This window comes from Epilithonimonas sp. (assembly GCF_032055105.1).
Lineage (GTDB): Bacteria > Bacteroidota > Bacteroidia > Flavobacteriales > Weeksellaceae > Epilithonimonas.
Genome location: NZ_DAMBRK010000003.1, coordinates 57672 through 115342, shown reverse-complemented (window position 1 = coordinate 115342; position 57671 = coordinate 57672). Strand labels below are relative to the sequence as shown.

The window sequence follows — 57671 nt, the reverse complement described above, 5'->3', positions numbered from 1 at the left end:
CAACAATAATTTTATTTCTAATCTGTGATTGTTAAAAAACAATAAGGTCAAAAAAAGATCACATCCAAGATGTGGTCACAATATAGTAATGGATAAATTACGGCTGTCCGCTTCCACCTGCAGAACCATAGATCTGCCCCGTTGCAAAGCTTCCGTTATTATCTGCCAGCTGAACAAATATTGATGCTAATTCAGCAGGTTGTCCTGGCCTACCAAAAGCCGTATCATCACCAAACTTGACCAGATTGTCCTGGGTCTGTCCACCGCTGACTTCCAGAGCTGTCCATACAGGACCAGGGGCAACACCATTAACTCTGATACCTTTCGGTCCCAATTGTTTAGCCAACGATTTTACATAGCTAGTAGTCGCAGCTTTAGTCTGGGCGTAGTCATATAAATCTGCTGAAGGATCATAAGCCTGTACTGAGGACAAACCGATAATACTTGATCCTGGCTTTAAATGGGGAAGTGCTGCTTTCGTAATCCAAAAGGGCGCGTAGATATTGGTTTTCATCGTTCTGTCAAATGCCTCAGTCGAAATATCAAGAATAGATTGATTGCTCTTTTGATGTCCTGCATTATTGACCAAAATATCGATGCCGTCAAGTTTGGAGACGGCCTCAGAAACCAGTTTGTTGCAGAATGCTTCATCTCTGATATCCCCTGGAATCGCTACTGCAATTCGGCCTTCCTTTTCTATAAGCTCAATGACTTCCTTAGCATCCTCTTCCTCTTCGGGAAGGTAATTAATTGCCACATCAGCACCTTCTCTTGCAAAAGCAATAGCAGCTGCTCTCCCAATCCCTGAGTCACCACCTGTAACCAATGCTTTTCTGCCTTGTAACCTGCCTGAGCCCACATAACTTGTTTCTCCATGGTCGGGAACTGGTTCCATCCTGCCTGCCAAACCCGGAAATGGCTGAGACTGTTTATTGAATGGTGGTTTTGGATGTTTAGTAGTAGGGTCTTCAAGGTGATGATTGTCTGGTGTAATCATCTCAGCCAATTTTTCGATGGCTTCTCGTCTGTTCATGTTATCTTCCATAACTTTATGATTTGGTATAATATTTTGAATTGCAACCTATACAATCCGTATTCCAACTTTACTGATTATCATCATAAGGAACATATAAAATACACTAACACCATATAAAAAGACTGTAGTAATAGATACTGGTATTTCTTTTGATAATCTGCACTGAAAAGACATAGGGATATCTTTAAAATGGATAACTTGAAAATGGATAAAATCAATATATTCTGGTTCAGAAGAGATTTACGATTAGAGGACAATGTTGGCTTGCATCATGCCTTGGTATCAGGTCTTCCAGTCGTACCAATCTTTATTTTTGATACAGACATCTTAGATATGTTAGACGACAAAGTCGACAAGAGGGTAGATTACATTCAGCAGGCTCTAACGGAAATCGATAAAAGTCTGCAGAAATCAGGCGCACGACTCAAAACATATTTGGGTCAGCCACTTGAAATATTCAAGACACTATCCAAGAATTTCGACATTGAAACGGTATTCTACAACACGGACTATGAGCCTCAAGCTATCCGACGGGATAAGGAAGTTACAAGTTTTCTCAGCAAAAATAAAATTCAAGTATCTGAGTACAAAGACCAAGTGATCTTTGAAAAAGATGAAATTGTTAAATCAGATGACAGTCCGTATACTGTATATACCCCGTACTCTAAAAAGTGGAAAGAACATTTGACCCCAATAAAGACCTTTAGCACAAAGCACATTGGATTTGCTAAAGATCAGTCAAAAAAAACGATTCTGACATTAAAGGATATTGGTTTTGAAAAGACTGAATTAACTTTTAAGCCACCAGTTTTAAAGAAATCAATCATTGACGATTACCATCTTTACAGGGATATTCCCGCTTTAGATCACACAACTCATTTAGGTATCGCACTTCGTTTCGGAACCATCTCCATTCGCCAATGCGTAAAATTTGCTTTGAAACACAATGAAACATGGCTTAATGAACTGATTTGGCGAGAGTTTTTTATGCAGATTCTGTATCATTTCCCCTATGTTGCCACCCAATGTTTTAAAAAGAAGTACGAGGCTATTCCGTGGCTAAATAATGAAAAAAAACTTTAAAGCCTGGTGCGAGGGAAATACAGGTTATCCAATTGTCGATGCAGGAATGCGGGAACTCAATGAGACTGGATTTATGCACAACAGAGTACGGATGATTACTGCTAGTTTTCTCACCAAACACCTGTTAATTGATTGGCGTTGGGGTGAGGGGTACTTTGCGAAAAAATTACTCGATTATGATTTATCTTCCAATAACGGCAACTGGCAATGGGCGGCTGGCTGTGGTTGTGATGCGGCGCCATATTTCCGTATCTTTAACCCTGAAGCTCAAACTGAGAAATTTGACAAAGACTCAAAATACATTAACAAATGGTTGCCTGAAAATTATAATATTAAACCCATCGTTGAACACAAGTTTGCGAGAGAGCGTGCACTAAAAACTTATAAAGAGGCATTGAAGTAATTTTGTATTTGGTAGGAGTCATCTCTATTGAATGAGAAAAACTGAGCAAGACATTATAATAATTGAGAGTTAAATATATGTGCATTATGAAAGTGCTTCTATAATTATCAGGGAACGTATTTTTTTGCACAGAAAATTACAAAACCGATATTATAATAATCTTCTTATTTTAACTTCCTGCTTGATCTTTCCATAATTGAAAATATTGGCAATACTGAGAGGAATGAGAAATGTAGGAATCAGTGTATAGATTCCAAATCCTTGGGTTACCGTAAAATAGTTGCAGCCAATCACCAATAAGACAAAAAAGATAATAAAGCCAACAAACTGTTGTTTTGCTTTTTTAAGCGTTTGTAAGAGTTCATCATTCGATAATTTGGAGAGATTGTCTGATTGTTTCATGTGTAATATTTGTTATTACCTTACAATTTGAAGTCCAATTTCAAAGCAATCCCATAAAAATTCTATTTCTTCCCTTCAAAATTCTTTAAAGTTAAATAAATAAGACTCCAACAAAAAAATTAGAAATAGTAAGACCAAATGCAATTTAAATCTATCTTTAAACCTTATGAGATTGAAAAGGTGCACATTTTATTGGAATGTGCTGCTAATGTCGGCAAGATAGTTGTACTGAACTGACACCAAATCAAATAATAACTATGAATTTACAGTTAGACACAGATTCTCAGATAGAAATTGACAGTTTAGAAACATTTCAGAAGGACATTTTGGAAGGGTTATCAATGTCACCTAAAAAATTATCTTCAAAATATTTTTATGATAAAAACGGTGACCGGCTTTTCCAGCAAATTATGGCGATGCCGGAATATTATCTCACAGATTGCGAGTTAGATATTTTTAAAAATAAAACCGATCGCCTAGCAACTGCCATTTCCAAAATCAATGAACCGTTTGATCTTATAGAGTTGGGAGCAGGCGATGCAATGAAGTCAAGCTACCTTCTTAAATATCTTGAAGACAGCGGAATTGACTTTACCTATATGCCAATTGATATCTCCGGAAACATTCTTTCCGTTCTGAATGAAAAACTTTCGCTTGAAATACCATCTTTGGAAATTAATTTACTGGAAGGCGATTATTTCGATATGCTCAACAAGGCCACCTCTATATCAACAAGAAAAAAGGTCGTGATGTTTTTAGGCGGGAATATCGGAAATATGGATCTTGAAGAAGCCCGTTATTTTTGTCGTGAAATCAGGAGAAGACTTAACCCCGGCGATTTACTCTTGATTGGTTTTGATTTAAAGAAAAATCCACACACTATTCTGAATGCGTACAACGATGCTGCTGGAATTACTGCAGCATTCAATCTCAATCTTCTTACAAGAATCAATAATGAACTGGATGCAGATTTCAATATAGACAGGTTTGTGCATTACCAGACTTATGATCCGATTTCAGGAGCTTGCCGCAGTTTTTTGGTAAGCCTTTGCCAACAGAAAGTGACGGTTAAAAATTCCATTTTCAATTTTGAGGAAAACGAATTAATTGATATGGAAATCTCACAAAAATTCTCGCAGGACGATATTGAGAAACTGGCTAAAGATTCCGGATTTCATATATTAACGGAAATCAAAGACTCCAAAGATTGGTTTGTAGATTCAATCTGGTCGATATAATTTAAAAAGATTTTTATGACAACAAATAACTTGCTTTCGACATCAATTACCGTTAAAAAATGGACTGAAAAATATTCAGCGATCAGAAACCATTCCGTAGAAATCTGCAAACCTCTGGAAATAGAGGATTATGTTGTACAGCCCATCATTGATGTAAGCCCGCCGAAATGGCATTTAGGGCATACAACGTGGTTTTTTGAAACCTTTATTTTAATTCCCAATTTTCCCGGTTATAAGGTTTTTGATTCCCAGTATAATTTCGTTTTCAACAGCTACTATGAAACGATAGGTGCACGTGTCATCCGTACCGACAGAGGTAATCTCAGCCGACCATCTGTTTCTGATATCTACAGATACCGTGATTATGTCGATGAAAAAATGAATGAGTTTCTCAACAGTGAATATCTGACAGAATCTTTGGAATCACTCCTTGAATTAGGTTTAAACCACGAGCAGCAACATCAGGAATTACTATTGACAGATATCAAATATATATTAGGTCATAATCCACTATTTCCCGCTTATACCCAAGAAGTAGTTTCCCCACTTGACCCAATCAAAAAAACTGAGATACTCAGTTTTTCCGAAGGTGTTTATGAAATAGGCTTTCAAGGAGAAGGATTCTGTTTCGATAATGAGCTGGGGAGACATAAGGTGTATCTTAATGATTTTCAAATTACAAATCAATTGGTTACCAACCGCGAGTATTTAGAATTTATCGATATTAAGGGATATGAAGATTTCCGGTACTGGCACGCTGAAGGTTGGGACTGGGTGAAACAAAATAAGGCAAGATCGCCATTATACTGGCATTTTATGGATGGAAAATGGATGCACTACACTTTGAATGGTTTGCAGGAAATCATGCTTGATAACCCGCTCTGCCATATCAATTTCTTTGAAGCCTCTGCTTTTGCGTCCTGGAAAGGTATGCGTCTGCCTACGGAAGCAGAGTGGGAGGTAGCCAGCCATCATTTTGACTGGGGACAACGTTGGGAATGGACAAACAGCGCCTATCTACCATATCCGGGGTTTAAAAAAGAAGCAGGTGCAGTCGGTGAGTACAATGGAAAATTTATGGTCAACCAGACTGTTCTGCGAGGTGCTTCTGTTGCTACACCCAAGGGACATAGCAGAAATACCTACCGTAACTTCTTCCCGACTCATTTGCAGTGGCAGTTCACAGGTATCCGTTTGGCTAAATAGTTTCAGATGATTAGAGTTGAATGGGTTTCCAAATCTTTTAACGGAAAACCTGCAGTTGATAATATTTCTTTTCACGCTAACGATAAAGAAATATTGGTTCTGTTAGGAACAAGTGGCTGTGGAAAAACAACCACTCTGAAGATGCTGAACCGACTTATTGAAGCAGATTCAGGTTCCATTGTGATGGACGGAAAAGATATCCGTGATCAGAAAGTGGAGGAGCTGAGAATGGGGATAGGTTTTGTAATGCAGCATGCCGGTTTGTTTCCGCATTATACCGTTCAGCAAAATATTGCTGTTGTTCCCGATTTACTGAAATGGGATCAAAAAAAGACAGCCATACGAACTGAAGAACTTCTTCACAAACTCCATTTACCAGACAATATACTCAACAGACTTCCCAATGAACTCAGTGGAGGACAGCAGCAAAGAGTGGGCATAGCCAGAGCATTGATTGCCTATCCTCCCATTCTTTTGATGGACGAACCTTTCGGAGCGCTGGATAACATTACCAAAGCCGATATTCATTCGGAATTTAAATCATTAGAAGAATTAAAAAATAAGACTATTATTTTGGTCACACACGACGTTCAGGAAGCCTTTGAATTAGGTCATCGGATATGTCTGATGGATCATGGAAAAATCATGCAGACAGGAACGCCAAAGGAAATGCTGTATCATCCCAAGAATGATTTCGTAAAAAATTTCTTTGCAGAAAACCGATTACTGCTGGAATATAAAACGACCCTTTTAAGCGATTTAAAATCGTTTATAAACTTCAATTATAACGATCAATTCCAGTTTTCAGACCATACCGATATATGGACGATTCTTGAGAAATTAAGTTCAGATCATTCTTTAAATGAAGATTATGAAAAGCTTGTTAAGGCATTTAACGAATATCGTAAATTGCAGATGCTATGACGCAGCAGAATCTTTGGCAGTTTATCTCGGAACAGCATGAAAAATTGCTGGCTCAAGTTACACAACATTTGGGGCTGACATTTCTGTCGTTACTTTTATCGATTGTTGTCGGCTTACCTTTAGGAATTCTCATTGCCCGAAAACGAAAGCTTGCCAGTCCGGTTTTAGGATTTGCCGGAATCCTGCAGACCATTCCGAGCATTGCACTTCTGGGTTTTATGATTCCTACCTTCGGCATTGGTGCTACGCCCGCCATTATTGCGCTGCTGATTTATGCTCTGCTGCCCATCATCAGAAATACCTATACCGGAATCACGGAAGTCAATCCCACGGTTATCGAAGCTGCAAAAGCAATGGGAATGAACCGTCAACAAATGCTTTTTAAAGTAGAACTTCCATTAGCTATGCCTGTCATTATTGCAGGGATCAGGACAGCGGCGGTGATTAATGTGGGCGTGGCTACGTTGGCTTCTTTTGTGGCGGCAGGAGGTCTGGGTGAATTTATTTTTGGCGGAATTTCCCTGAACAATACCAATATGATATTAGCAGGTGCCATTCCCGCCGCGCTGCTTGCCATCGTATTAGACCAGACGATTGCGCTGTTTCAAAAAGCAGGTTATCGCTTTTTAAATAAATTAAAATATGGGATTCCCGCCATTATCCTGATTTCTGCTGTCATTTATTTGATTAATTCGACTTCGGAAACCACATTAAAAGCAGGTTTTACGCCTGAATTTATGGGGAGGCAGGATGGTGATCCTGGACTTCGTTCGGTATACCATCTGAATCTCAATCCCGTTGTTGTGAGTGATGCCGTAATGTACAAGGCGGCCTATGAAAAGGAATTGGATTTGATCAGCGGTTATTCAACAGATGGAAGAATCAAAGCTTTTGATCTGGCTGTTCTTAGAGATGATAAAACCATTTTTCCACCTTATTATGCAGCACCGATTATTAAAACAAAAACCTTACAGAAATTCCCAAAACTGCAGAAAACTTTAAATTTGTTGAGTGGAAAATTCAGTGATTCTCTTATGACCGATTTAAATTATAAATCGGACTATCTTAAGCAAACTCCAGAAAAAATTGCCAGAGATTTCTTAATCAAAAATAATCTGTATAAAACGCCACGAAAAGGCAATTCAGGAATGATCAGAATTGGCTCGAAAATTTTCGGTGAACAATATATCCTCGCGGAGATGTATAAAATGCTCATTGAAGGCTATACCGATTACCAAGTCGAAACCAAAACAGGTTTGGGCGGTACCAAAATCTGCTTTGATGCCTTGATGAATGATGCGATAGATTTTTACCCGGAATACACAGGGACAGGACTTTTGGTTTTGCTAAAACCTTCGGAATCTGTTTTAAAGAACGTAACTCAAAGTCCTGAAAAAACGTATGAATATGTCAATTCAGAATTTAAACAACAATATGGTATCGAATGGCTTCAACCGCTTGGCTTCAATAATGCCTATGCATTGATGATGAGAAGAACACAGGCTGAGGAATTGAAAATTAAGAGCATATCCGATTTAAAACATCATCTGGATGCACAATAACACGCTTTAGAATGAAATACAATTTTGATGAGATTATAGAGAGAAGAGGTACCGATTCCGTAAAATGGGACTCTGCGGAAGCTAGTGTTCTACCGATGTGGGTCGCTGATATGGATTTTAAAACCGCCCCAGAAATCACAGACGCTCTTTCTAAAAAAATAGCACAAGGTGTTTTTGGTTACAGTAATATCCCCGGTGAATTTAATGAGGCAATAGCTCACTGGTGGAAAACAATTCACGATTTAGACATCAATAAAAACTGGATCTTAGCAGGCCCTGGAATGATACTGACACTCTCAGCTGTTCTTAGAAGCTTTGTCAAATCTGGAGAACATATTATTATTCAGCCTCCTGTTTACAATCATTTTTATCATTTCATAGAAAACTGCGGTTTCGGGATGTTAGAGAATAATCTGGTCTATCAGAACGGTCATTACGAAATCGATTTCGATGATCTCGAACTAAAAACTTCAGATCCTAAAAGCAAGCTTTTACTCTTGTGCAATCCTCACAATCCTGTAGGAAAAGTATGGAAAAGAAGTGAACTGGAACGCATTGCTGACATCTGTTCCAGACATCAGGTGATGGTCGTTTCAGATGAGATCCACGCTGATCTGGTTTATAAAGATCATCAACATATTCCCTTTATATCAGTTGCCAAAAATTATAATCTGGAGGCTGTCACTTGTGGCTCACCGTGTAAAACTTTCAACCTTGCAGGATTACCCATTTCTTATGTCATTTCTGAGAATGAAGACCTTTTAAATAAAATTCACCGAACATTGGAGATTCAGGAAACGAGTTATCCTAACCCAATAGCCACCACGGCATTAATTGCGGCCTATGAAAACGGAGCAGAGTGGATGGAAGAACTCAAAGATTATTTATATCAGAATTTCCAATATCTAAAAAATTATATTGCTCAATACATACCTGAAATCAAAGTCATCCCATTAGAAGCCACTTATCTCGTCTGGTTGGACTGTCAATCTTTAAATTTAACGTCTGAAGAATTATCCAAAATCTTACTCGAAGAAGAGAAACTTTGGCTAAATCCTGGAACAATGTACGGTGAAGCGGGTAAAGGTTTTTTAAGAATCAATATTGGTTGTCCAATCGAAGTGCTCTCAGATGGACTGACACGACTAAAAAATGCAGTTCTAAAAATTAAAAATCTTCATTAGTAAATGTATAAAAATCCAGTAATTTGTTAATAGAGATTTACTTTAAAAAAAACTAAGACCTGGATTTTTTTCGTATATAATTATACACCTTAGAAAAAGTACTCTTGCTTAATTTATACAGGTTAATTGATTTTTTTAAATGTAAATGAAAAGATTGTGAAGATTGAAGAAATTCTTAAAAAATCAGGCAGCACAGAATTTTTATATTATAAATCGGGAGGAATAATATTTTCATCGGGTGATGCTCCTATTAATCATTTCTATTTGAATAATGGTGACATTAAACTTATAAGCAAGCAAGGTTATATAAAGCAACTTATTTTTGGGAATAGACATTGCGGGGAAGGCATTGCAGATTTTATGATTTTTACAGATGATGTGTATCCCTTTACTGCAGTAGCTTTAAGTGATTGCGAAATTTATAAAATCGCAATTGTAGACTATCTATTACTAATGGATGAACATCCTGAAATTAGTGCTGAAATGCTTCGCAGTATGTCAAAAATTCTTTACCATAATGTCCAACTATCTGACATTTATTTTATACAGGACAGTGCTGAAAAATTAATTTCTTTTATGAATTATCTCAAAAGAAATGAGACCGATCAGCGTCTATATTCCTTTCAAATTTATTTAACAAGAAAAGAAATTGCCAGCTTAGTGGGATTACGTGTAGAAACGGTCATTAGAACTATTAAAAAGCTAGAAAAACAAAAATTGTTGAAGATTATCAATAGAAAAATATTTTATTAATAGCGTCTTAACTTTGGCGTTGGAATTTCGATTCTATTCGTATTTTATGAACTCTTTTCCTGATTGATTCTCATTATTATTTTTTATGAAATTGATATCCCTATGTCAACCATTATTAATTATGATTCGAATCATATACTGTGCTGTTGAATCTCCCTAAGTTTATCATTATTATGATAACATAAATTCTTATGAGAAATAAACTAAAATATAGTTCAGATTTTGACAGCTTGACTGCCAAGGAAGTATCTCTCTTGGATCAAGCCTGTACGTCTGTTAAAGAGTATGTTATTCGATCGGGAAAGATTAACAACAAAAAAATAAGAACACGGGATGCCCATGCAACCTCTTACGGTGCGTTGAAGGGGACTTTTACACCTTATCGTACCCAGCAAGTAAAACCGATTTTTTTTTCAAAGCAACTGGATTGTACTATAAGAATTTCTAATGCCCATATGAAAATAGTGCCACAGAAGAGAACAATTCCTGCATATGGATTTTCACTTGCCCTTATAGATAATGAGGGCGTGATCACCAATATTCCGATGGTAAATTTTCCACTTTTTCCTATTACAGACATCTCACGGTTTTTAAAAATTTTTACATCAATTAATTATTTTTTCTCAGGAAATCTTTTTAGAAAATTTTGGAATGCGTTGACTATAATCAAGAATATGATGTTCGTGATTCCAGATTTTTTCCAGTTATCTTTCATTCGTGAGGTGTTTAATTTTATACAAAAAAAGAATCATTTTATCCTATCTTTCGAGTATCACAGTATTGGTGTGTACAGGTTTGGAGATGATATGATCAAATATAAACTTGTCCCTCTTGATACTCCCAAAAAATCGGACGAACAGAGAATTGACCTTTCGATCAAAAATTATTTCCAGAAGAATGATTATGAACTTGAACTCATGGTTCAATATTGCTATAATAAAAAGGAACAGCCAATCAATCAATTGAATAAATTGTGGAAAAATTCTGAATTTATTCCCATTGGCAAGATAAAGCTTTCCGAATTAATAGGCAGAGATGATGCACTTATTGAAAAGATGTCCTTTAACCCGTTTGAAAATATGCCAGAGCTTCAGCCCGTAGGCCGATTACAAAAACTGCGAAATAAGGCTTATCAAACTTCCCTCGAGGCAAGAACGGAAAACATAAGCAATTAAAATTTGACAGTAATAATCGGAAATAATTATATACTTAATATAATAAACATCCTGGTGTTGAATTTTTATTAAAATTTTAATACCTTCTTTATGACTCAAATCATAAATAACAGGGATGATTCTCTCTAACTTTGATATTACCAAAATAAAAGTTTTATAAAAAAGTTAATCTTCGTTTCTGTAATTGGACTTCTTTTCAGTTGCAAAGACAACAAGTCTCAGGACAATTATAAGTCAGATTCTCTATCCGTTGCTAATGGTCAAAATGATTCTTTATCAACTTCTTCTACTATGAACAATACTTCCACTTCGGACAGCAGTAATCTGAATTCAAGTACCGCCTCTCCAAACGACAGTCTTTTGCGAAGAAAAGATTCGGTCAGAAGACGATAGTTGCAAACAAGAAATTTTTCAATCAAATAGATTATTGACAATCAATTGTTGACGGAAAGCCTTATTAAGCATAGTTAATAAGGTTATTTTCGTGTTTCTGTATGTAGGGGTATATCAATTAATTGGAATGATTATTGTTGCTCATTTAAAAAATCACAAATTCACATCATTATAATATTTCCGTGTTTTTGGAAGCTATAAACTTTTAGAATCATAAGAAACAAAATCATTTATTATGGTTATAGAAGAATTAATTTTAGAATCGCTGGGAGCTGATACAGAACATCATGCGACAGGCAGTACGATTTTTTCGGAAGGCAGTACGCCTAGCTATTATTTTCAAATTGTGGAAGGCGAAGTTAAGTTGAATAATTATAATGAAGAGGGTAAAGAAGCTATCCAAAATATCTTAGTAAAAGGGCAAAGTTTTGGAGAATCTATGTTGTTTACAGACAATTCCTACCCTATGAATGCTGTAGCGTTAGTATCTTGTAAAATTCTGAAATTATCCAAACAAAAATTTTTAGAATTGTTAGAGAAACATCCTGAGAATTATTTGGATACGATAAAAAGTATTTCAAATTCAATGTATTTCAGGTATGTGATGGGACAATATCTCAGTTCTCAAAATCCTGTTTCTAAACTTAGAAATTTTATGGATTATCTGAAAGGTATGCAGACAAACTGTAAAGAACCCTATTCGTTTCAGGTACCCTTAACAAGACAACAGATGGCGAGTTTTACAGGACTTTGTGTTGAAACAACTATCAGAACTTTGAAGGTGATGGAAAAAAACAAAATTGTGAAAATTAAGAATCATAAAGTGCTTTATTAGTAGTAAATGAGTTTTTAGTTATCAATAATACATTAATGAATTTTAATGTAAGTAAATTACTATATAAAACAATGATTTCAATATGAAAAATCGACAGACGATTGTAATTATAGGCGGGGGATTTGCCGGCGTGGAGCTAGCTGAGCAGCTTCTAAAGGCTGATATAAATGGTCGCGTCGTATTAGTTGATAAAAATAATTATAATTTTTTCCCCCCTTTATTATATCAAGTTGCTACTGGATTTTTAGATGTTTCCAATATCAGTTATCCGTTTAGAAAACATTTCAGGTCGGCTGACAGATTTTCTTTCATTATGGGAAATTTGAAAGAAATTATTCCTCTAGAAAATAAGATCAGTTTAAATTGTGGATCAATATCTTATGATAAACTCATTCTTGCCACCGGAACAGTCACAAACTATTTCGGAATTGAAAGTATTAAAGAGAATGCACTTCCAATGAAAACTGTTACCGACGCCATCAATCTTAAAAATCGATTATTAGAAAGATTGGAAAGAGCTTCTAAAACAGATGACGAAAATCTGAGAAAGAAATTAACAACCTTCGTCATTGCCGGAGGCGGACCTACCGGTGTAGAAGTAGCAGGAATGCTGAGTGAACTGAGAAAAAATATTTTATTTAAGGATTATCCAGAACTTAAAAACACAAAATTTGATATTTATTTAGTGGACGGTTTGTCAAGTATTTTAGCGCCGATGAGTAAAGAATCACAACAATATGCAAAGAAGACTTTAGAAAAAAGTGGAGTGATCATTAAGCTGGGGCAAAATGTAAAAGATTACGTTGATGGTATTGTGCATCTTGCAGATGGTACTTTTATAGACAGTGAAAATCTCATTTGGACTGCCGGCGTGACTGCTCAAAAATTCAAGGGCTTGCCTGAAGAATCTTTCGGTAAAGGAAACAGACTGACGGTCGATTCTTTTAATGAAGTACGTGGAATCAAGAATATCTACGCTATTGGCGACACATCTTTGATGACTTCTGACCCTCATTTTCCACAAGGTCATCCTCAACTGGCACAGGTTGCGATGCAACAAGGTAAATTGTTAGCAAAAAATATTATAGCTGAAAATCAAGGAAAAGAAAAAAAAGCATTTATCTATAATGACAAAGGTTCAATGGCAATTATCAGAAGAAATAGAGCTGTCGCAGATGTTCCCGGACCTTTTAAGCATTTCAATGGGTTTTTCGCCTGGTTGATTTGGATATTTGTTCATTTAATGTCTCTGATCAATATCAGAAATAAAATCACCACTTTTTTCAACTGGCTGAATTCCTACATCACAAAAGACCAGCCATTACGAATGATAATTGACCCTTCCAAAAAGTAACTCCAATAAGCGGTAGTAATGTTTATTAAAGTCTATACATCGGTTAACAATTTTATTTTGGTTAATGTTGACCATATTGTTTATCTCAATCCGAGTAATTCTAGTCGCGGATGTACGCTCATTCTAGACACTGGAGTCCGACTGGATTCTATAGAAGATTATGATGTTTTATAACAGCAGATGATGCGTTAGAAATATTTTCTATGATTCAAATCATAAACCAGACATAATCTTCTATCTAACTTTGAAAATACCAAATACCAAAAAATAAATTATTATGAAAAAATTATTCTTAATCTTCGCTACGGGATTGCTGTTTAGTTGTAACAGCAATAAGTCTTCTGAAAACTCAGAATCTGTATTATCTGACAGTACGTCTGTGGATACATCATCTATGAACAGCGGTACTACTATGGACAGTACAACAGTTTCATCTGGAGCTACCGGAACAACCTCTTCTCGAGCAGATAATCTTTCTTCATCCAATCGGGATTCTATGAGAGTTCGCTAAATGATACTTAAAGACATTAATTCTACATACTTCTGCACTGAAGTGTGTGACTTGTTTTAATAATTTTTTTTCCTAGTTATTGATATCAGGATTTAATCCTGATATCAATTCTTTCTATTCATCTCATTCAATGACTTGTGTGGGAGAGGAAAAATACATCCATTACCAAAATTTACAATATGAAAAACGATAAAAATTTTAAAAATACAAAACGGGATCAGCTTCAAAATCATACGACGGATAATGCGGATGAAAAACTCACGACGAATCAAGGTCTGAAAATCAACAACAATCAGGACTCTCTCAAAGCTGGAGAGCGAGGTCCGAGCTTATTGGAAGATTTTATTTTGAGAGAGAAAATCACCCATTTTGACCACGAAAGAATTCCTGAAAGAATTGTCCACGCCAGAGGTTCCGGTGCTCATGGCGTTTTCAAATTGACCCACAGTCTGGAAAAATATACCAAAGCCAAGTTCCTGACAGAAGTGGGAAAAGAAGTGCCTGTTTTCGTTAGATTTTCTACAGTTGCAGGAAGCCGTGGAAGCACCGATTTGGCTAGAGATGTTAGAGGATTTGCAGTTAAGTTCTATACCGATGAAGGTAATTATGATTTGGTAGGGAATAATATGCCCGTATTTTTCATTCAGGATGCTATGAAATTTCCAGATTTGGTACATGCAGTAAAGCCTGAACCGGATAACGAAATTCCACAAGCGGCTTCTGCGCACGATACATTCTGGGACTTTATTTCATTAATGCCAGAAAGTATGCATATGATTATGTGGTTGATGAGCGATAGAGCCGTTCCGAGAAGCTACCGCATGATGGAAGGTTTTGGCGTTCATTCTTTCAAATTCATTAATAATGAAGGTGATGTTCATTTCGTTAAATTCCATTTCAAACCGAAGTTGGGCGTTCATTCCGTAGCCTGGGACGAAGCGACAAAAATATCAGGAAAGGACCCAGATTTTCATAGAAGAGATCTTTGGGAAGCCATCGAAAATGGAGCATTTCCACAATGGGAATTTGGCGTCCAGCTGATTCCTGAGGAGAATGAAAACGATTACGATTTTGATCTTCTCGACCCAACGAAATTAGTTCCTGAAGAATTGGTTCCTGTTCAAATCATCGGTACATTAACACTCAATAGAAATCCTGACAATTTCTTTTCAGAAACGGAGCAGATTGCTTTTCATCCGGGACATTTGGTTCCAGGGATTGATTTCAGTAATGACCCATTATTGCAGGGCCGATTATTTTCTTACACCGATACACAATTGTCAAGATTAGGGTCACCTAATTTCCACGAGATCCCCATCAACAGGTCTGTAAACACAGTTCATAATAATCAACGAGATGGACATATGCGCCAGCAAATCGTCAAAGGAAAAGTCAGTTATGAACCCAATTCTATAGGTGGCGGCTGCCCCTATCAGGCGATGATGAAAGATGGCGGATTCACGTCTCAGGCAGAGCGTGTGGATGGAAAGAAAATCCGGGCAAGAAGTGAAAGTTTTGTAGATCATTATTCTCAAGCCAAACTATTTTACAACAGTCAATCGGAGCCCGAAAAAACACATTTGCAAAAAGCATTGATTTTCGAATTGTCAAAAGTGACTATTCCTGAGATCAGAGAAAGATTGGTGGGACAGTTATTATTCATCAACAAAGATTTGGCTTCAGTTGTTGCGAAGAAAGTTGGAGTAGATGTGGTGAAACTGAAACAGCCCAATGGCAGTATTCCTGCAGATGCTGATCCCAAAAGCCTACAAAGTAAAGAAACTGAACCAAGCATAGCTGAATCGGAAGCTTTGAGTATGAAAAATACAGCAAAAGATTCCATAGAAAGCAGAGTGATTGGTTTTATAATGGAAGATGGCGTGAATGCAACCGATGTTCAGATGTTAAAATCAAAATTGGAAAAGAAAGGCGCAGAGGTACAGATCATCGCTGGAAGCCTTGCAGCAGTTACTGCTGATGACGGAACCGTTTTCATTCCAAAACATTCTTTAACCAGTACAGCAAGTGTATGTTTTGATGCTTTGTATCTGTGCAGCGGAAAAGATTCTGTCGATATTCTTATGAATGTCGAAAATAAACCAGGAACAATTCATTTTGTGAATGAGGCATATAAGCATTGCAAATCCATCTATTTTGGTAAAGAAACAGAAGCCATTTACAAAGCGAGTCACGTGGCAACAAAAACCCACAGCGATCCTGGGATTGTCAATTCAGAAGTTAAAAAGGCAGATGAATTATTCATCAAAGCTATTGCGAATCACCGTGTTTGGGAATTGGAACTTGAAAGGAATAATCCAGCCTAAAATGAAATCAAATCATCAAAAAATATTAAAGTTATGAAAGCAGCAGTTTTTCACGCACCGGGTAAAATTACCTGTGACACAGTAGAAGATCCAATCATAGAAGATCAAAATGATATTATTCTGAAAGTGACTTCAACCGCCATTTGCGGAAGTGACCTTCATATGTATTCCGGAGGGATGCCTCAGCTAAAACCAATGGTAATGGGACACGAGTTTATGGGAATCGTGGAAGAGGTTGGAGCTAATATTTCCCATCTCCAGATAGGGGATAGAGTAGTTGTGCCTTTCCCGATTGCCTGTGGGGGATGTTTCTTCTGCGAGCACGATTTACCGGGAGCTTGCGAAAACAGCAATCCGGATCACTATGGTCCCGAAGGCGGAATCTTAACCGAAAAAGGAGGAGGAATGTTTGGCTACACCGATTTGTATGGCGGTTATAACGGGGGACAGGCGCAGTATGTCCGCGTGCCTTATGCTAATTTCGGTCCTAGAAAAGTACCAGATATTCTGACAGATGAACAAGTTCTTTTCCTGACTGATATTTTCCCAACGGGCTACACGGGTGTAATGTGGGGCGAATTGAAAGGTGGTGAGTCTGTTGCAATATTCGGTGCAGGTCCAGTAGGTTCTATGGCGGTAAAGAGTGCTATTCTTCATAATGCAGGAAAAGTAATTGTCATCGATACATTGCAATATAGATTGGATCAAATTAAAAAACTGACAGGCTGCGAAACCATTCTTTGGGAGGATGCAGAACAGACTGTGGAGCAGATTAGAGATATGACAGAAGGCAGAGGTGCCGACCTTTGTATCGATGCAGTTGGATTTGAACCTGAAAGAAATTTATTGGATAAAGCTAAAGCTGTTCTGAATTTTGAGAAAGGCTCTATTAAAGTTTTAGAAGCCTGTATGAGTGGTGTTCGCCGTGGAGGAATAGTTTCAGTTCTGGGCGTTTATCCAGTTAATTATGATAATTTTAAAGTCGGTCAAATTTTTGACAAAGGAATTACGTTGAAAGCAGGGCAGTCTCCAGTCCACGCCATTGTTGACAAATTGCTAAAATATGTAGAAACTGGTCAAGTAAGATTAGATGATATCATTACACACAGATTGTCTCTGGACGAAGTGGCAAAAGGTTATGAAATATTTCAAAAGAAAGAAGATAATTGTGTCAAAGTTGTTTTAGACCCTTGGAAATAACAAATAATTAAATTACAAAAAACTGGCGATTTAATAATCTCCAGTTTTTTCATTTCTATAAATTTTCTTATTATTCAAAATTAAATAAGACAATATTTAATCTTAATATTTGTGATTTAGAACATTCAAATATGGTTGTATAAAAACAATTCAAAAAATCTTTTATATCGTAAATGATAATACGTTTCACATAAAATCACAGATATGAATAATTTAAATTCTTGTAATTGGCCCGTTATTAATTTTCGGACGACGACATTTATCACAATCTAATTTAATGTCTAAAAATCCATACTATTCTATAACAGGAACGCAATCTTTAATAGTAAGCAATGCAGAGTGCAAAAAAATATAAGAGACTAAGCTTTATCAAGAAGTAAAAGAGGCCGTTACCGAGACAGTGTCCCCTGGCAAATTACCCCCATTTGAAGAAAAAGGTATTACTACTGAGCAGTATGCGAAAAATCTATATTTTTATGCAGTACAAAACCACCCATGGATGAACATCTTTTTTTCAGCCTCTACGTAAAAACGGTGTTACATATAAAAAAGACATGTCTCACAATATCGAGAGAAGTAAAGTTTGTATGTGGCCGATGTGAGTCTCCTCTTGGGCATATTTTTGATGATGATCCTAAACCTATAGGAAAATGATTTTGTATGAATTAGGTCTGTCTCGGTTTTGTTCCCAATTAAAAAAAACGAATGGAAAATAATTCATGAAGAGTTATATAAAGAGATTTCCAGAAGTGATATGTGATTTTGCTACATTTTCGATATCATAAAGAAATACGAAAATTTTTCCATTTTGAAACAGCAGACTATATTATTGTCTCATAATACTCTCGAACATGTAGCCCCACATTTCGATTTGCCATCATTGAAAATCAGTTTTTTGAATTTTGATAAATGAATTTCTGACTAGATCTTACGAAAAGCATTTTGATTATTTCCTCTGTCACCGTAGTCTTTTGAACGGAATGACTGCAGATTCCTTATAAAAGATCACAAAACTTTCAATAAAAGGTATAAAAGACTTTTGGGAAATGCTAATAAATTATTCCATAAGTTGTTCGGTTGTTGATTCATTTATTACTTTTTAAAGAAAAATAAATTTATTTTTATTACTTTATATAATTAACCTTACCAATTTGGCTTAAATCATTAATATTTTATTTCGATTAAAAATATTAATTTTACTCAAGTATTTTTAAAAAAATTATACTTGACTTTAATTATTCATAAAAAAACTTTTCTATTTCCATGAAAGTTTTTAAGAAGTAGAAATCATTAAATTTTTGTCCTTCTAAAAACTTATTTTAATACTGATCAGTGCTCGATCTTTAACAACTATATTTTTTTGAATTTAAAAAATCTTATCGGTACTCCGAAGAAGTAGTGATTTTATTTGCTGTTCAATATTCAATTTTACCTCATTAAAAGTTGATCAACTGTTCAAAATATTAACATCAAACAATTACTACAATGAATATCGAAAGAACAGAATTTATAGTCTGGATGGAACGAATCATGGAACGATTCGACATTCTCAAAGAACAGGTGTCCAGCCAACGCTCCCAATTTATAGAAGTCGATGGTGAGCAGTTGCTGGACAATCAGGATGTTTTACAACTGCTTAAGATCAGTTCAAGATCTTTGCAGCGCTACCGCACCAATAAAAAGCTGCCCTACTATACTATCAGTGGAAAGCTCTATTATAAACTTTCCGATGTGCATCAACTGATCAGAGAATGTCTGAGCTCCTGAGCTATTAAGCCATTAGGAGCCAAAAGATATCTTTAAATTCCCCAGACTAAAATAACAATACTGCAGAACTTAATTTTATCTCACTAAACCATTAAAACTTTAGGTGATGGAAGAAATAATTCAAAACAGAGCTATAGATAATGATATCAAATCCTCATCGGATACCTTATTGGTTTTAGACAACGAAACCAATAAGATTGAGATGGTAAAGGATATTGACAGCAGTGGAAAGATTCAAAAGATCGCTCCAGAAAATAAGAAAGCTGATGAACCATTAATCAGAGTTGATAAACATGGCGATATCTTTTCCAACTTCTTTTCTAACTTTTACAGACAGCTTAAAAACCCATCGCGTTTCAGCTTTTTCAAAGTTTCGAAATATGATGCCGTCAACACAGCAAAGGATCTTCAGCACTATGTAGATCAGGCCTGTTCAGAAGACAGGAATAAAATCCAAGATTATGAAATCTTACCATATCAGACAAACCAATTAAAAAATCAAAATACAATGGAAAACAACACAGACCATCAGGAATACCGTTTTCAGCCAGAGCAGATCGACTGGAAAACGATGGAAAAATTCGGGCTTAATCAGGAAAAGCTGGAAAAAATGAATGTTATGGAGTCATTGCTCAGGGGGTATAAAACCAATACGTTAATCCCTATAACAATTAATCTCGGAACAGCAGTGAGCAAAATGGATGTCCGATTATCCTTACAGGAAGGCGATACAGGTCAGGTTTCTGTTCACCTTCACGGCATCCGCAGAGAACCCAACTACAATCTAAAATTTCTTGGTCATGAATTCAGTGACGAGGATAAGAAGAACCTCCGTGAAAGCGGCAATATGGGAAGAGTCGTTGATCTCACTAATCCTAAGACAGATGAAATTATCCCTTCCGTTATCAGCCGTGACCGGCTTACCAATGAACTGGTAGCCTACAGAACAGAATATATGAAAATCCCTGATGAAATTAAGGGTATTCGACTGGATGATTATCAGAAGCAGACTCTGCTTGAAGGCAGACCATTGTATCTGGAAGGAATGATCTCTACCAAAGGTGAACCGTTTGATGCTACCGTACAGTTCAATGCAGACAAACGTTATGTCGAGTTTATATTCAACAATAATCCAAAGCAAGAACAGAATCAAAAGCAAAGTCAAAGTAACATTGATGAAGCACCAAGAGTCTTCAGAGGTCAAGAGCTGGATGATAAACAGTATGAAAAATTTAAAGCGGGAGAGACGGTTTACGTCAGTGGACTGACAGATGGCAAAGGAAAAGAATACCAAGGCTACATCACTTTCAATCAAGAAACTGCTAAGACTGATTTTTCTTTCAAGAATCCCAATCTAAAAGAAAAAGCTCAGCCAGCAGAGGAACATAAGACCCAGAAGGCTGTTAATAGTGATGGTAAAACCAATGAAGCCACCAAACACATCAAAGATGAATTACAGCCTAGGCAGCAACGGCCAACCAATAAGCAGCAGAAAGACCAGCAGACCGCACCGTCAAAATCCAGAGGCCGCAAGATGTCATAGAATAGAATTGATTCCAACACTATAAATCCTAAAAAGTGAAACCTATGAAAGCTATTATTGCAGAAAAACCCAGTGTTGCAAGAGCCATTGCAAAACTATTAAATGCCACTGAAAGAAGAGATGGCTTCTTTGAAGGCAAAGGATATTGTGTAACTTGGGCTTTGGGACATTTGGTCGCTTTAGGAATGCCGGAAGATTACGGTATAAGAGGCTTTAATCAAGCCTCTTTACCTATCTTTCCCAATCCATTTATCCTGACACCCAGAACAAGCAAACAGTCCAATGTTCACAAAATTGATCCGTCTGCATTGAAACAGTTGAAAATCATCAAAAAAGTCATCAGCCCATGCGACAGCATCATTGCTGCAACAGATGCTGGAAGAGAAGGAGAGTTGATCTTCCGCTATATTTATGATTACCTGAAATGTAAAAAACCATTTGAAAGGTTATGGATCAGTTCCTTGACTGACAAAGCCATTACTGAAGGCTTCAAAAACCTGAAGCCCGGTTCAGACTTTGACGATCTTTACAAAGCTGCTCAGGCCAGAAGCGAAGCTGATTGGTTGGTCGGTATCAATGCTACTCAGGCATTGAGCATTGCTGCCCATAATGACGTTTATTCATTAGGCAGAGTTCAAACACCTACACTTGCTTTAATCTGCAAAAGATTTGAGGAAAATAACAATTTCAAAAAAAAGAAATACTGGCAGATCCAGCTCAAGCACAGAAAAAATTACCTCGATTTTACAAGTCTGTCAGATTTACATTGGGAAGATCAAAAACAGGTAGAACAAATTTTAAAATCCATTGAGCGGGAGGGCAAAGGCACTATTAAAGAGGTAAGCATTCAAACAATCAAAGAAAAATCTCCTTTACTATTTGATTTAACAGAACTTCAAAAAGAAGCCAACCGCAAACTAGGACTTACCGCAGATGAAGTTTTGCAGACAGCGCAAAGCCTATATGAAAAACAATTCATCAGCTATCCCCGAACCGGCAGTTCATATATCCCCGAGGATCTGTGGACAGAAATTCCAGAACTGGTAAGAATTCTCAATCTTATAGATCAGTTTAAACCATCCATAAGTTTCTTAAAATTTGGCAACTTTAACAAACGGATCGTCAATGATATCAAGGTCACAGACCATCACGGGCTATTACCGACAACGAAAATCCCCTCCGCTTTAACAGTCAGCGAAAAAGCTGTCTATGATATGATTGTTTACAGATTATTAGAGTCTCTGTCAGAACACTGTTCAAAGCAACTTACCCATATAAGCCTCAAAGTTCATCATTACGAGTTCGGTGTAAGAGGCACAAAAATCATTACGAAAGGCTGGCGTGCCATCAGGGGAATTATGACCAATGATAGCTGCTCCGATGCAGATCTTCAAAACAATCCAATCAACAACGAAACACTTTTAGATCTTCCGGAACTTAAAATTGGCGATGAACTTAAAATTTCAAATGCAGCATTAAAGGAAAAACATAGCGTGGCTCCAAAGCTTTATACCGAAGCCGATTTGTTATCTGCTATGGAAAATGCAGGTAGAAAAATTAACGATAAAGACCAGCAGCAGGCACTGAGGAATATCGGTATCGGCACTCCGGCAACCAGAGCATCCATTATCGAAACATTATTGAAAAGAAACTACATCATCAGAAAAAACAAAACATTAATTCCCACCGACAAAGGATTGAAAGTTTATAATCTGGTCAAAGACAAAAAAATAGCCAATGTTCAGATGACTGCAGAGTGGGAGATAGCGCTGAGTCAAATTGAGAAAGGCGAGCTCAATAAAGATCAATTCATTGATGATATTAAGACCTACACAAAAGAAATAACCAATGAGCTTTTAGCACTCCACATTCCACAAGAAAAGCTTCCTGAGATACCATGTCCCCAATGCCAACAGCAAAATCTGATCATTACAGATCAAGTAGTAAAATGTCCTCACGAGCAGTGCAATTGGATATTATACAGAATGGTCTGTGGTGTACAGTTAAGAATCAATGATATTACTGCATTGATTCATCACAAGAAAACACCCTTAATCAACAATATGAAAAGTAAGAACGGTAAAAGGTTCAATGCCTTTATTGTATTGAAAACTGATTACAGTACAGCATTTGAGTTTCAGAAAGCTTAAAAACCTTTGAATGCATCAATCTAAGGCATTTGTTATTTTCAAAGATTTTAACAGTAGTCTGTCATCATTTTTAAAGACGCTCACCCTATATCATTAGAAAATGGAAATGTCTATGGTGGTTGAAAAGTACTAAACTAGTGGGGTAATTTAACACTTTTATTATGTTAAAATTTACGATGCGGAACAGTGTTTGTAACTATGAAAGCCCAAACAATTTATTAATATAAAAAATAAAAGTTATGAATCACGATGCATGCATTGAGGCTATGAATGACCTCATTAAAATTAACAACGACCGAGTAGAAGGTTATAAAAAGGCAATTGATGAATTGCAGGATGACGAGCATTTTGATCTGAAAACAGTTTTCAGCGGAATGATCACCGAGAGTCAACAATATAGGGCAGAGCTCCAAAACAAGATTCACGAGTATGGCGGTTCCACCGAAGAAGGTACAACCACTACCGGAAAACTATACAGAGCATGGATGGATGTTAAGTCGGCATTCGCAATTAATGATAGAGCATCAGTGCTTAGCGCCTGTGAATCAGGCGAGGATGCAGCACAAAAGGCTTATAAGTCAGCTATTGATGATGAAGATGTAATGGAGGAAACCAAAGTATTGCTTCGTCAGCAGAAAGAGTCTCTCAGAACGTCTCACGATAAAATGAAAGCTTTAAGAGATAAAGCAAAAGCTTAATCTACTTTTATTGAACTACGAAAGTAACTGACTAACCTTCTTCAAAAAGAAGGTTTTTTTATAAATCAACTTTGTAAGCATCCGATAAATTAAGGAGCTTATGGCTAGTATCAAGTTTCACTCTCATTATCCACTTGAAACAAAAAATCCCCGACTTTCGTCGAGGATAAAAACTAATAACCATGAAAACTCAAATATGATTGAGAATCCCTGCAAATGTATGCGATAATCACGTTAAAAGAAGATTCTATTGGTATTTAACTTCCTTGATAAATTTTTTTTGGTTTGAATTTCTTAACTTTGAAAAATGAAAGAAAAGGTGCAAAGAGTTGTATCGGAGTTTAATACTGAATTAAAATTAAAAGGTTTCCGTGCATTCCAGATTGAGCAGGATGGAAGCGATACTCGCGTGTACAGCAGAAAAGAATTCTATAAAATCTGCCTGACGACTGGGAAAAGTAAGATTCATTATTCTGATAAAAGCTTCGAGCAGGAAGGAACTGTTTTGTTCTTCGGAAATCCCCATATTCCGTACTCCTGGGAAACGATTTCTACAACTTACAAAGGTTATACTATTCTTTTTTCTGAAGAATTTTTCAAAAATTCTGAACGCTCCGAAAGCTTACAGCAATCTTCTTTCTTTAAAATTGGCGGAACTCCCGTTCTGAAAATTACCGAAGAACAGAGACTTTTTCTCAATACCATTTTCCAAAAAATGATTACCGAGCAAGAAAGTGATTATGTTTACAAAGATGAATTGATTCGCAATTACATCAGCCTTATCATTCACGAATCTTTAAAGTTGGAACCTGCAGAAGATTTCAACCAGAACAAAAATGCGGTATCAAGATTATCATCTGTTTTTCTGGAATTGTTGGAAAGACAATTTCCTATTGAAACAACCGACCAATCTCTGCAACTGAAATCGGCTCAGGATTTTGCAAAAAATCTGAATGTTCATGTTAATTATCTCAACCGTGCTGTAAAAGAAGTGACTGGAAAATCTACGACAGCTCATATCACGGAACGTATTCTCACAGAAGCAAAAGCATTGCTGCAGCACACTGACTGGAATATTTCAGAAATCGCTTTCGCACTCGGATTCGATTATCCGACCTATTTTAATAATTTCTTTAAAAAACAAACCGGAACCAATCCAAAAGCATTTCGTTTGACTGAGGTTTGATTTTCTTAATTTTTGGTTTGATTATTATTAACTGTTAGCACTTCGCTGTATCTAATTTTGTATCAGTAATTTTTTAAACAAAATTCAGATATGAAAATAGTAACGACAGTGATGGCTTTGTCCTTTCTTTTCATCGGAAAGGCATTCGCGCAAAATAAAAAATCAAATCAAAAAACAATGAATACAACAGAACAAAACGAACATTATACTTTCCAACTCAGCGATAAAGTAACCCGAAAAGCGGTTAGCTTCAAAAACCGTTACGGAATCACCCTTTCAGGAGATTTATACCTTCCAAAAAATACAGGAAACGAAAAATTGGCAGCCTTGGCAATCAGTGGGCCGTTTGGTGCGGTGAAAGAACAATCTTCCGGTTTGTATGCCAATCAAATGGCGGAAAGAGGTTTTGCCGTTATCGCTTTCGATCCTTCTTACACCGGCGAAAGTGGAGGCGAGCCGAGAGATATTGCTTCGCCAGACATCAATACCGAAGATTTCAGTGCAGCAGTTGATTTCCTTGGACTTCAAAAAAATATTGACCGAAATAAAATCGGAATTATCGGAATCTGTGGTTTTGCAACTTTTGCTTTAAATGCAACCATTGTCGACAAACGTGTGAAAGCGGTGGCGACGACGAGTGCTTATGATATTTCAAGAGTGAGCGCCAAAGGATATTACGATAAAATGACTCCCGAAGAGCGTACAAAAGCTTTCGAAACAATGAGCCTGCAACGTTGGGTTGATGCTGAAAATGGAAAACCTGAATATCCAACAACTCATTTGCCTGAAAAATTAAACGGTGATGAACCTCAATTTGTAAAGGATTATTTTGATTATTACAAAACGCCGAGAGGATATCACAAACGTTCTTTAAATTCCAATAAAGGCTGGACGAAAACCAACTCTTTATCTTTTGCCAATTCGGTAATGTTGAGTTACATCAAAGAAATTTCGCCAAGACCAATGTTGTTAATTGCCGGGGAAAATGCGCATTCCAAATATATGAGTGAAGACATTTATAAAATGGCTGCAGAACCGAAAGAATTGATGATTATCCCCAATGCGGTTCACGTGGATTTATATGATAATGTTGATGTGATTCCTTTTGAAAAACTAGATAATTTCTTCAGAACCAATTTAAAATAATTGAATAGTACAATCGTTAAATCTGCTTTTCTAAAAGTGGATTTAGCATTTCTATTTCTCTAAATATTTAAAAATGAGCCTTAACGAAGATATTTTCGCCAGACTAAAAAATGGTGAAACAATAATGCCCGACGACTCGGAAATTTACAAATTACTTGAAGCTTCTTATGGGGTTAAGAAACAATTGCTTAAACTCAATAATTCAACAGAACCGGATGAGATTTTAAAAATATTAAGTGAAATTGTCGGTGAAAAACTAAAGAATGTAGCACTATTTACGCCTATTTACCTCAACTATGGAAAACATCTTAACATCGGTAAAAATGTATTCATCAACTTCGACTGTACTTTTTTGGCTTTGGGCGGAATTATCATTGAAGATGATGTTTTAATCGGTCCGAAAGTCAGCCTGATAACGGAAAATCATCCTTTAGAACCTCAACTTAGAAAAGGTTTGATTGGAAAATCTATTCTCATCAAACGAAATGCGTGGATTGGAGCCAATGCGACCATTCTTCCGGGAGTAACGATTGGCGAAAATGCAGTTGTCGCAGCGGGAGCGGTGGTTTCCAAAGATGTTCCGGACAATGTTGTAGTGGGAGGAATTCCTGCAAAAATCATCAAAACAATTGAATCATAAAATATGAAAGAAAACAACAATCAGAATTCGAGAAGAAAATTTATTCAGCAGACGACTTTGGCTGGTGAATTTTAATCATTGTTTATCCCTTCAAATCAGTAAAAAATGGTAAGCAATTCCGTAATCGATATAAAATAAATGATTGTATTGTCGGAACTTTGTAATGCAACTGATTTTGAGTAAATTCCATTCAAAACAATGAAATATTTAATTATTCTACTTTTAACGATCAGTCCAACTGTAATCGCACAAAATAAAGTAAGTTCAAACAAAATAAAATCTAAAAAAATGAGTACAAATATTCCTAAAATAAGTGATTTTCCGACAGGTGAAGAAAACACGGCTTATGCACAATATTTTATTGGTAAATCTTATTTGGCGCCTTTGACAAGCAATAAAGAACTGAATGTTCCTCTTTCGAATTTCACATTCGAACCGGGTTGTCGCAACAATTGGCACAGTCACACGGGCGGACAATTGTTGATTGTTGTGGGTGGCGAAGGTTTGTATCAGGAAAGAGGAAAACCTGCCCGTCGTTTAAAAGTTGGTGATATCGTAGAAATTGCTCCGAATGTTGAGCATTGGCACGGCGCAACTGCTGAAAGTTGGTTTTCGCATTTAGCAACGAATGGAAATCCACAAACTAATCAAAATGCTTGGCTGGAAGCAGTTTCCGATGAAGAATTTGCAGAAGCCAACAAACAATAATTTCTATGATGAGCAAAAACAAGTTTCTACAATGGATCATCCTTTTTGTTCTCACATTAAGTATGACCAAAATGAGTGCACAAGAAACTAAAACCAATCAAAATTTGAATACTAAAGAGCAAAGTCTTGTAAAGATTTCTTCGCTAACGGCTATTGGGAATCTTGAAAATTTGAAAGTTCAATTGAATGCCGGCTTAGATTCTGGTTTGACGATTAATGAAATTAAAGAAGCGCTGGTTCAATTGTATGCGTATTGTGGTTTCCCGAGAAGTCTGAATGCTATTAATACATTTAAAACCGTTTTAGATGAGAGAAAAGCGAAAAGTGTTAATGATGTTGAAGGAAAGAAAATCATCGTTGAAAATTATGTGGCCGATAAATACGAACAAGGCAGAAAAACGTTAGAAACATTAACGAAAACGCCACAAGCCAAGCCGGCACCAGGTTTTGGAGAATTCTCACCGAGAATTGATGCTTTCCTCAAAGAGCATTTATTTGCCGATATTTTTATTAGCGATGTTTTGACTTATAAGAATAGAGAATTGGTAACGATTTCGGCTTTGGCTTCTTTGGATGGCGTAGAAGGGCAGTTGCAATCGCATATCAATATGGGAAAAAATACTGGAATTACTGAAAATCAATTAGCAGAACTGGCTGATTTGGTTCAGGAATTTGTTAACAAAACTCAGGCAAATACCGTTCGGAAAATTATCGGAAAACCGCTCGCTCCCATTATCAAAAACGATATGATAGTTCGTATTTCCGAGATTGAAATTATCCCTGAATTTTTGGATGAATACAATTCAATTCTGAAAGAAGAAGCTTCGGCTTCTATAAAATTAGAGAAAGGTCTGATTGCCATTTTTCCGATGTATCAAAAGGAAATTCCAACACAGATAAGGATTGTGGAAATCTATGCGGATAAAGAAGCGTATCAGTTTCATTTGCAGACACCCCATTTTTTGAAGTACAAAACATCGACTTTGAAAATGGTGAAATCTTTAAAATTAATTGATATGGAAAGTCTTGATAGAGACACGATGTCTAAGATTTTTGAAAAGATAAATTAGTATTCTCATTTATTGGGGCATTGATTGATGAGCTTAGAACTATTTATTCTAAGTTCATTAATTATAAATCTTCTTTCATCATCTCCTTATGATTTTTGCTACATTTAATTAAAGAATTCCAAATCGGGATAAGTTTTTTTTGTATACTTAGCCAATTCATAGTCTGTTCTTGGGGTAAATCAGGATAAACTACTTTTGAAAACTTCCGTCGTCTTCAATATTTTTTGCATTATCTATTAATTTCCAAAGAAGTCACCAGCAATAAGTTACGCTTAAATGGGGTTCAGAAGCATCTTCATTAAACCTTACTTCTCCAATTTTTTAAGAAGGCTTTCAGCATATAATCCGTGAACAGGTTTATCATCAACAAAGTATAATGTTTCAATTGACGTCACTATCGGATCAACTGTTTCATCTGCAACATAAGCTTTGATATTTTGAACTACTTTTCAACTTTCATTCTTGGACTTGTATTTTCCCAATTAGGTCTATTATTGAAAGTTCATCCTCAATGATATTATATCAGTTTTTCAAAGACATCGTCTCTAATGTCACATACAAAGCTTCCCTTGGCATTACCTTTAGTATCGTCGACCCTTTGCTGGTAAGAGTGGAGTGGACGAGTGGATAGGTAATTGTTGAATTCGGGAAACCCGCTTTTCCAAACCCCGTTTAAAGGCTGTACCTTAATCTCGCTCCAATTTGTCTTGTATCCTACAGCAATCCAGTTTACCCAATAATAGATTGCTATTTCGGGATACTTCTCCTGATACCTTAATTTATCTTTCTCATTAAATACTACTGCGTAAGTTGGGTCTATGCTAAATAATTTCTGTGCCTTGAAAAAAGGTGTCGCTTGAAACTTCAGGTCTCCAAGCTTTCCTGTTACAGTATTGACCAAATCTGGAGCATAGGGATCATGCTCTTTTGCTGGATTTATTGACAAATTAAGTTTTTCGCCGTATAGCCTTACGAAAGCTTCTTCAATCTTTTCACCGTCCTTGCACCAATGGGATTTGTCCTGAAGGTCATGGTGCTCTATTTTTTTTCCCTCAATATCAAATAGTTCGTACATAGTTAAAAGTTTTTGTAAATATAAGGGTTTATTTTTATTGTTCGGTTTAGTAAAAAAGTTTATATTTGTAACCATTGTTTAATGTTGTATATTATGGTTATTAATGAATATTTGTCTTTGGCAGAAGCAGCAGAGTTGCTGGGTAAGAACAAGGAGACGCTTAGGCGTTGGGATCGTGATGGGAAGCTTGTGGCAGTCAGGGAACCAATCAGTAACTACAGGATGTACAAGAAGGCGGACGTGGAGAAAATTTTCAAAGGATTTATGCATGAGTCCTTAAACGAAGGCAACTATGTGGAAGCTGAAAATGACTATAAAGTACTTGAGCTGTTTGCAGGTGCGGGGGGCTTAGCTGTTGGCTTAGAGAAGGCAGGGCTTAAATGCGTAGCTTTAAACGAAATCGACAAGTTCGCATGCCAGACCTTGCGTAATAACCGCCCGAACTGGAGAGTTATGGAAGGTGATATCAAGGATTTTGATTTCACTGAATATAAAGACAAGGTGGATGTGGTTACTGGAGGGTTTCCTTGTCAGGCATTCAGCTATGCAGGCAAGAAGCTTGGGCTTGCTGATGCTAGGGGAACATTGTTCTACGAGTTCGCTAGGGTAGTGAAGGAAGTAAACCCGCCTATCTGTATTGGTGAAAATGTGCGAGGTCTTCTTAATCATGACAATGGCAAAACCTTGCAGGGGATGATATCTGTATTGGACGAAATCGGTTATAAAGTTGTACCTGTGGAAGTCTTGAAAGCCATTAACTTCAGGGTGCCTCAAAAGAGGGAAAGGCTGATTTTGGTTGGCATACGTAAGGATATTAGCCTTGATTATCAATATCCTTCTCCATATAATAAGATTTATAACTTGAAGGATGCTTTGAAGAAAGGGGAACTTTACAATTCGGATGTCCCGCTGTCAGGAGGTGCAAAATATCCAAAAAGGAAAGCTGAAATATTGGATCTTATCCCGCAAAAAGGCTATTGGCGCGATTTGCCTCTAGACTTGCAAAAAGAATATATGGGAGGCAGCTTTTATTTGGGCGGCGGAAAGACTGGTATTGCAAGGAGGATTGGATGGGACGAGCCGAGCCTTACCCTGACTTGCAGCCCTGCTCAAAAGCAGACAGAGCGTTGTCATCCGGATGAAACCCGGCCATTTACAGTGAGGGAATATGCAAGGATCCAGACATTCCCGGACGACTGGGAGTTTGCAGGTTCGTTAGCCCAGCAGTACAAGCAGATAGGGAATGCAGTGCCTGTAAACCTTGGGACTGAGGTGGGCTATTCCATTATAAAATTCCTTAATGCGCTTTACAAGGTATAATTTGCTATATTTATAGCAAAAAATTACCTGATAAACATGCCAACAAGGGAAGAAGTATATACAATTGTTCGCGAAACAGTTGTAAGTTCGATATCAAACTATATTAGGAACAGGCGCAACGTGGTTCCTAACTTCCAGATACTTGATTTAATAATACCAACGGAGCGCAAGATACGTTCTGTTGTGGGAGGAATGGAAACGTCTTTAGGGACTACGTTATGGGAGCCTTTAGCTAAAGCAATTGCTAGATCCAATGGGTTTGAAGTCATCAATTCAAACCTCCAAGCTCCAGCCAATATGCCTGCAATACTTCAGAATACAGTCCAAATGCTGATTGAAGGCCGGAACAATAAGAACGTGACTTATAATGCCCAGTACTGCCATGATAGGATCAAGGAATCGTGTCAGAATTTCCTTATTAACCCGATCAACGACTTTATTCCGGCACCTAAAGGATTTGGAGTAGATATTTGGCTGAAGAAAGACGGTATAGATTATTTCTTTGATACAAAAACGGTTCAAGCAAATGTAGGTAGTTATGCAAGATGCTTTGTTCAGGTTCTGAACTGGTATTCTTACTTTTATTCTAAGTACCCGAGTGGAAATGCATTTTCAAGGATCGTTTTTCCCTACAATCCTTATGGCGAAATCAATTTTTGGTCTAAGACAATAGGGAAGGGTTGGCCTCTAGAACCTTATAATGAAGGCTGGGTACAGGATGATTTCTGGGATTTCATTTCAGGTATTGAGGGTACGTACTCTATAATATTCCAGGCTTTCAACAGCATTTCGGAAACGGGAGACTTGCAGGAATTGATACAGGAGATTTTTTACGGCCATATTTAAGAATATTATCATATATAAGTGAAAAATGTTTTTTATAATCTAGTATATTTGCATTTTTTAAATTAATTAAAAAATTTGACATAAATTATATTACAAATTTTAAACCTTAAAAACTTTTATATAAATTAGAATGAGTGAAAATGTCTTTATAGCAATTGATCTTTTTAGCGGTGCAGGAGGCATGAGTGCAGGAGCTGTCATGGCTGGAATCAAGGTTAAGGTAGCGATTGAGTACGATAAACATGCAGTTGAGACATTTAGAAGTAACCATCCAGACACTGAAGTTATTAATGAAGATATTAGAAAAGTAGTTTTAGATAAAAGCTATAAAGAGCCATTTATTATTTTTGGTGGACCTCCTTGTCAAGGATTTTCAACTTCAAATACTAAGACGAGAAATAATGACAATGTTAATAATTCATTATTTCGTGAGTACATAAGGCAAATTGAAGAATTGAGACCGAAGTGGTTTGTTTTTGAAAATGTGGAAGGAATTACCACATTTGAATCTGGCACAGTCGTCGCAAAGCTAACAGAAACATTTGCAAAATTAGGCTATAAAACAGAGTGGAAAATTTTAAAAGCATCGGATTATGGTGTTCCACAGAATAGGAACAGATTCTTTATGGTTGGTAATAGAGTAGGTGTGGATTTTGTTTTTCCAAAAAAAAAAACAATAAATTTTAGTGTCTTTGATGCTATTTCAGATTTACCGATTTTAACGAATGGTGCAACGCATGCTGAACTTGACTATAAAACTGAACCTATAAATTCATATATGAAGCTAATGCGAGGCAGCTCAAAAAAGTCTACGCAAAATTTTGTTTCTAAAAATCAGCAGTTTGTGATTGAAAGATATAAATATATAAAACCCGGTCAAAATTGGAAAGCAATACCTCAAGAGCTTATGACAAATTATAAAAATACTAACAACTGTCATAGCGGAATTTATAAAAGATTAAACCCTAATGAACCTTCAATTGTAATCGCTAACTATCGGAAGAATATGCTCATCCATCCTTTCGAAGACAGAGGACTTTCTGTACGAGAAGCTGCGAGAATACAAAGTTTTCCAGATAATTTTGAATTCAAAGGTTCTTTAACATATCAACAACAACAAATAGGTAATGCTGTTCCACCATTACTAGCAAAGGCTCTTTTTGAACAAATCATTAAACTAAATTCAGAAAATGAATCTTGAAGAAGAATTTTTAGAAAACTTAAAGCCAGACAACTCTTTTCCTGATGAAAAGGACTATATAGCTACATACAAAATTTTAAAGCAAAATTTTGCACCTATTCATAACGAAATAAAAACTAAAATATTAGAGATTGAAAAAGAAGGTTATTTTAATGACCACGGTCCTGATCACATAAAAATGGTTGTTGATAGGGCATCAAAAATCATAAATAATTTCAAATTAAACGATTCTAGCTTTTTATTATCACAGTATGAAATTTTTATCTTGTTAGTAGCAATAAACCTGCATGATAGTGGTCATTTAATTTCTAAAAGAAGTGGACATGCGCAGGCTGCAAAAGAATTGTTAAGTAGGTTTGATAAAAACCCTAACAGCTTATTATCTGTAAATGAGAGACGAATTATTGGAGATATTGCTAAAGCACATGGCGGTAAGAATGATCCTATTGGTATGCTTCAATCTGATGATTATATTTCAGGAAAGAAAATTCGTCCAAAATTATTAGCTGCAATTTTACGATTAGCTGATGAATTAGCAGAAGATAAATCAAGAGCTTCAAGATTTCTTTTAGACCTTACAGAAGAGTCTGGACTGGAGTATGAGCCATTAGACAAACATAGTGAGATCTATCATAGATTTTCTGAAGCAATTGATTCGGTTTTTCTTGAAGGTAATGTAATCAAATTGTCTTTTTGTGTGAGTGTTAAAAATCTTAATAAGAAATTCGAAAAGAAAAGCGATAATGTAATCACAGAACATTTTCTATTAGATGAAATTTATGATCGATGTTTAAAAACATTTACTGAAACACTCTACTGCAACAGATTTTACCCACCGCATAACAGATATAGTAAAATTACGGTAGTTATTTTTTTACTTGATGAGTATGATGATTATATAATTGATCCAATCTCCTTTATTATGGAAGAAAATGGTTACCCTTTAATGTACGTAAAAGATATATTTACAATGTGTAAACAATCATTAAAAACGGTAACTGGTCGTAATATTGATGGAGAATATATCGCAGAAGTTATTTCAGAAAAAACTATTTAAATGAAAAATCCGTTTGACGTTAAAACACCAGAGGGAATATCTGCTGAAGATGCACACGAGCTATTTGTTGATGTATTTACTGATTTTTATCAAGTAAATAAGGTAGGTCATGCGTTTTTAAATGGACCGCGGGGATCCGGCAAAAGTATGATGTTTCGATATATGATGCCGGATTGTCAAAAGCTTAGCAAAAATTCATCCTTAAACGAAATAGATTACTTTTCATTATATGTTCCTTTTAAATTAACTGACATTAATTATGTAGAATTAGAAAGATTCAAGCAAAATTCAAATGTTTTTATAAATGAACACTTACTTACAACTTTTGTTGCTTCAAAATGCTTTAGTAGCCTCTTAAAATATGAGGAAGAAATAAATTCTTGCCTAAATGAGATTGAAAATTTTTACAATAACGTTTTTTTGTGGAATGTAGAAATATCTGGAGCCAACATAGATAATTATAAAAAAGAATTTAATACTGGTATAGAATATATAACCCAGATGGTTAAGATTTTAGATTCAATGTTGATTATTTGTAAAAATTATTGTAAAAGATATTTAATTCCAGATAATAGAGAAGATTATAATGGTCCACTGTGTAATTATTTAGACTTTCTCTACCCTCTTTTGCTTGAATTAAAAGAAATGCCATTTATGCCAGCAGGTAAGCCGATATTTTTATTAGCTGATGATGCAGGATATTTAAATGAAACTCAAACTAAAATATTAAATACCTGGGTTTCATACAGGACATCAGATTTTGTAAGTATTAAAATTTCAACACAATTAGATTACAAGAGTTATTTAACCATAACAAATAAAACCATAGATTCACCTCACGACTACTCAAAAGTTAACATAGCAACTATATATACGACTTCGAATAATAATTATTATCATAGAATTGAAGATATTGTTTCAAGAAGATTGAAAAAATATTTAGGAATCGATATTTGTCCTAAAGATTTTTTCCCTTCTGATGAAGAACAAGTTAGAAAGATTAAACAAATTTATGATAGTTTAAAAAATCAATATGAAGATTCGGAAAAAAAACATTCAGGTGGGGATGCGGCCAGAAGATTTGCCTCTTCTGAATATTTGAAATTTTTGAAGAGCAAACGTTCGGGGTCTACTCTTAATTATGCAGGATTTAATAATTTAGTAGATATATCGTCTGGTATAATTCGACATTTTCTCGAACCAGCATCTATTATGTTTGCAGAGAACATTTCAAAGAATGGGGCGAAAAGTGAAACTGAACTTATACCTGTGAGTATTCAAAACGATGTAATACAAAATTATTCTAGGAAATTTCTGGAAGATGAATTTGAGTCAGTTAAGGAGGTTCATGGAGTCAAGTTAGAAAATGAAATACTTAGTAAAGCTGACAAACTTTTTAATATGATTAGTGGTTTGGGACAGATGTTTCATCGTATATTTGTGTCAGACAAAACAGAGCGTGTAGTTTTTTCTGTTGCATTATATGATAATCCAGACAGAGAGTTAGCTGAAATTATTGATTTAGCTGAGCACTATGGTTATATTCATAAAAGTTCAATCGGAAATAAAGAAGGGACAGGGCGGTGTAAACTTTATATTTTAAGCCGTACTTTAGCACCTTATTTTAGACTTGATCCAACAGGTTTTAAAGGGTATAAATTTATGAATAGTGAGATCTTGAAGATTAGTCTTACAGATCCCAAAAAATTTGAGAAAATCGCCAATAAGCAAATTGATGATTCTCAAATTAATGGTCAACAATTAAATCTTTTTGATGATTTATGAAAATAAATGAAAATAATCTTAATGAACATTTAAAAGAAATTGATTTATTTATATGTTCATCTGGTTTCGAAAGTAGATCAAAAAAAGTTGCTTTGTCTTTAGATAAAGCATCTGTGGCTAAGAGTATTATTTTTCATCTTAATGATACATATCGAATTTCCGATAGTCACTTAAGTGAAGTACAGAATCATTTTCAAGATATTGATAAAATATTTTATCCAAAAAATTCTTCTTTAGAGACTTTTGATATTTTTTATTCAACTTTAAAAAAAATATCCTTTGGCAATAATGTTATAAATCCGAAAATTGTCATAGATATTTCTACATTCACCCGTGAAATATTACTCATATTAATTAAGGTTCTTTCCCTACCGGTATTTTCCAATTTTAATGTGAAAATTATTTATACCCCCAATAAATCATATGGAAATAATAGCATGACGGCATGGATGACTAAGGGTGTAAGGGACATACGTTCGATTGTAGGTTACTCAGGATTGCTATCTCCATCAAAAAAAACAATACTTATAATCTTAGCTGGTTTTGAAGAAGAAAGGACAGAAAATATTATTGATGCATTTGAGCCATATCATATTATTCTAGGAAAACCTTCTAAGTCTGATTCTATAAATAGTGAATTAAGTGAATTAGCAAAAAGCAAGTATTTTTTTATTAAAAATAAATATCAGCATTTAATATTAGAAGAATTTGAATTTTCGTGTATGTCTTACACAGATACATGTGCTTCGATTGAGTCACTTATAAAAAAGTTTGGTGCATTTAATTTGATTGTATCACCACTCAACAATAAAATATCGACTATAGGGGTAGCAATGGCTGCTTTGAAAAACGAAGAGTTGCAAGTATGCTATGCATCAGCTAATCAATATAATATTGATGCTCAAAATAAGGAATGTGATTTTTTCATGTATTACGATTTGATTTTTTAATCAAAATTACATAGCCACCTTTATTAAATACAGTTTGGTTTCATTACAAAAAATCTACTATTATTTTAGTGGATTTTTTGCTTAGTGCTTTCAATATATAAAAACAACAAATATGAAAACACTAAAAATCTCCAGCGCAATTGTAACAATTGCAATCATCACATTATCTATATTGCTTTATCAAAGCAATACAAAGCTTAAAGCGTCTAAGAATTCTCTAAAGCAAAAGGAGACTACTTTACAGCAAAAGAGAAATTTCTAAGAGAAATAGAAGAGGTTATAAAACAATGTTCAGATAGATATTATAATAAATTACTAAATAATATAAAATTTGAAATCTAGATTTTAATCTGGAATATTGATGCCTTTTTCCTTTTCGAATTCTTTAAAGAACTGTTCTAAGGAATATTGCTCATGTCTAAGTACATTGTAAATAGTTGACATGGGAATATTATAACCTTCAGGTAATTTAAGTTTAGAAATTGTAGAAGACGTTATTCCACAGAGTTTAGCATATTCATTTTGTGAAATGACTTCGCCTTTTTGGTTATGGTACTCACGTAGAAATTTACTTTCAATAAAATTGCACAGGTGCTTATTCACAAGTGCATTCTTATCGTTTAAAACTTCTTTATCTAGCATCAAATCTTAATCTAGATCAAAAAAATAAAATAATATAAAAAATACTGTTCGCTAAAGCGAATGATTTGCTTTTTTTTATTATATTTGGAAATGTTTACTTATTAAAGTAAATTTGCGATACTTCAAAGAATTAATGAAGCTATTGCTTAGAATCTCGACTTGAAAACTGGTACTTTAAAAGCAACGAGAGGATAAGTTTGCGGCTCACGACCTAGGCGTGGGTCTCTTCCTCTTATCTGTTGCACGGTATACCAGTACCTCAGGTCGGATAATGTAGAGTCTCACGCCGTCTTTTTCCAATGCAGTTCGCTTTATCTCTACATTAAATTCTAAGCCCGCTTCCTAAAAATAGTATCAGATTACACGATACAATAGGAGGGTACAACCTATTGCGGCTTTAAAAAGCTTACACGGGACACAGATTCATTCATATTAAATTCTTTCCGGTGCCTGGCGGTCACTGCTTACAGAACCTCACCATTCCTTTTTCATACCAAAGGGCATCAGGAAAGTTTTACTAAAATAGAATCAAAAAAACTACTTAACTTAAATTCAGAAGAAAGAAAAAAGCCCCTTCCTGTAAGTCGCCTAAAACATCAGGAAAGAGCGGAGTTCAGTAATTAATCTTTAGAAAATTAAAAACCTTTACAAATCTATGAAAAATTCCTATTACACTATAGGAGGTATTTTCTTTGGCCTTATGCTGATCACTGTCAGCACTAATCTAAAAGCCCAAACCCGCAACATTTCAGGTACGGTTACTACATCTGGCAAACCCATTTCAGGAGTGATTATCTCCCAAGAAGGCAGTCAGCAGGTCACCACAACCAGCGCCAACGGCACCTACACATTGCAGGTTACAGCAGAAAATCCCATCTTATGGTTCAGACACCCTGATTATTCAGATCAAAAAGTGACACTCACGAATCAGACCGTCGTTAATATCAGCTTAGAACAACACGTAAAGGGAATCGAAGAAGTTATTCTCAATGCAGGCTACTACAAAGTCAAAGACAAAGAAAGCACTGGTAGTATAGCCAAATTTTCAGCAAAAGACATCGAAAACCAACCCGTCAATAATGTTTTGTCTTCACTCCAAGGAAGAATGGCAGGCGTTAATATCATTCAGAATACCGGAACACCAGGTGGTGGTTTCGAGGTTCAGATCAGAGGTAAGAACAGTTTACGAACCTACAAGACGACAGGCGTCAACGGCAATAATCCGCTCTATGTCATCGATGGCGTTCCTGTTCCGGCACTCAATGAGTTTAAGTCAGGACTTTCCAGTGGTGTCATACCGTATGGTGACACCAATCCCCTCAACGCAATCAATCCTAATGACATTGAAAGTATTGAGGTGCTAAAAGATGCTGATGCCACGGCCATCTATGGATCACGGGGTGCTAATGGTGTGGTGCTGATCAGCACCAAGAGAGGCATCAAAGGAAAAACCGCCGTCCAATTCAATACCTCTTATGGAATAGGACAGTATGCCAATCTTCCTAAGATGATGTCTACCGCAGACTATTTAACAATGAGACGTCTGGCATTTGCCAATGACGGGATCACACAGTATCCTGCCAGTGAATATGATGTTAACGGCACTTGGGATGTCAATAAACAGACAGACTGGCAAAAATATTTCGTGGGCAATCGTGCAGAATATTCCAATACACAGATGGGTGTTTCGGGAGGTAATGAGAATACCAGTTTCTCCATTTCCGGCTCTCACAATGAAGAAACCACCGTGTATCCTGGAGACTACCGCTATAAAAGAAACAGCTTTAATGCCCATCTCGAACATACCAGTTCAGATAAAAAATTCAAAGCCCTTTTGACCGCCTACTATACTAAGCAAGACAATGTCCTTCCGCCAAGAGACTTTAACCAGATCTATTCCTCATTGGCGCCCAACGCACCCGATCTCTACAGAAACGGAGTCTTGAACTGGGAAAACAGCACATTCAGAAATCCAATGGGAGAGGCACAAAAAACCTATACCGGAAGCAATGAAAATCTGAATGCCAATCTCATCCTAGATTATAAGCTGGGTGCAGGATTTAGTGTGAAGCTCAACAGTGGCTATACAGATAATAAGGGGGCAGAACAGCAGATCTTTCCTAAGACCATTTACGACCCTGCCTACAACATTGGTAGCAACCGATCGATGCTTCGTAAAGCGTCTATGAACAACACCAGCTGGATTCTTGAACCGCAGTTAAATTATGAGGTTAAAAAAGACAATCACCAGTGGTCGGTGCTGTTAGGAGGTTCATTTCAGGAGCAGAAATCTGACAATCTGAGTCTGATGGGAATGAATTTTCCTTCCGACGAGCTGATTTATAACATGGCCTCTGCGGCTTTGGTTATGGCTGAGAACGCCTACAATTTTACCTACCGTTATCAGGCGATTTACACCCGACTGAACTACGGCTTTAAAGACCGCTACTTCATCAATTTATCGGGTAGGAGAGACGGTTCCAGCCGTTTCGGACCAGATCGGCGTTTCGCTAATTTCGGGGCTGTCGGTGTGGCATGGCTGTTTTCAAGAGAATCCTTTTTAGAGAACAGCAACTGGCTTAGTTTAGGAAAGATCAGAGGGAGTTACGGTATCACGGGCAATGACCAGATAGGGGATTACCAGTATATGGATACCTACACAACCACCGGAGAAACCTATAACGGCACCACCGTACTAAATCCAACAAGACTTTACAATAAAGATTTTGGCTGGGAAGTCACCAAGAAGCTGGAGGCGGCCTTAGAACTGTCATTGTTCAAAGACCGTTTATTCTTCAGTGCTGCCTATTACAGAAATATCAGTGATAATCAGCTGTTAGGGATTAAGCTTCCTGCCACGACAGGTTTCCCGTCTGTTTTGGGGAATATGGATGCTACCGTTCTCAACACAGGACTGGAGTTGGTCTTGCAGTCCAAATTGATTCAGCAAGGCGACTGGTCGTGGTCAGCTTCCTTTAACATCACGTTTCCCAAAGATAAGTTACTGGACTTTCCCAATCTTGAAAGTTCTACTTACAAAAACTTTTTTGAGATTGGCCGATCCACAAGCTTAAGAAAATTATACCAATACAATGGGATTGATCAGGCGACAGGACTTTACACATTTGAAGACTTCAACAACGATGGTGTCATCAACAGTGCCGACCGTATGATTACCAAGGAACTCAGACAGTATTGGTATGGAGGATTGCAAAACACTTTGCGTTATAAAAACTGGTCGTTAAATGTCCTTTTACAGATTTCAAGGCAAAATCAATCAAATTTATATGCCAGTGACGGTTATCTGGGCTTAATGGAAAACAAGTCCGTTATCTTTCTGGATTACTGGACACCCGATAATCCCAATGCCCGATTTCAAAAGCCGAGTGCCGGTTATGATGCAGCAGCTATCAATGCCAATTCACAATTCCTTGAAAGTGATGCCACCGTATCGAATACCTATATGATGCGGTTAAAAAATGCCTCGCTGAACTATGCCATACCCAATAATCAGCAGAAAAGGCTGAATGCAACGGTGTATGTACAAGGGCAGAATCTATTCACTTGGTCCAATTACAAAGGAATCAATCCTGAATTTACTTTGGCTGGCTTTGTCAGTCCGCTCAGGATTGTATCGTTCGGAATTAACCTTACTTATTAATTTAAAAACAGCATATAATGAAGACTATATTAATTACTTTCAGCTTAATCCTTTTATCGATAGGCTGTTCAGATTTTACAGAACTGGATCTCCCGCAGGATCAGATTACCAGAGATTTGGTATTCAAAGATGAAGGCCTCGCCAATTCAGCGATGGCAGGTGTTTACCGCTCGCTGGAAGGTTCTGGCTTTCTTGCAGGTACGTCACTGGGAGCACCTGCTTTTCTGAGTGCTTATACGGATGAAGTACAATCCTATGCCCCTAATAGCAATGATTTCTCACAATTCTATAATTTGACCCACAATGCTTTAAACCCTGCCATTAATAACCTTTGGACGGTCAGTTATAGTCAGATTTACAATATCAATTCTATCCTGGAAGGACTTGAAAAATCTACACAGCTGACAGAGTCATTCAAACTTAAATTAAAAGGCGAGGCCTTGTTTGTCAGAGCCTTGATTTATTTAAATCTCAGCAATTCATTTGGAGATGTACCCTATATTAAAACCACTGCTTACGAGGAAAACAGCAAGGTCAGCAGAACGCCCCGAAACGTGGTTTACCAAAACATTCAGGATGATCTTCTGCAGGCCGTTGCCGGTCTGCCTGCCACACTTCCGAACGGCAGCCGGGTGAAGCCAAGTAAAATGGCTGCTTACGCTGTATTAGCCCGTTTGGCTTATTATCAGAATGACTGGGAAAAGGCAATCAATTATGCTACAATTGTTCTTTCAACGACAGGCTATGAGATGGAGGATAATATCGACAACACCTTCCTAAAAGACAGTAGCAGTGCCATCTGGCAGTTGATGCCTTATGAAAGTGGTTATAATACGAATGAAGGAAGTTTTTACATACTGAGGAGTGCACCGCCTTCAACAGCAGCACTGTCCACAGATTTAGTCAACAGTTTTGAAGCAGGAGATCTGAGAAGAAGCCAATGGATTGGTGAAGTCGTAGACGCGCAGAATAAGCGCTATTATTATCCCTACAAATACAAGCAGTTTTCAGTAACGCCAGCCACTATGGAATATTCTGTGATTCTGAGAGTGGAGGAGTTATACTTAATTCGAGCTGAAGCCTATATCCGTCAGCGCCAAATCTCGGTGGGGCTGGCTGATCTTAATAAAATTCGGTTAAGAGTCCATCTTCAGCCCATCAGCACTACGAATGAGGTTGATCTTCTAGTTAGGATACGGGAAGAAAGACGTAAAGAATTATTTACAGAGTCGGGTCATCGGTTCAATGATCTCAAGCATTTTGCTGTTTTAGACCAGACGATGCTTCAGGTAAAATCTTCTTGGCAGTCCACTTTTGAATGGTGGCCGATACCTGAACAGGAATTGCTGTTAAACCCCAATCTCAAACCTCAGAATAATGGTTATTAGATTATTATTTTTATTTACAGCTATCCTCGGTTTCAGCAGCCTGCTGGCTCAGGATAGCTTAGATATCAAAACAACCAATCAGTATTACAACCAGTTTTTTATAACGGATTTAATAGGTATAAGCCCTTCAGGAAAGCATATGGTTTTACTAAACACCAATGCTTACGGAAAAGAAGAGTACAAATTATATAACAGTTTAACCCAGCAGTCTGACAGCATCGTTAAAGGCAGTTATTATAATTTCCTTGGAGATGATAATCTCTTGGTCAAAACAATGACATTCGTAAGATTTTTGAATTTAAAACATCATAAATCAATGGATATACAAGGCGTTTTTGAGTGCAAAATCCTGCCAAGAACTAAGATGGCTGTCTTATTCAATAAACCCAATAATACACTCGCTTGTTACAATCAAGAAGGGTTGAAAATCTGGGAAAAAAAAGGCGTTAAGGACTACAGGTTGACCAAGGATGAGAAATCCATCATCTTTTACGAAGACAAAAAACTGGTCTGTGTTAATGTACAAACAGAAAATTCTTCAAATGCTATGACAGAAAAAGCAATCAGATGGATTAAAGAAGGAGACCATGAAATTAATGGGCTGAATATAGACCAGGAGCAATTACAATTGTACTGTTGGAAACCAGAGTCAGGGCATTTTAATACTTTCGATATCACAATACCGCAAGGCTATGTTTTTGCGGAAGACCGCTCTTCTGAAATCGAGTTTAAAGAGGGAGCTTATGTGTATATACCACTAGGGAAAAGACAGGATAAAGCCACGAAAAGCCATCCATACGAACCCATCGTTTCTTATACAACTGACAAGAATCCATTTAATAATATCACCACGGCAGGCATATATAATTTGAAAAATGAATCTTGGCAATGGATGCCATCCATTGATACGGAGGAGCAAAGGCAGTTTATGATGGGTTCGAAAGGGACTATGCTGATCCTTTCCCCTGATGAAAAAACGAATCACTTAACCAAACCCTATTATCATATTTCATTAGTACTCAATTATGGACGTGAAAAAATTGAAATTGGGTCGGGCAGAAGTTCTCCGGAAAACTACCATTGGGATGACGATTCTCAAACTTTATTATTCTTCGTCAACAAGGAATGGTGGTATTACAGCGTTCTCACAGGAAAAAAAGGTCAGCTGATGCCGCTTTCCGAACAGAGCTTGGTTTTAGACTGGTATAATGGATTAACAGATATGCCTGTAAAAAAGATTGTGCCTACTTCAGAGCCCTCTAAAATCATTATCACGGCGGCTTTTGACCTTTTTTTAGTGGATTTGAAAAACCTTAAGGGTAGAAGATTGACTCAGGGATTTGAGAAGAATATGGTTTATAGAATTTGGAAACCAAGAGCCGATTATTCAGCCGATTCAAACCCTAGCTTAGCCAGTTTGAAAAAAGGCATTCTTTTAAGTGTTCAAAATCAAACTAACTACCATTCAGGCTTTGTCTTGTTAAATACCAAATTGCATACACTGGTTTACGGTGAAGAGAATTACAGAGATCTGACTAAGGTTGGCAACAATCTATTTGCGCTATCCCAATCTTATCAGCAGCCTTTAAAAATTACCAAGATCGGTCTTCATCCACCTCAAGTTATCTTTGACAGCCGACTACTACAACAAGAGCAGCTGTGTGATTGTCAAATGAAATTGCTACAGTACAAGACAAAGACTGGAAGCTCAAATATGGCATTGCTGTATCCTAAGGATTATGACCCTCAAAAAGAATATCCGATGGTCGTGAATATTTATGAGAAAAAAAGCAGAGATGTATTGTTTTACAGTGTTCCTGATTTGCAGTCTTCTGACGGTTTTAATTTGATGCATTATGTTCATCAGGGTTATTTTGTATTGTTACCGGATCTTCAGTATGAAGTGGGGAATGTACCCGGTCAAATGATGATTTCCTTGGAAGCCAGTGTAAAAAAAGCTTTGGAAGAAGCCCATATTGACAAAAGCAACATAGCCCTTGTAGGCATGTCATTTGGAGGTTACGAAACTGGATTTGCATTAGCGAACACTGACTTGTTTAAAACGGGTAGTGTTGGCGTAATGGTATCGAATCTCATTTCCTTCAGTCTAAGTCAGACACCCATTTTAAATGAACCCAACTATGTCCGAGTAGAAAATGATCAGTTTGGAATGAATGAAAGTCTTTTTGACAATTGGAATCACTATTTATCAATGTCTCCTGTCAGAAATTTAAAAAATGTGAATCGTCCTGTTCTCTTATGGACGGGTTCTATGGATAATAATGTACCACCCCAGCAAACCAGAGAATTTTTTTTCGGATTGAAACGGCTTGGAAAAAAAGCAGTCATGTTAGAATATCCATTGGACGGTCATTTTATGTTTAGAAATGAAACCACAGAAGACCTTTCTTTGAGGACATGGCAGTGGATGGAACATTTTCTAAAGGGAAAACCTTACGCAGAATGGATGGCACCTGTAAAATAATAAAGCTCCCTTTTCAGGGAGCTTACTTTAATTACTGGATTTTGCTTAAGGTTACAGAACAAGTCAGCGGATGCTCGACATCACTACCGGATGTTCCGAAAACCTGTTGTCCTGCCGGTAAACCGTTAACAGTACAGATAGGTCCAGGATCTGTGCTACACATCACCGAACGGTCACAGTTGTTATTACTCACATTGAAAATGTAGCCTTGTCTTACGGCAAGAGTACTTTCATTGTTTTTTGCATTTTGGCTAGCCAATGCGCCTCCTGCACCGATCAAGGTCACGAATGCAGGAAAAATTAACTTTTTCATATTAAAAAATGGTTTTTATTGTGCCTACTCTGGAACAGGTTTTCGGCTTTCCCTTTTATCTTTAGGTTTTACAGGCGTCGTTGATGGCGGATCAGTTTATTTCCGGCAAGAACATAGAGGTAGTTTTTGGTCAGGCGTAAATCCCTGATCTTATTTCCATCATTGTGGTAGACATAAAAACTATACTGGTAAGTTTTACTTTTATAATTGTAGACGTCGATAATATTGGCTTCCTTCCATCTGTTTTTAGATTCATATTTTCCCCGAAGCCTGGCTACATTGAAAAGCAAATCTTGATAGACGGTCTGCATCTGATTCACTTCCAATGGAGGTGCGCTCATCTTGCGTAATCCATTTTCGAGGTTCTTGACGTGTATCTGAGCTCTGCGAATGGTGTCTATTGTATGACCAGATTTTTTATTGTGGAGATGTAGGTCAGTGATGATATATTCATTACGATAATAGTAGGTGTAAATCATTTTTTTCTCTTGTACTTCAATTACCACTTCACCGTCCGTATCAAAAAGTCCGTCCACCTGCTTCTCAAGAATTTCAGGCTTTAGCTGTGTATTTCCATTCTTACTGTTATAAGTTCCCATCACTGATTCCCTGTTTTCGGACAAGGTGGTTCTCACAATGTAGTGATAGGGTTCAGCCATTTTTATTTTAGAATAAAAAGGAATAGGGTACTTAGATTTAATCGCCAATTTGTTTGGAAATATGCCTTCAAATAAAACAGGAACAGTTCCGTCTGATAAGCTGTAAAAAGGATAATTCACATTGAGTTCAACATTTTTGAACGGAAGCTTATAATCATTTAAAACTAATGTATCGAGTTGGAATCTTGTGAAACCCGGTAAAACGGTTGCCATAATTCGTGGCGCCTGACGGTTTCCCAGAAATAAACTGTCTCCCGAGTTTCCTGCAAAATAAAATGACTTAGAGCGCAGATCGATTTCCTTTACTTCAGTAATGGGATGCGGTAAAAATCGGCGGGTAAAATTGTTTTCATTTTTGATGAGATATTCAGAGGATAAAAAAAGAAAGGCAACCAACATTGCAAAACCCAGATTAGCACTGCATAGAATAATGACAGTCTGAAGCTTTGGTTTCAAATCGCTACGACGAGCCAAAAAATAGGCGACGGCTCCTATGACGACACAAACCATATTGAAGATTAAATGCTCCCACCATCCTAATTTCTCTAAAATGCCGCCACACGAGCATGGAACAAATTCACTGTAATTAAGAATGATATAAATGTAAATTGTGAAGGAGCTCATCATAACCGTTGATGCCAATAAGGCAATGTTTCTGGTTTTTTCAAAATATAGACCTAACGCCAATAGCAATTCCAATATAATCACGCCATAGGATATAAAACCTGCGTAAGAAGTGAGCACTGGCGATTGTGCAATCTGAACCTGAAAGTTTTCAAAATCCAAAATCTTACTCACACTTGCGTATACAAACAGCAGGATAAAAAAATAAGAAACCGTTTTAATCAATATGTTCTGAAAATTCTTCATCACTTTAATTTTAAAGTTCAACAGGCAAGAATTAACCGCCATTTAATCTTTACGCCACAATACACAGGCATTAGCTCTCCCTTAAATAAGGTAACAGTCGTTTTAAAATTCCCCATACTTTCCCAGATGCCGCTTTCCGGACATGGTAAGCCTGTGGCTGCTGATATGGAGGTATGAGGAATCATAGGGTCATCATAAGGGATTAATTATCTATTGGAGCTAGACCGCCAGTTGTCACCATCCCTAACCGGTGGATCAGGGTCGACGATAGGTTGTGTACTGTTACAGGAATCACCTCGTCTGGCAAGTGCTTCTGAAGCATCGATTTTCTGTGTTTCTGCTGCGATCTTTTCATCATCACGAGGGGTACAGCTGTAGGAAAATACCATAATACTGATACTTAAAAATGGGACAAACTTTTTCATTGTAATAATTTTAAATGGGTTATCCCGACGTCGGATTGATATAGAATTCTGAGTCCAAAGCTACAGGGCAAGTCATTAGAAAAAAACTCTATCAAGGCGCAATTTTAAAATTAGTACGGCTCAATTTTAAAATTGAACCATTAACAAAATCAGCTTAATAGCTTATTTATCAACGATTCGGAAGCATAGTGATTTGAGAATGCCTGTTTGGCTATAATTGGCTTTTACTTAAAAGTAAAATGCTTAATTTTGAGAAGGTGAGGTTCTAAAAATCAGTATATGAAAAAGTTACAATACTTTCTCGTCCTACTTTCTATATCTTCTCTATTTTTTTCACAACAACCAAAAGAAAGGACTTTTAACGAGATCAGGGAAAACTATCAGAAAATGACCATCGATGACAATAGTGCGATGCCTTATGTTAGGATGTATATTGAAAAAGCTAAGAATGAGCGCAATCATTTAAAACTGATACAGGGTTATAGGGATGGTCGCCAGTTTGATTACAACAATAAGATTAAATATGCAGACAGCGCTATCACCACAAGTTTAAAATTCGGTACCAAAGACGATATCAGTAAGGATTACCTGAGCAAAGGAATCATCTATTACTTCTACCAAAAGAAATACAAACCCGCTTTGAACGAATATCTTAAGGCCTATGAATATTCTAAAGGTTCAAAGGATGAGTATCATCACTATAAAGTGATTTATCATCTGGGAATAGTCAGAGAACATTTGGGGTATTATGAAGAAGCGCTGGAACATTTTAAAGACTGTGCTGCATTCTACAGTACGAAAGCTAGTCCCAAGATGCATGAAAATCTGAAGTATAATTATATGAAAGCTTATTATAATTCCTTGCATCAGATGACGGTCATTAACAGGTATTTAAAGAACTATAAAAAGACCGACAGCTTAAGTCAATTAGGATATAAACTGACAATAGATAAGGAGGACTTTGCCCTTGAGAACAGCTATTTTTTAAAATGCATCGCTATTTTAGAATTTCATAAAAAAAATTACATCGGTGCCAAGGCTGATTTAGAAAAGGCTTTACCAGTCCTGCTAAAAAGAAATGACTTTGCGTGGTCTTCCGTCATTTACTATTATTTAGGAAAGATTGCAGAAGCACAAAATCAAGAGAAAGATGCCATCCATTTTTACAGTGCCATAGATTCTATTTTTGAAAAGCATGAATTTATATTGCCGGAGGTTTACAGAAGTTATAATTTCTTAATAGAATATTATAAAGATAAAGATATCAGCAAACAACTTTATTATACCAACCAACTGCTGAAAGCAGACAGTTTGATTGCTAAAGATTTTCCTTATATTTCCTTAAAGATTCACAAAGATTATGACCGAAACAGTTTAATTGAGCAAAGAGATGATATCGAGAAAACCAGCAGGCGAAAAATGCTGATAGCCCAAATCTTAATTTTTGCGGGCACTATTGTCCTAATCATTCTTTTGGTAAGATATGTGAAAGATCTCAAAATAAAAAAACAGTATACTCTCCTTCAGAAAAGAATCTCAGAAGGAGCGTACGATGTTAAGAATTTGATAGCCGAAGAATCGGCAGAATACGCGACAAGAAAAACCTCTCTCACGCCTGAAATGACCAGAGAGATTGGTGAAAAGCTTAAGAAATTTGAGAATGAACTTCTTTTTACAAAGAAGGGTTTAACCCAAAACAGCATTGCATCAAAGCTGGATACCAATTCTCATTATTTATCAGTATACATCAATGAAAACAAAGGGATGAATTTCAATAAATATATGGCTGAACTGAGAATCAACTATATCACGAAGCTTTTAAATACCCAAAATAAATACCTTAACTACACAATAGAAGCTTTAGCAGAAGAGTGTGGGATTGCAGCCCGTCAGAACTTTTCAAATCTTTTTTTCGATATCAACGGCATCCGACCTACCGATTATATCAAAAAACGTAAACAGGAACTGGGATTAAGCTGAACATCCTTACGCTAAAGGTTTTTTTTGTAAATTTCTAAAAAAAGGACATGGTAACAAAAACTATTTTTAGAAAAATTACACAAATGCATGATGAATTAGAGTTAAATATTAATGAGGTTTATGATGATGATAAAGATATGGTCAAGCTCGCTGAAAAATCATTGGTTTTAATTGATGAAGCTATTCGGAAAGTTAAAGAAATGATATCGCCACACAAGTTTGAAAACAAAGGCGAAGAAATTCATTTCTTTAAAAAACTAAAACCCCAATTCATATCAAAATTTATTTATTATTGTACAATCCTTGATGTTGAGTCCCATAAACCCAATGCAGGAAGTAAAGCCATGAAAAAGTATTATGAAGCAGAGCAGGAAAAGCTAAAGAAGTTTTACTTTGAGCAGTCTGAATTTTATAGTTATTATCGCAGGGAGGCAACCTATCTCGATCATAAAATATTCGTCAGAAATTCTTATGACTTAAAAATGAAGCTGTCTTTTGGCTTTTACAATTTTGATACAAGTTTTACTACTTCCCACGATCATTTGATAGCCCGGTTTATGGCCAGTCAGCATTTTGACCAGTATTTAAAAAAGCAAATTGAAAATCTGAGTGATAACGTCAGCGGAAAGATGGTATCTCCTTTATTGTGGTCAGCTTCAAAAGTTGGTTTAATTGAATTAGTATATGCCTTGTACCACATGCGCTGCTTCAATGGTGGAAATGTTGAACTGAGTGAGGTCATCAAATTTGTGGAGAAGTCATTGGATACTGACTTGGGTAACTTTCATAAAACCATATTCGAAATTCGAAACCGAAAACAAGGTCCAACAAAATTCCTGAATTTAGTAAGTGAAAATCTCAATCGGCATTTTCTAAATACAGAAGGCGAGTAGTACCGATCGAACCTCATTTGTTGATTACTGACATTTGAGGTTTTCTCATTTACATCAATCTCTTTCTGTGTATTTCTACGAGTGCTACTTTGCAGACATCACTTTCAGGAGCGCCAAATACTTTTTTTAAGCGCCTAAGCCTACAATAACTTCGACATACTTTACATCTGCTTATAATTTTAGGATTTAAAAGAAATTCTAAAAAAAAAGTATGGATGTACAGAAAAGAGACTTGTCGTATTTCAGATTACGATTACTCGAACTCCTTAAAAGCAGTTTTCCTGAAAAGTTATATGATCAGAAATTTATAAATCAAAGATCTTCTTGGGCAGCCATTGCCTATGATGGAGCATTCAGTTCAGGTAACTCCGTTGAACAGTGTGAAGAAATAGCCCATTCTATACTTTTCGAGGACTTGCATTTTTCAAAGTTTGCTACCGTTTTCCAAGTCGTTTGCAATGAGTTCGATACTATTATGGCTGATGAGGAGCTTCAGGCGTTTGCCTTAAAAATGCTATCTGTGTGCGAGCCTTTGTTCAAAGGGTATTTACTAACTGATGATTTCGCTTATAGCTTAGAGTTCGATATATTATACACTGAACTGACGGGAACCATCACAAAATGGATTGAGGAAAATGGGCTTCAATAAGCGTTTCCACCTGCAACAGAATATTGATTCGCTCCGGATTGTTTTCAAGCTTGAAAAAGAGAATCGTAGAGCTACTGCAGGTGAGAGAATGCTTTTACAGCAGTACAGTGGATTTGGAGGACTTAAGTTTGTTTTAAATCCAGTAGAAAATGATATTGACATTAACAGATGGAGAAAAACGGAACAAGATTTATTTAGAATCACTCAAGAGCTTCATCAACTGCTCAGAGATAATTCTGTAGACGAAAAACAGTATCGAAAGTTTGTAGAAAGTATGAAAGCATCAGTGCTTACGGCTTTCTATACACCACCTAAAGTTATAGATGCTTTGTCTTCAGCTTTAAATGAAAGTGGTTTTTTGATTAACAAATTTCTGGAACCATCTGCTGGTGTTGGTTCGTTTGTTCAGTCTTTCTCACAAAACAACAACAGCATTGTTACTGCATATGAAAAGGATTTGCTGACTGGAAAAATTCTTAAACAACTATATCCGGAAAGCAATATTCGAGTAAGCGGTTTTGAGGAAATTTCGGAAAGTGAACAAAATAGCTATGATCTTGTTGCCAGTAACATTCCTTTTGGTAATACATCCGTCTTTGATCTTTCTTACTCACGGAGCAAAAATGCTGTAAAAGAACAGGCCGCTCGAAGCATTCATAATTACTTCTTTTTAAAAGGTATGGATATGATTAGAGATGGAGGTGTTTTGGCTTTTATTACTTCACAAGGGATTCTGAACAGCGCGAAAAATGAACCTGTTCGTCGAGCTTTAATGGAGAGTAGTGATTTAATTTCTGCAGTAAGGCTGCCTAATAATTTATTTACGAATGATGCTGGTACAGAGGTTGGCAGCGATTTAATTATACTTCAGAAGAACACTGTAAAGAAAAGTTTGAGTGAAGCAGAACAACTCTTTTGCCAGAGTATACAAACTCACGATAACATCTCAAGTAATGCTTTATTTACTGATAATACAAGAATTATCCATACTAGTGCTAAAATAGATACAGATCCTTACGGACAGCGTGCTTTGGTTTATTTACATAAGGATGGAGTAGATGGTATTGCGGGAGATTTAAAAAGAATGCTTTCGGAAGATTTTGGTAGACATCTGAATGTAAGCTTGTCCAACCGTAAACAGAATGATAAAGTATTATCAACAAAAGGAGTAACAGCTTTCATCAAAGAGGAAGTAGTTGTTCTTCAAAAAACAGCACCAAATCTTGATGAGACTCCAAGTCAAGAAAGAGTTCCTGAATTAAAACAAATGAGCATCTTCGATCTTTTTGAAAATGAAGAAATAAGCTTAGAGGCCATAGCAGCTCCTAAAAAAACTGCTTCTGAAAGAAAACGAAATGTAAACAAAAAGTCTATAACTGGTGATTATCAAGCTAATCTATTTAGTCCTGCACAAAAGGATAAAACCCCAGATAATCAAAGATATATAGAAAGTGCTAGCATTGCTTTAGTGTCGGAAAATAAAAATGAAGTTATTGGTAACTTATTTTCCCAAACTAAAGATGACGGGCAGTCTGTACCGTCAGATCTTTTCAGGAGCAAAATTACTGAACCATGTTTTTATAGTGGAGAATTAAGAAGTTTCCACCGAAATGATTGTTTGGTTCTCAATAATGGGATAGTAGGATATCTTAAAGATGTAGATAAAAATGATGGCAAAGCAATATTTCATCCCTTACGATTGTCCTTTCTGCAGATGGCAAGAGCTGAAGCTTATATTGGAATCAGGGACTGTTATCTCGATCTTTATCAAAAGGAGACGGAGAAGCAAAGTGAACACCGAGAAGAAAGGGAATTATTAAATAAACTATACAGTGCCTTTACCAGAAAATATGGAAATATAAATGCAGCAGACAATATCAAATTAATAAAGACTGATAGTGCGGGTAAAGAAATTCCTTATTTAGAACGTGTTGTTGGGGGCGTTATTCACAAAGCTGATATTTTTAGTCGTCCAGTTAGTTTTTCAACAAAAACCCTGGCTACAGATAATCCTGAAGAAGCATTAGCTGCTTCATTAAACAAATATGGAAATGTCGATTTGGACTTTATGTCCGAAGTTAGCGGTTTATCCTCAGATGCATTAAAAGAAGCTTTAGGCGACCGTTTGTTTTACAATCCAATTCAACAGGAATATGAAATTTCAGAACGCTGGATCTCCGGAAATGTTGTTGAGAAAGCTAACTGGGTCAGAAATTATCTTGATAACAATCCAGATGACAAGGACGCTCAGGAAAGTCTTAAGGCTTTAGAGGAGGCTAGACCTCAGCAAATAGAATTTGAAGAGCTGGATTTTAATCTGGGAGAGCGTTGGATTTCTACCGATGTCTATGAACGGTTTGCATCTCAATTGTTTGATACTGATGTGACGATACATTATTCTGATAGCTCTGATGATTTTTCAGTAAAATGTAAGCAGGGGAATATGCTGATTTGGGAAAAATATGCAGTAAAGGCAGAAAGCAGGACATTTGACGGTGTTGCACTGCTGAAGCACGCTCTAGTTAATACGACACCCGATATTACTAAGAAGATCAAGGTTAATGATACCGAAGTAAAAGTTCGGGATATGGAAGCCATTCAGATGGCTAATACCAAAATCGATGAAATCAGGGGAGCATTTAATGAGTGGCTTCATACACAGAATGATGAATTTAAAACAAGCCTTAAAGATCAGTACAATGATACTTTTAATTGTTTTGTTCGCCCTAAATATGATGGCAGCCATCAGGATTTTCCGGGATTAGACCGCAGAGGAGCCGGTATCGAAGATTTATACTCAAGTCAAAAGGATACGGTCTGGATGATAAAGCTGAACAATGGTGCGATCTGTGACCACGAAGTAGGTGCTGGAAAAACATTGGTAATGTGTACGGCGGCACAGGAAATGAAGCGTTTGGGATTAGTGCATAAGCCGATGATTATTGGACTAAAAGCCAATATTCCCGCCATTGCAGCGGACTACAGAAATGCGTATCCTCATGCCAAAATTCTTTATCCCGGCATTGATGACTTTACGCCCAGTAAGCGTCTTCGAATTTTTGGTGATATTAAGAACAATGATTGGGATTGCGTAATTCTTACTCATGACCAGTTTGGAATGATTCCACAGTCACCTGAAATGCAAAAAGAAATACTTGAAATAGAATTGGAGAGTGTGGATTGTAATCTTGATGCTTTACAAGCGCAGGGTAAAGAAGTGACCAGAGGTATTCTTGCGGGTGTTATCAAGCGCAAAGAAAACCTTGAGGTAAAGCTGAAAACTCTTGAGTACGATATCGAGAATCGAAAAGATGATATTGTAGATTTTAAGATGATGGGTATCGATCATTTATTTGTAGATGAGAGTCACCAGTTCAAAAATCTAATGTTCAATACCCGACACACAAGAGTTGCCGGACTCGGTAATGTAGATGGCAGTCAAAAAGCTATGAATTTGCTTTTTGCCATCCGTACTATACAGGATCGTACCAATGCAGATATGGGGGCCACTTTTCTGTCCGGTACTACAATCAGCAATTCGTTGACAGAACTCTATCTATTATTTAAGTATTTACGTCCACGGGCATTAGAAAAACAGGGCATCCATTCATTTGATGCCTGGGCTGCTATTTACGCAAGGAAGACAACCGATTATGAATTTTCTGTCGCTAACAATATTGTTGCTAAAGAACGCTTTCGGTATTTTATCAAAGTCCCTGAATTGGCACAATTCTATTCAGAGATCACCGATTACAGAACGGCTAAGGATATAGGAATTGACCGTCCTGAAAAGAATGAAGTGTTGTATAATATTCCTCCGACACCAGATCAGGAAAACTTTATAAAGAGTCTGATGCTGTTTGCTAAATCGGGAGATGCTACTTTGCTGGGACGGCTGCCACTGACCGAAAGAGAAGAGAAGGCCAAGATGTTAATTGCGACAGATTATGCACGTAAAATGTCGCTTGATATGCGGATGGTTAGTGGAAAATATGAAGACCACCCTAATAACAAAGCTTCGCACTGTGCTGCAAATATCGCTAAATTTTATAAAGAATTTAATGCGCAAAAGGGAACGCAATTCGTTTTCTCAGATTTGGGAACTTATAAACCAGGGGAATGGAATGTTTATTCTGAGATTAAAAGAAAGCTGGTGGAGGACTTTGGCATTCCCGCCCACGAAGTCCGTTTTATTCAGGAAGCAAAGAATGATAAACAGCGACAGGCATCAATTGACGGGATGAACGAGGGGAAAATCCGAGTTTTATTCGGGTCTACCAGTATGCTGGGAACAGGAGTGAATGCGCAGAAAAGAGCAGTAGCTGTCCATCATTTGGATACACCGTGGCGGCCTTCAGACCTTGCGCAACGAGATGGTAGAGCTATAAGAAAAGGTAACGAGATCGCTAAGTTTTTTGCCGAGAACAAAGTTGCTGTCATCATTTATGCGGTTGAGAAATCTTTAGATAGTTATAAATTCAATTTGCTTTATAATAAACAGCTTTTTATTGACCAGTTAAAAAATAATAGTTTAGGAAAAAGAACGATAGATGAGGGGAGTATGGATGAAAAATCAGGGATGAATTTTTCAGAGTACGTTGCCATCTTATCTGGGAATACAGACTTGCTGGATAAAGCTAAACTTGAAAAGCAGATTGCAGGATTGGAAAGTGAAAAACAATCCTTCAATCGATCTAAGTCGAGTGCTAAATATAAAGTTCAAGATTACAATGAGCTGCTTGAAAGCGCTCAATCTCGATTTAACAGGATGAGTCTTGATCTTTCAAACTTAAAGCAGAGGCTAAAAAAGAATACAGATGGAACAATGGAGAATCCTGTTCTGTTAGACGGTTTACCTCCTAATTGTACGCCTAAGCAAATTGGGGCAAAACTGAATCAGATTTCGGACAAGGCTCGGACAGGAGGTCAATATGAAGAAATTGGAAGTTTATATGGTTTTACATTACTCGTAAAAACTGAGATGATGGAAAAGGAGGGTATAGACATTCGGGTGAACCGTTTTATGATACAGGGCGAAGGAAACATCAAATATACTTTCAATAATGGTTTGATGGCAAAAGATCACGAAACAGCATCAATGAACTTTTTAAGGGCTTTGGAAAAGCTATCAGGTTATATGACACAAGAGCAGGAAAAAATTGCTGACATACAAAAAGATCTGCCTGTTCTTGTGGAGTTAATGAATGCTTCCTGGTCCAAAGATAGTCGATTAAAGGATCTCAAAACGGAACTTGCTTCTGTTGAAAGGAAAATACAGCTGTCAATTTCACCAACAGAAAATGATGAAAACAATCAGCAATCTCAAGTGCAAAGCGAGACTTCACAAATAAAAAGTACTAATGACAATCAACATACAAGGCGTATCTAAGCACTTTTACCTTTTAATTTTTGGTATCCTGTATTAAATGCTGCAGTTCAGGATCATTTTTAATACGCTCCATTTCATTTTCAATAATATTTAAAATGTCTTTTTTAGTTTGACGGTAATTGTTTTCGATGTCTTGTTTCATAGTGTCTGTTCCATTGTCATCGATAAAAGAAGCTATATCTGGAATCTTTTGATATGATTTTTCTTCTGATGACAACTTAGCACTGTCTACTACAATTTCTGAATGGAATATTTTCTGTTCGATTCTTTCATCAAAATTGTCTGAAACCGCTCCAACAAAAAAACCCTGAGTCAATGTTGAGATTTTTGATGCTGGAATCAGGCTATCCAGTTGGGTAGAGATAGATGTTGAAGTGTCGTTTCTATTAATTGAAATGCTCTGTCTTTTTTGAAGTACTTTTCCAAATCGTTCTGAAAGTGCTTTAGCAGTTTCACCCACCACCTGACCGCTGAATATATTGCCGACTGTGTTTTGAATCACTTTGCTTTCTTTATCTCCATAATCCCTTGTCAACTGAGAAAAATCCTGAAATCCAAGACATACAGAAACCTTATTACTACGAGCGGTAGCAATCAGATTATCCAAGCCTCTGAAATAAATCGTAGGAAGCTCATCTATAATGACGGAGCTTTTCAGCTGTCCTTTTTTATTGATTAACTTTACGATTCTAGAATTGTAAAGTCCTAAGGCAGCTGAGTATATATTTTGACGATCTGGATTATTGCCTACACATAAAATTTTAGGCTCATTGGGATTATTGATATCTAAAGAAAAGTCGTCACCTGTCATGACCCAATAGAGTTGGGGAGATATCATTCTTGATAGCGGAATTTTTGCCGATGCAATCTGACCTTGTAACTGATCCTGTGCTCCACCTTGCCAGGCGTCCATAAAAGGGGAGAGGTAATTTTCTAAGTCAGAATATGACGTCAGGATTGTGAAGACATCTTCATATTTTTTATTCAATAGTTCAATGGCATGGGGGAAAGTACAGTATTTCCCATTATCATAAATTTTTAGAAACCAGATGATAGCGGCTAAAAGAATAATAGGACTTTCGACGAAGAAATCTCCCTGCTTTTGTATCCAGCTTCTATTGAGATTCAGCATAATCGTATATGCAGCCTCATAAGCATCAGAGATATCTGTCATGAAATCAGGATTTAGAGGATTACAACGATGACTTTTTCTAGGATCGTCAAAATTGATGACATAAAATTTTGGCTTTATTTTGTAAGCGTCTGAATGATTCAAAAGATGGTTGTAAGCGATGGTGGACAAATCATCAAATTTAAAATCGTAGATATACATCGAAAATCCTTTTTCTATGTGCTGTCGGATATAGTTGTTTACGACTGCGTAGGATTTTCCAGAACCCGGTGTTCCTAAAACGATGGTGGCACGAAAAGGGTTGACGACGTTGATCCATCCATGATGCCAGTGACCTTGATAATAAAACTTCGTTTGAAGATTGATTGAATATTCGTTATAAAGTAATTTTGTTTCCTGTTGAAAGCTTTCATTCTCGCTGTTAAAAACATCGGTCATTAAATTTGTTTTGAGTAGACGG

General features: G+C 36.6%; 43 protein-coding genes and 1 pseudogene (1 of these 44 only partly in view). 36 read left to right on the top strand and 8 right to left on the bottom strand.

What is annotated here, in order from left to right:
* Positions 1-97 precede the first annotated feature (97 nt).
* Complete coding sequence (locus RTY06_RS03320) at positions 98-859, bottom strand: SDR family oxidoreductase (RefSeq protein WP_312822801.1); 762 nt, start codon at positions 857-859, stop codon at positions 98-100.
* A 381-nt stretch (positions 860-1240) separates the two neighbouring features.
* Between RTY06_RS03320 and RTY06_RS03315 the strand changes: the two are divergent.
* Positions 1241-2522, top strand: a pseudogene (locus RTY06_RS03315) (cryptochrome/photolyase family protein).
* A gap of 150 nt (positions 2523-2672) precedes the next feature.
* Here the strand turns inward: RTY06_RS03315 and RTY06_RS03310 are convergent.
* The gene (locus tag RTY06_RS03310; RefSeq protein ID WP_312822799.1) at positions 2673-2924 is read right to left on the bottom strand and encodes a hypothetical protein; all 252 of its coding nucleotides are present in this window, start codon (positions 2922-2924) and stop codon (positions 2673-2675) included.
* A 257-nt stretch (positions 2925-3181) separates the two neighbouring features.
* Between RTY06_RS03310 and egtD the strand changes: the two genes are divergently transcribed.
* The 22 genes from egtD to RTY06_RS03200 all read left to right on the top strand — a co-directional run bounded on the left by egtD (position 3182) and on the right by RTY06_RS03200 (position 28491).
* Positions 3182-4162 carry an L-histidine N(alpha)-methyltransferase gene (gene egtD, locus RTY06_RS03305; RefSeq protein ID WP_312822798.1) on the top strand — a complete coding sequence of 327 codons (981 nt, stop codon included), beginning with the start codon at positions 3182-3184 and terminating at the stop codon, positions 4160-4162.
* 15 nt (positions 4163-4177) lie between these two features.
* A complete protein-coding gene (gene egtB / locus RTY06_RS03300; protein WP_312822797.1) occupies positions 4178-5368 on the top strand; it encodes an ergothioneine biosynthesis protein EgtB in 1191 nt (396 codons plus the stop codon).
* A gap of 6 nt (positions 5369-5374) precedes the next feature.
* Complete coding sequence (locus RTY06_RS03295) at positions 5375-6292, top strand: ABC transporter ATP-binding protein (RefSeq protein ID WP_312822796.1); 918 nt, start codon at positions 5375-5377, stop codon at positions 6290-6292.
* Positions 6289-7854, top strand: coding sequence for an ABC transporter permease/substrate-binding protein (locus tag RTY06_RS03290; protein ID WP_312822795.1), 1566 nt, complete (start codon positions 6289-6291; stop codon positions 7852-7854). Before RTY06_RS03295 ends, RTY06_RS03290 begins: the two co-directional genes overlap by 4 nt.
* A gap of 11 nt (positions 7855-7865) precedes the next feature.
* Positions 7866-9038, top strand: a complete 1173-nt coding sequence (locus RTY06_RS03285) for a MalY/PatB family protein (protein ID WP_312822794.1) — start codon at positions 7866-7868, stop codon at positions 9036-9038.
* Between the two features lie 156 nt (positions 9039-9194).
* On the top strand, positions 9195-9791 hold the full coding sequence (locus RTY06_RS03280) for a Crp/Fnr family transcriptional regulator (protein ID WP_312822792.1): 597 nt from the start codon (positions 9195-9197) through the stop codon (positions 9789-9791).
* A 191-nt stretch (positions 9792-9982) separates the two neighbouring features.
* A complete protein-coding gene (locus tag RTY06_RS03275) occupies positions 9983-10966 on the top strand; it encodes a catalase (protein ID WP_312822791.1) in 984 nt (327 codons plus the stop codon).
* A 628-nt stretch (positions 10967-11594) separates the two neighbouring features.
* Positions 11595-12194: a Crp/Fnr family transcriptional regulator gene (locus RTY06_RS03270; RefSeq protein ID WP_312822790.1), complete on the top strand. Its 600-nt coding sequence runs from the start codon at positions 11595-11597 to the stop codon at positions 12192-12194.
* An 82-nt stretch (positions 12195-12276) separates the two neighbouring features.
* The gene (locus RTY06_RS03265; protein WP_312822789.1) at positions 12277-13548 is read left to right on the top strand and encodes an NAD(P)/FAD-dependent oxidoreductase; all 1272 of its coding nucleotides are present in this window, start codon (positions 12277-12279) and stop codon (positions 13546-13548) included.
* Positions 13549-13566: 18 nt separating this feature from the next.
* Entirely contained in the window at positions 13567-13722 is a 156-nt protein-coding gene (locus RTY06_RS03260; protein WP_312822788.1) for a hypothetical protein, read from the top strand.
* A gap of 103 nt (positions 13723-13825) precedes the next feature.
* Positions 13826-14059, top strand: a complete 234-nt coding sequence (locus tag RTY06_RS03255; RefSeq protein WP_312822787.1) for a hypothetical protein — start codon at positions 13826-13828, stop codon at positions 14057-14059.
* Between the two features lie 179 nt (positions 14060-14238).
* On the top strand, positions 14239-16383 hold the full coding sequence (locus RTY06_RS03250) for a catalase (protein ID WP_312822786.1): 2145 nt from the start codon (positions 14239-14241) through the stop codon (positions 16381-16383).
* A gap of 33 nt (positions 16384-16416) precedes the next feature.
* A complete protein-coding gene (locus RTY06_RS03245; protein WP_312822784.1) occupies positions 16417-17583 on the top strand; it encodes a zinc-dependent alcohol dehydrogenase in 1167 nt (388 codons plus the stop codon).
* A 1485-nt stretch (positions 17584-19068) separates the two neighbouring features.
* Positions 19069-19350 carry a helix-turn-helix domain-containing protein gene (locus RTY06_RS03240; RefSeq protein WP_312822782.1) on the top strand — a complete coding sequence of 94 codons (282 nt, stop codon included), beginning with the start codon at positions 19069-19071 and terminating at the stop codon, positions 19348-19350.
* Between the two features lie 106 nt (positions 19351-19456).
* Positions 19457-20893: a DUF3945 domain-containing protein gene (locus RTY06_RS03235; RefSeq protein ID WP_312822781.1), complete on the top strand. Its 1437-nt coding sequence runs from the start codon at positions 19457-19459 to the stop codon at positions 20891-20893.
* A 44-nt stretch (positions 20894-20937) separates the two neighbouring features.
* Complete coding sequence (locus tag RTY06_RS03230; protein ID WP_312822780.1) at positions 20938-23043, top strand: DNA topoisomerase 3; 2106 nt, start codon at positions 20938-20940, stop codon at positions 23041-23043.
* Between the two features lie 239 nt (positions 23044-23282).
* On the top strand, positions 23283-23741 hold the full coding sequence (locus tag RTY06_RS03225) for a PA2169 family four-helix-bundle protein (RefSeq protein WP_312822779.1): 459 nt from the start codon (positions 23283-23285) through the stop codon (positions 23739-23741).
* Positions 23742-24048: 307 nt separating this feature from the next.
* Positions 24049-24927: a helix-turn-helix domain-containing protein gene (locus RTY06_RS03220; protein WP_312822777.1), complete on the top strand. Its 879-nt coding sequence runs from the start codon at positions 24049-24051 to the stop codon at positions 24925-24927.
* Positions 24928-25017: 90 nt separating this feature from the next.
* Positions 25018-26073, top strand: coding sequence for an alpha/beta hydrolase (locus RTY06_RS03215; RefSeq protein ID WP_312822776.1), 1056 nt, complete (start codon positions 25018-25020; stop codon positions 26071-26073).
* 73 nt (positions 26074-26146) lie between these two features.
* Complete coding sequence (locus RTY06_RS03210; protein ID WP_312822775.1) at positions 26147-26713, top strand: DapH/DapD/GlmU-related protein; 567 nt, start codon at positions 26147-26149, stop codon at positions 26711-26713.
* Positions 26714-27001: 288 nt separating this feature from the next.
* Positions 27002-27421 carry a cupin domain-containing protein gene (locus tag RTY06_RS03205; RefSeq protein WP_312822773.1) on the top strand — a complete coding sequence of 140 codons (420 nt, stop codon included), beginning with the start codon at positions 27002-27004 and terminating at the stop codon, positions 27419-27421.
* 71 nt (positions 27422-27492) lie between these two features.
* Complete coding sequence (locus RTY06_RS03200) at positions 27493-28491, top strand: carboxymuconolactone decarboxylase family protein (RefSeq protein WP_312822771.1); 999 nt, start codon at positions 27493-27495, stop codon at positions 28489-28491.
* 517 nt (positions 28492-29008) lie between these two features.
* Here the strand turns inward: RTY06_RS03200 and RTY06_RS03195 are convergent.
* Positions 29009-29566 (bottom strand): hypothetical protein, encoded by a 558-nt coding sequence (locus tag RTY06_RS03195; protein ID WP_312822769.1) that lies wholly within the window; start codon positions 29564-29566, stop codon positions 29009-29011.
* A 93-nt stretch (positions 29567-29659) separates the two neighbouring features.
* On the opposite strand from RTY06_RS03195, the gene dcm reads away from it, so the two are divergent.
* The 6 genes from dcm to RTY06_RS03165 all read left to right on the top strand — a co-directional run bounded on the left by dcm (position 29660) and on the right by RTY06_RS03165 (position 36725).
* Positions 29660-30886: a DNA (cytosine-5-)-methyltransferase gene (gene dcm / locus RTY06_RS03190; RefSeq protein ID WP_312822767.1), complete on the top strand. Its 1227-nt coding sequence runs from the start codon at positions 29660-29662 to the stop codon at positions 30884-30886.
* 36 nt (positions 30887-30922) lie between these two features.
* A complete protein-coding gene (locus tag RTY06_RS03185; RefSeq protein WP_312822765.1) occupies positions 30923-31732 on the top strand; it encodes a TdeIII family type II restriction endonuclease in 810 nt (269 codons plus the stop codon).
* Positions 31733-31862: 130 nt separating this feature from the next.
* Entirely contained in the window at positions 31863-32933 is a 1071-nt protein-coding gene (locus RTY06_RS03180; RefSeq protein ID WP_312822763.1) for a DNA cytosine methyltransferase, read from the top strand.
* Complete coding sequence (locus RTY06_RS03175) at positions 32923-33990, top strand: hypothetical protein (protein ID WP_312822761.1); 1068 nt, start codon at positions 32923-32925, stop codon at positions 33988-33990. Before RTY06_RS03180 ends, RTY06_RS03175 begins: the two co-directional genes overlap by 11 nt.
* Complete coding sequence (locus RTY06_RS03170) at positions 33991-35775, top strand: hypothetical protein (RefSeq protein ID WP_312822759.1); 1785 nt, start codon at positions 33991-33993, stop codon at positions 35773-35775.
* Positions 35772-36725, top strand: coding sequence for a hypothetical protein (locus tag RTY06_RS03165; protein WP_312822757.1), 954 nt, complete (start codon positions 35772-35774; stop codon positions 36723-36725). Before RTY06_RS03170 ends, RTY06_RS03165 begins: the two co-directional genes overlap by 4 nt.
* Positions 36726-37070: 345 nt before the next feature.
* Here the strand turns inward: RTY06_RS03165 and RTY06_RS03160 are convergent, their stop codons facing one another.
* Positions 37071-37367, bottom strand: coding sequence for a hypothetical protein (locus tag RTY06_RS03160; protein WP_312822756.1), 297 nt, complete (start codon positions 37365-37367; stop codon positions 37071-37073).
* 655 nt (positions 37368-38022) lie between these two features.
* Between RTY06_RS03160 and RTY06_RS03155 the strand changes: the two genes are divergently transcribed.
* From RTY06_RS03155 to RTY06_RS03145, 3 genes are all read left to right on the top strand, one after another.
* Positions 38023-41028 (top strand): SusC/RagA family TonB-linked outer membrane protein, encoded by a 3006-nt coding sequence (locus tag RTY06_RS03155; protein WP_312822753.1) that lies wholly within the window; start codon positions 38023-38025, stop codon positions 41026-41028.
* Between the two features lie 17 nt (positions 41029-41045).
* Positions 41046-42416 (top strand): RagB/SusD family nutrient uptake outer membrane protein, encoded by a 1371-nt coding sequence (locus RTY06_RS03150; RefSeq protein WP_312822752.1) that lies wholly within the window; start codon positions 41046-41048, stop codon positions 42414-42416.
* A gap of 139 nt (positions 42417-42555) precedes the next feature.
* Positions 42556-44901, top strand: a complete 2346-nt coding sequence (locus RTY06_RS03145; protein ID WP_312822751.1) for a prolyl oligopeptidase family serine peptidase — start codon at positions 42556-42558, stop codon at positions 44899-44901.
* 31 nt (positions 44902-44932) lie between these two features.
* Here RTY06_RS03145 and RTY06_RS03140 read toward each other — a convergent pair whose 3' ends face one another.
* The 3 genes from RTY06_RS03140 to RTY06_RS03130 all read right to left on the bottom strand — a co-directional run bounded on the left by RTY06_RS03140 (position 44933) and on the right by RTY06_RS03130 (position 47168).
* A complete protein-coding gene (locus tag RTY06_RS03140) occupies positions 44933-45214 on the bottom strand; it encodes a DUF6520 family protein (protein WP_312822749.1) in 282 nt (93 codons plus the stop codon).
* Between the two features lie 68 nt (positions 45215-45282).
* Positions 45283-46764 (bottom strand): MauE/DoxX family redox-associated membrane protein, encoded by a 1482-nt coding sequence (locus RTY06_RS03135; protein WP_312822748.1) that lies wholly within the window; start codon positions 46762-46764, stop codon positions 45283-45285.
* A gap of 185 nt (positions 46765-46949) precedes the next feature.
* Positions 46950-47168 carry a hypothetical protein gene (locus RTY06_RS03130; protein WP_312822747.1) on the bottom strand — a complete coding sequence of 73 codons (219 nt, stop codon included), beginning with the start codon at positions 47166-47168 and terminating at the stop codon, positions 46950-46952.
* 279 nt (positions 47169-47447) lie between these two features.
* On the opposite strand from RTY06_RS03130, the gene RTY06_RS03125 reads away from it, so the two are divergent.
* From RTY06_RS03125 to RTY06_RS03110, 4 genes are all read left to right on the top strand, one after another.
* Positions 47448-49148 (top strand): AraC family transcriptional regulator, encoded by a 1701-nt coding sequence (locus RTY06_RS03125; protein WP_312822746.1) that lies wholly within the window; start codon positions 47448-47450, stop codon positions 49146-49148.
* Positions 49149-49195: 47 nt separating this feature from the next.
* Complete coding sequence (locus RTY06_RS03120) at positions 49196-50041, top strand: RteC domain-containing protein (RefSeq protein WP_312822745.1); 846 nt, start codon at positions 49196-49198, stop codon at positions 50039-50041.
* Positions 50042-50252: 211 nt separating this feature from the next.
* Positions 50253-50690, top strand: a complete 438-nt coding sequence (locus RTY06_RS03115) for a DUF1896 domain-containing protein (protein ID WP_312822744.1) — start codon at positions 50253-50255, stop codon at positions 50688-50690.
* Entirely contained in the window at positions 50677-56079 is a 5403-nt protein-coding gene (locus RTY06_RS03110) for an N-6 DNA methylase (protein ID WP_312822742.1), read from the top strand. Before RTY06_RS03115 ends, RTY06_RS03110 begins: the two co-directional genes overlap by 14 nt.
* Positions 56080-56092: 13 nt before the next feature.
* On the opposite strand, the gene mobC is transcribed toward RTY06_RS03110, so the two are convergent.
* Positions 56093-57671: the 3' portion of a conjugal transfer protein MobC gene (mobC, locus tag RTY06_RS03105; protein ID WP_312822741.1), read on the bottom strand. It continues 428 nt past the right edge of the window; only the last 1579 of its 2007 coding nucleotides appear in the window; its start codon lies beyond the right edge, outside the window — the gene reads right to left on this strand; it ends in the stop codon at positions 56093-56095.

Bases quoted from the DNA above. Each gene is read 5' to 3' on its own strand.
- RTY06_RS03310 (WP_312822799.1), bottom strand. From the start codon at position 2,924: ATGAAACAATCAGACAATCTCTCCAAATTATCGAATGATGAACTCTTA.
- egtD (WP_312822798.1), top strand. From the start codon at position 3,182: ATGAATTTACAGTTAGACACAGATTCTCAGATAGAAATTGACAGTTTA.
- egtB (WP_312822797.1), top strand. From the start codon at position 4,178: ATGACAACAAATAACTTGCTTTCGACATCAATTACCGTTAAAAAATGG.
- RTY06_RS03295 (WP_312822796.1), top strand. From the start codon at position 5,375: ATGATTAGAGTTGAATGGGTTTCCAAATCTTTTAACGGAAAACCTGCA.
- RTY06_RS03290 (WP_312822795.1), top strand. From the start codon at position 6,289: ATGACGCAGCAGAATCTTTGGCAGTTTATCTCGGAACAGCATGAAAAA.
- RTY06_RS03285 (WP_312822794.1), top strand. From the start codon at position 7,866: ATGAAATACAATTTTGATGAGATTATAGAGAGAAGAGGTACCGATTCC.
- RTY06_RS03275 (WP_312822791.1), top strand. From the start codon at position 9,983: ATGAGAAATAAACTAAAATATAGTTCAGATTTTGACAGCTTGACTGCC.
- RTY06_RS03270 (WP_312822790.1), top strand. From the start codon at position 11,595: ATGGTTATAGAAGAATTAATTTTAGAATCGCTGGGAGCTGATACAGAA.
- RTY06_RS03265 (WP_312822789.1), top strand. From the start codon at position 12,277: ATGAAAAATCGACAGACGATTGTAATTATAGGCGGGGGATTTGCCGGC.
- RTY06_RS03260 (WP_312822788.1), top strand. From the start codon at position 13,567: ATGTTTATTAAAGTCTATACATCGGTTAACAATTTTATTTTGGTTAAT.
- RTY06_RS03255 (WP_312822787.1), top strand. From the start codon at position 13,826: ATGAAAAAATTATTCTTAATCTTCGCTACGGGATTGCTGTTTAGTTGT.
- RTY06_RS03250 (WP_312822786.1), top strand. From the start codon at position 14,239: ATGAAAAACGATAAAAATTTTAAAAATACAAAACGGGATCAGCTTCAA.
- RTY06_RS03245 (WP_312822784.1), top strand. From the start codon at position 16,417: ATGAAAGCAGCAGTTTTTCACGCACCGGGTAAAATTACCTGTGACACA.
- RTY06_RS03240 (WP_312822782.1), top strand. From the start codon at position 19,069: ATGAATATCGAAAGAACAGAATTTATAGTCTGGATGGAACGAATCATG.
- RTY06_RS03235 (WP_312822781.1), top strand. From the start codon at position 19,457: ATGGAAGAAATAATTCAAAACAGAGCTATAGATAATGATATCAAATCC.
- RTY06_RS03230 (WP_312822780.1), top strand. From the start codon at position 20,938: ATGAAAGCTATTATTGCAGAAAAACCCAGTGTTGCAAGAGCCATTGCA.
- RTY06_RS03225 (WP_312822779.1), top strand. From the start codon at position 23,283: ATGAATCACGATGCATGCATTGAGGCTATGAATGACCTCATTAAAATT.
- RTY06_RS03220 (WP_312822777.1), top strand. From the start codon at position 24,049: ATGAAAGAAAAGGTGCAAAGAGTTGTATCGGAGTTTAATACTGAATTA.
- RTY06_RS03215 (WP_312822776.1), top strand. From the start codon at position 25,018: ATGAAAATAGTAACGACAGTGATGGCTTTGTCCTTTCTTTTCATCGGA.
- RTY06_RS03210 (WP_312822775.1), top strand. From the start codon at position 26,147: ATGAGCCTTAACGAAGATATTTTCGCCAGACTAAAAAATGGTGAAACA.
- RTY06_RS03205 (WP_312822773.1), top strand. From the start codon at position 27,002: ATGAGTACAAATATTCCTAAAATAAGTGATTTTCCGACAGGTGAAGAA.
- RTY06_RS03200 (WP_312822771.1), top strand. From the start codon at position 27,493: ATGAGTGCACAAGAAACTAAAACCAATCAAAATTTGAATACTAAAGAG.
- RTY06_RS03195 (WP_312822769.1), bottom strand. From the start codon at position 29,566: ATGTACGAACTATTTGATATTGAGGGAAAAAAAATAGAGCACCATGAC.
- dcm (WP_312822767.1), top strand. From the start codon at position 29,660: ATGGTTATTAATGAATATTTGTCTTTGGCAGAAGCAGCAGAGTTGCTG.
- RTY06_RS03185 (WP_312822765.1), top strand. From the start codon at position 30,923: ATGCCAACAAGGGAAGAAGTATATACAATTGTTCGCGAAACAGTTGTA.
- RTY06_RS03180 (WP_312822763.1), top strand. From the start codon at position 31,863: ATGAGTGAAAATGTCTTTATAGCAATTGATCTTTTTAGCGGTGCAGGA.
- RTY06_RS03175 (WP_312822761.1), top strand. From the start codon at position 32,923: ATGAATCTTGAAGAAGAATTTTTAGAAAACTTAAAGCCAGACAACTCT.
- RTY06_RS03170 (WP_312822759.1), top strand. From the start codon at position 33,991: ATGAAAAATCCGTTTGACGTTAAAACACCAGAGGGAATATCTGCTGAA.
- RTY06_RS03165 (WP_312822757.1), top strand. From the start codon at position 35,772: ATGAAAATAAATGAAAATAATCTTAATGAACATTTAAAAGAAATTGAT.
- RTY06_RS03160 (WP_312822756.1), bottom strand. From the start codon at position 37,367: ATGCTAGATAAAGAAGTTTTAAACGATAAGAATGCACTTGTGAATAAG.
- RTY06_RS03155 (WP_312822753.1), top strand. From the start codon at position 38,023: ATGAAAAATTCCTATTACACTATAGGAGGTATTTTCTTTGGCCTTATG.
- RTY06_RS03150 (WP_312822752.1), top strand. From the start codon at position 41,046: ATGAAGACTATATTAATTACTTTCAGCTTAATCCTTTTATCGATAGGC.
- RTY06_RS03145 (WP_312822751.1), top strand. From the start codon at position 42,556: ATGGTTTTACTAAACACCAATGCTTACGGAAAAGAAGAGTACAAATTA.
- RTY06_RS03140 (WP_312822749.1), bottom strand. From the start codon at position 45,214: ATGAAAAAGTTAATTTTTCCTGCATTCGTGACCTTGATCGGTGCAGGA.
- RTY06_RS03130 (WP_312822747.1), bottom strand. From the start codon at position 47,168: ATGAAAAAGTTTGTCCCATTTTTAAGTATCAGTATTATGGTATTTTCC.
- RTY06_RS03125 (WP_312822746.1), top strand. From the start codon at position 47,448: ATGAAAAAGTTACAATACTTTCTCGTCCTACTTTCTATATCTTCTCTA.
- RTY06_RS03120 (WP_312822745.1), top strand. From the start codon at position 49,196: ATGGTAACAAAAACTATTTTTAGAAAAATTACACAAATGCATGATGAA.
- RTY06_RS03115 (WP_312822744.1), top strand. From the start codon at position 50,253: ATGGATGTACAGAAAAGAGACTTGTCGTATTTCAGATTACGATTACTC.
- RTY06_RS03110 (WP_312822742.1), top strand. From the start codon at position 50,677: ATGGGCTTCAATAAGCGTTTCCACCTGCAACAGAATATTGATTCGCTC.